The organism is Lacimonas salitolerans, assembly GCF_042677865.1.
Classification (GTDB): Bacteria; Pseudomonadota; Alphaproteobacteria; order Rhodobacterales; family Rhodobacteraceae; genus Lutimaribacter; species Lutimaribacter salitolerans.
Window position 1 is genome coordinate 1 of record NZ_JBHUDD010000152.1, and the last position, 46,985, is coordinate 46,985.

Genomic DNA, 46,985 nt, shown 5'->3' on the forward strand with positions numbered 1-46,985 from the left:
CAATAGATACCCGACCCCGCATGCCATACCCCCCAAAGTTCGCCTCACATCAATGATGGCAAATTTGGTTCCGGGTGACTAGTTCATTTTTCTTAAACCTTTGGCGGCAGGTTGGTGTTCGACGGCGCAAGGGCCAGCGAAACGACCCGCAGGCAGCCCCCGGAACAAGGAGCAACAGGCATGGTTATGCAATTCTTTCGACGCGAGGCGCAGGCGGCGGCAGCAGTGCCCGAGCACAAGGCCAGCGCCACCGGGCGCGTTGCGGCCTTTGGCAGCGCCGGGCGCGTGGCCTGGAGCCCGCGCGACACCGTCAGCCTGACGCGGACGGGGTATGCGGGCAACCCGGTGGTGCATCGCTGCGTCAAGATGATTGCCGAGGCGGCGGCGTCGCTGCCTTTGGTGTTGCAGGACAGCGCGCAGCGGTATGACACACATCCGCTGCTGTCGCTGGTGCGGCGGCCCAACCCGGCGCAGGGCAAGGCCGAGCTGTTCGAGGCGCTGTATGGCCATCTGCTGCTGTCGGGGGATGCCTATGTCGAGGCGGTGGCGGGGGCCGGTTTGCTTCCTGGCGAGCTGCATGTGCTGCGGTCGGACCGGATGCAGGTGATCCCCGGTGCCGACGGCTGGCCGGTAGCGTATGATTACGTCGTGGCCAGCCGCAAACACCGGTTCGACGTGACCGGAGAGGCGCCGCCGGTCTGCCATATCCGGGCGTTTCACCCGCAGGACGATCATTACGGGCTGTCGCCCTTGCAGGCGGCGGCGCAGGCGCTGGATGTGCATAACGCGGCAAGCCGCTGGTCCAAGGCGCTGCTGGACAATGCGGCGCGGCCCTCGGGGGCGATCATCTACAAGGGGCCGGACGGGGCCGGGGGGCTGAGCAGCGATCAGTATGACCGGCTGGTGATCGAGATGGAGGCGCATCATCAGGGGGCGCGCAATGCGGGCCGCCCCATGCTGCTGGAGGGCGGGCTGGACTGGAAACCGATGGGGTTTTCGCCATCCGACATGGAGTTTCAGCAGACCAAGGAAAGTGCCGCGCGCGAGATCGCGCTGGCCTTTGGGGTGCCGCCGATGCTGCTGGGCATTCCGGGGGATGCCACATTCGCCAATTATCAAGAGGCGAACCGGGCATTCTATCGCCTGACGGTGCTGCCATTGGCCACGCGGGTCGTGGCGCAGGTGTCGGACTGGCTGTCGGATTTCGCCGGAGAGGCGATGGAGCTGAAGCCCGACCTCGATCAGGTGCCCGCGCTGGCGGCGGAGCGGTCCGAGGTCTGGCGGCGGGTCGGCGAGGCGGGGTTTCTGACGGATGCGGAAAAGCGCAGCCTGCTGGGCCTGCCCGCGCTGAGCGAGGCCGCAAATGGCGAACCGGGCGATGGATGACCGGCGCTATGGGTTCGAGGCCTTTGACTGCGCGCCGGCCTTGCGGCTGGAGGCGCATGAGCGGGTCAGCCATTTGCAGATCGAGGGGCTGAAGCAGCGCGCCGAGCGGCTGGTGGCACTGATCGAGAAGTTGGAAAAGCGTCTTTGGCTGGCGGTTTACGGCATCGTGGGGATGTTTCTGGCGCAGGCGGTGCAGTCGCTGTTGGAGATGACGCCATGAAGGGGAAAGGGATCGGAATGGAAAGCGTATTGGAAACCAAGTTCTGCCGTCTGGGCGGTGATCTGGTGGTGAGCGACGGCACGGTGATCGAAGGCTATGCCAGCCTGTTCGGCGCCAGCGATCAGGGCGGCGATGTGGTGCAGGCGGGGGCCTATGGGGCCAGCCTGAAGGCGCTGGCCGCTGACCGCCGTGCGGTCAGGATGCTGTGGCAGCACGACCCGGCCCAGCCCATCGGTGTCTGGGACGAGGTGCGCGAGGATGCGCGCGGACTGTACGTCAAGGGCCGCATCCTGGACAGCGTGGAGCGGGGCCGCGAGGCGGCGGCGCTGATCGCGGCGGGGGCCATCGACGGGCTGTCGATCGGGTATCGCACGCGGCGGGCGGTGAAGAATGACAAGGGCCAGCGGCTCTTGACGGAACTGGAGCTTTGGGAGGTGTCGCTGGTGACCTTCCCGATGCTGCCCAGTGCGCGGGTGGGTCAGAAGGGCGAGACGCCCGAGACCGACCATACCTTGCGCGAATTGGCGGCGGTGTTTGACGCGGCCCGCCTTGAGCTGGCGCGGGACTGACCCCGCGCGCGCGACCACACCACGAACAGGAAAAGGTGATGAGCATGACCGAGACCAAGTCTCGGACCGGGAAAGATGTGTCTCCGGTCATCGAGGCGAAGACCGCGATTGCGGGCTTCGTCAGCGAATTCAAGGGGTTTCGTGATGAAATCCACAACCGTCTGCAACAACAGGAAGAGCAAATGACCATGCTGGAACGTAAATCCACCTTCAAGGCCGCGCGCCCCGCGCTGGCCATGGCCGCCGATGCCGAGGCCCCGCACCAAAAGGCGTTCGATGCCTATCTGCGCACCGGCGACGATGACGCGCTGCGTGGTCTGGCGCTGGAAGGCAAGGCGATGAACACCGCCGTGGCGGCCGATGGCGGTTACCTGGTGGACCCGCAGACTGCCGAGACGATCCGCAACGTGCTGAACGGGGCGGCCTCGATCCGGGCGATTGCGAACGTGGTCGGTGTTGAGTCGACGACCTATGATGTGCTGGTGGATCATGGCGACGTCAGCCACGGCTGGAACACCGAGACCGACAGCGTGGCCGAAAGCACCACGCCGGTGATCGACCGGATCAGCATCCCGCTGCACGAGCTGTCGGCGATGCCCAAGGCATCGCAGCGGCTGCTGGATGACAGCGCGTTCGATCTGGAAAGCTGGCTGGCCGGTCGCATCGCCGACAAGTTCGCCCGTGCCGAGGCGGCAGCCTTCATCAACGGTGACGGTGTGGACAAGCCCACGGGGGTCCTGACCAAGACGCATGTGCCGCAGGCGTCGTGGTCCTGGGGCAGTCTGGGCTATGTCGCCAGCGGGGCGGATGGTGCGTTTGACGGCCCCGACGCGCTGGTCGATCTGGTCTATGCCCTTGGCGCGCAGTACCGCGCGAATGCGGCGTTCGTGATGAATTCGAAAACCGCCGGTGCCGTGCGCAAGCTGAAGGATGCGGATGGGCGGTTCCTGTGGTCGGACGGTCTGGCCGCTGGCGAGCCTGCGCGCCTGCTGGGATATCCGGTGTTGATCGCCGAGGACATGCCGGACATGGGCAGCGGGGCGACCGCCATCGCATTCGGTGATTTCGGCGCGGGCTATACCGTGGCCGAGCGCCCCGACCTGCGCGTGCTGCGCGATCCGTTCAGCGCCAAGCCGCGTGTGCTGTTCTATGCCACCAAGCGCGTGGGCGGCGATGTCAGCGATTACGCGGCGATCAAGCTGCTGAAATTCTCGGTGTCGTAAGCGCCGGGGATCGGGGGCGGGTGTCTGCCCGTCCCCGGGGCGCGCGCCGTGATGAACGGTGTTGTCTGGCTGCTCCCTCCGTTCGAGCAACGCTGACGGCGCGCGCCTGCCCGATCCGGGAGAGGCCCAAGTTTGGAGATAGGTCCATGATGTTGATGGAAGAGAGCGAGGTCGCGCAGGCGGCCCTGCCGGTGGCCGGGTTCAAGGCGCATCTGCGTCAGGGCACCGGGTTCGCCGAGGACGGGTTGCAGGACGAGGTTCTGGACGGGTTCCTGCGGGCGGCGCTGGCGGCGATCGAGGCGCGCACCGGCAAGGTTCTGCTGGCGCGCGGGTTTCAGATGAGCCTGTCGGACTGGCGCGATGCCACGGGTCAGGCGCTGCCGGTGGCGCCGGTGACGGCGCTGGGGCCTGTTGTTCTGGTGGATCGGGACGGCGACGAGACGGTTCTTGATCCCGCGCTTTACCGGCTGGATGCCGACATGCAGCGCCCGCGGCTGGTGCCGATGGCCACGCTGCTGCCGGTGATACCGCGCGGCGGGCTGGTGCGGATCGGGTTCACCGCCGGTATGGCCGAAACCTTCGACGGGTTGCCCGCCGATCTGCGCCAGGCGGTCAAGCTGCTGGCGGCGCATTACTATGAGTACCGCGATGAAACGGGGCTGAGCGCGGGGTGCATGCCCTTTGGCGTCACCAGCCTGATCGAGCGGTACCGCACGGTGCGTCTGCTGGGTGGGGGTACCAGATGAGCGGCCGGGTGAACCTGACGCGTCAGCTGGTGTTGGAGGCCCCTACGCGTGCCCCCGACGGGGCGGGGGGCGTGATGCGCGGCTGGCAGGTGCTGGGCACTCTGTGGGCCGAGGTGGTGGCGCGCACGGGCCGCGCGCGCGAGGGTGCGCGCATCTTTCGCATCACGGCGGTGGCCGAAGGTGATCTGCGCGGGCGCTATCTGACCTGCTTTGCCGAAGAGGAGGTGGTGGCATGAGCTATGCAATGGCGGCCGCGTTGCAGGAGGCGGTGTTCGAGGCCCTGACCGGTGATGCGGCGCTGACCGCGCTGGTGGGCGATGCGGTCTATGACGTGGTGCCTGCGGGCAGCCTGCCGCCGCTCTATGTCAGCCTTGGGCCGGAAGAGGTGCGTGATGCCTCGGACAAGACGGGCGGTGCGGCGCGGCATGAGTTCACCGTGTCGGTGATTGCGGGAGACAGCGGGTTTCACGCGGCCAAGACGGCGGCGGCAGCGGTCGGCGCAGTCTTGCTTGACGCCAATCTGAGCCTGAGCCGGGGGCGTCTGGTGGCGCTGAATTTTCTGCGCGCGCGGGCCAGCCGCGAGGGCACCGGGCAGATGCGCCGGATCGACCTGCGGTTCCGCGCGCATATCGACGACGATTAACCCATTCAATCAGGAGTAAGACCATGGGTGTACAGAATGGCAAGGACCTGCTGATCAAGGTCGATCTGACCGGCGACGGCGCTTTCGCCACGATTGCCGGGCTGCGGGCCACGCGGATCAGTTTCAATGCCGAAAGCGTGGATGTGACCAGCCTGGAAAGCCAGGGCGGCTGGCGCGAGTTGCTGGCCGGGGCTGGTGTGAAATCAGCGGCGATCAGCGGCTCGGGCGTATTTCGCGACAGCGATACCGACGAGCGCGCGCGGCAGATCTTTTTCGACGGCGAGATCCCGGAGTTTCAGGTCGTCATCCCCGATTTCGGCATTGTCGAAGGGGCGTTTCAGGTCACGGCCCTGGAATATGCGGGCAGCCACAATGGCGAGGCGACGTATGAGATGTCCATGGCCTCGGCCGGGGCGCTGGCGTTTACGGCGCTGTGATGGCGAACCGCTGGCGGGGTGAGGTGGTGCTGGTCATGGATGGCGAGCGGCATGTGATGAAGCTGACACTTGGGGCCTTGGCGGAACTGGAAGAGGCGCTGGAGGCCGACACGCTGGTGGCGCTGGTCGAGCGGTTCGAGGCGGGGCGGTTTTCCACCCGCGACGTGCTGGCCCTGCTGCTGGCGGGGTTGCGCGGGGGGGGCTGGACCGGCGATGCCCGGCACCTGGCCGCAGCCGAGATCGCGGGCGGGCCAATGGCGGGCGCGCGGGCGGCGGCGGAGTTGCTGGCGCGGGCCTTTGCCCTGCCGGAGGAGGCCCAGGGATGAGCGGCTTTGACTGGCCGGGCATGATGCGGGCCGGGATGACCGGCCTGCGGCTGACGCCCGACCAGTTCTGGGCGCTGACCCCTGCGGAACTGATGCTGATGCTGGGACAGGGCGCAGGCCCTGCCCCGATGGAACGCTCGCGGCTGGAGGAAATGCTGGCTGCGTTCCCCGACAACCCGGAAAGGGCAGAGAGATGAGCGATTACGACGGGCTGGACGCGCTGGAGGCGCAGCTTGATACGCTGGAGACGGCGATGGCCGGGGCGACCGGCATGGCGGCCAGTTTTGAGGCCGAGTTGGCGCGGATGCGGGCGACGTTCTCGGCCACCGGTCAGGATGTGCAGACGCTGGAACGCGGCATGAGCCGGGGCTTGCGGCGGGCCTTTGACGGGGTGCTGCTGGACGGGGTCAAGCTGTCGGATGCGCTGAAGACGATGGCGCAGTCGATGATCAACACGGCCTATTCCGCCGCTGTCAAACCCGTGTCCGATCACATGGGCGGGTTGCTGGCGCAGGGGGTGGGCAGCCTGATGGCCGGTATCCTGCCGTTTGAAAAGGGTGCCGGGTTCGCGCAGGGGCGGGTGATGCCCTTTGCCAGGGGCGGTGTGGTGGGCGGGCCCACGTATTTCGCCATGCGCGGCGGCACCGGGTTGATGGGCGAGGCCGGGCCCGAGGCGATCATGCCTCTGACCCGTGGCCCGGATGGGTCGCTGGGCGTGCGTGCGCAGGGCGGCGGTGGCGGGGTCAGCGTGGTGATGCACATCCAGACACCCGATGCCGACAGTTTCCGACGCAGCCAGAGCCAGATCGCCGCACAGGTCAGCCGCGCGCTGGGCCGTGCACAGCGCAACCGCTGAGGAGAGTGACATGGGATTTCACGAGATACGCTTTCCCGCCAACCTGAGTTTCGGCTCGGTCGGCGGGCCCGAGCGGCGCACGGATGTGGTGACGCTGGCCAACGGGTTCGAAGAGCGCAACAGCCCCTGGGCGCATTCGCGCAGGCGCTATGATGCCGGTGTCGGGCTGCGCTCGCTCGACGATGTCGAGGTGCTGATCGCGTTCTTCGAGGCGCGGCACGGGCAGCTGCACGGGTTTCGCTGGAAGGACTGGTCGGATTTCAAATCCTGCCGCCCGTCGATGCAGCCCGACTTTACCGATCAGGTGATCGCGGTGGGTGACGGGGTGACGGCTGCGTTTGGCCTGAAAAAGCAGTATCGCTCGGGTGCGCAAAGCTATCTTCGGCCCATCACCAAGCCGGTGGCGGGCAGCGTGCGCATCGGGATCGAGGGCGACGAGCAGCAGGAGGGGCTGCACTGGCAGCTTGATCCGGCCACCGGCGTGGTGCGGTTCGTGTCGCCGCCAAATGCAGGCATGGAGATCACCGCCGGGTTTGAGTTTGACGTGCCGGTACGGTTCGACGCGGACCGCATCCAGACCAGCGTTGCCAGCTTTCGTGCGGGCGAAGTGCCGAACGTGCCGGTTGTCGAAGTGAGGGTGTAGAGCATGGATCAGGCGTTTCAGGATCATGTCGCAGGCGGGTTGACCACATTGGCCAGCGCCTGGGCGATCACGCGCGGAGATGGTGTGGTGTTGGGGTTTACCGACCACGATTGCGACTTGCGGTTCGACGGCATCGTGTTTCGCGCCGACAGCGGGATGACCGCGACGGCGGTGCAGCAGGGCACCGGGCTGGCGGTGGACAATGCCGAGGCGCTGGGGGCGCTGCGCGACGACAGCATTTCCGAGGCTGATATTGACGCGGGCCGGTTTGACGGGGCCGAACTGCGCGCATGGATCGTGAACTGGGCCGATGTGACCCAGCGCCACCTGCGGTTTCGCGGCACGATTGGCGAGATCAAGCGCGCGGGTGGGGCGTTTCACGCCGAGTTGCGCGGGCTGACCGAGGCGCTGAACCGGCCCATCGGACGGGTGTATCAAAAGCCATGTTCGGCGGTTCTGGGCGATCGCACCTGCCACTTTGATCTTTCGATGCCGGGTTTTTCGGCGGACATCGTGTTGCGGCAGATCGATGACGAGGGCGTCATGGGTTTTGACGCCCTGCCGGGGTTCGAGGCCGGGTGGTTTGCGCGGGGGCGGCTGGAGGTGCTGGACGGGGCTGCGGCAGGGCTTCGCGGCCAGATCAAGCGCGATGAGGCTGCGGCGGACGGGCGCAAGGTGGCGCTTTGGGTGCCGTTGCGGGCAGCCCTGGCGGTTGGCGATCGGGTGCGGCTGATCGCCGGCTGCGACAAGCGGTTCGACACCTGCCGTTTCAAGTTTGACAACGCGCTGAATTTTCAAGGATTCCCCGATCTGCCAAGCGAGGACTGGCTGATGGCCGTGCCCGCGCGGGCAGGGGATCAGAGCGGGGGGAGCCGGCGATGAGCCTTGCGGTTGTCACGGCGGCGCGGGGCTGGATCGGCACGCCCTATCTGCATCAGGCCAGCCGCAAGGGGGCGGGGGCCGATTGTCTGGGCCTTGTGCGCGGGGTCTGGCGCGAGGTCTGGGGGTGCGAGCCCGAGCGCGTGCCGCCCTATACCGCCGACTGGTCCGAGCCGCAGGGCGACGAAGTGCTGTGGCGCGCCGCCGAGCGGCATCTCCGGCGCGTCGCCCGCGACGATCAACGACCCGGCGACGTTCTGCTGTTTCGGATGCGGGCGGGGGGCGTTGCCAAACATCTGGGGATCGCGGCGCAGGTCGGCGCGACTCCCACTTTCATACACGCCTATTCCGGCCACGCGGTTGTGGAAAGCCCGCTGAGCGCGCCCTGGGCGCGGCGGATCGTGGCGCGGTTCCGGTTCCAGCAGGAGGTTTGAGACATGGCGACAATAGTTCTGTCGGCGGCGGGGGCGGCGATTGGCGGCTCGATTGGCGGGTCGGTTCTGGGGTTGTCCTCGGTCGTGGTGGGGCGGTTCGCCGGGGCCAGCCTGGGCCGGGTGATCGATCAGCGGTTGATGGGGCAGGGGTCGGACGTGGTCGAACAGGGCCGCACCGAGCGGTTTCGCATCACCGCCGCAGGCGAAGGCGCGCCGATTGCGCAGGTGTTCGGGCGGATGCGTGTGGGCGGGCATGTGATCTGGGCCAGCGCGTTTCAGGAACGGGTGACGCGCAGTGGCGGGGGCAAGGGCAGCCCGTCGCGGCCCGCGACCGACAGCTACAGCTATTCCGTCAGCCTGGCGATTGCGCTGTGCGAGGGCGAGATCGGCGGCGTTCTGCGGGTCTGGGCGGACGGGACAGAGGTGGCGCCCGATGACCTGAACATGCGGGTCTATACCGGCGCGCGTGATCAGCTTGCCGATCCCAAGATCGAAGCGGTCGAGGGCGCGGGTGCTGTGCCAGCCTATCGCGGCACGGCCTATGTGGTGATGGAAGATCTGGCGCTGAATCAGTTTGGCAACCGCGTGCCACAGTTCAGTTTCGAGGTGCTGCGCCCGTCAGAGGCGCGCGGCCCTGACCGTGACCCGGTGCATAACGTAAAGGGCGTGGCGCTGATGCCGGGTACGGGGGAGTATGCGTTGGCGACCTCGCCTGTCACGGTCAAGTACGGACCGGGGGAAAGCCGCAGCCTGAACGTCAATTCGCCGTCGGGGCGCAGTGACATGGAAACGTCGATGACGTCGTTGCAGGCGGAAATCCCGGCCTGCGAGGCGGTGTCGCTGATCGTGAGCTGGTTCGGAGATGACCTGCGGGCCGGGCAGTGCAAGTTGCGCCCCAAGGTTGAGCAGACGGATTTTGACGGGGTCGAGATGCCCTGGACCGTGTCGGGGCTGTTGCGTGCGGCTGCACAGACCGTGCCCGAAGAGGGCGGGCGCGTGGTCTATGGCGGCACGCCTGCGGATGCCTCGGTGATGCAGGCGATCCGTCACATGGCGGATGAGGGCAAGGCGGTGATGTTCTATCCCTTCATCCTGATGGAGCAGATGGACGGCAACGGGCGCGTTGATCCGTGGAGCGGGGCAGAGGATCAGCCGCGCCTGCCCTGGCGTGGGCGGATCACCGGGGCGATGGCGCCGGGTCAGGACGGATCACCTGACGGGACAGCGGCCGCCGAGGCCGAGGTGGCCGCGTTCGTGGGCACGGTGCGCGCGGGCGATTTCCAGATCGGGGATGGCGCTGTGGTCTATACCGGGCCGGATGAATGGAGTTATAGCCGGTTCATCCTGCACTACGCGGCGCTGTGCGCGGCGGCGGGCGGGGTCGAGGCGTTCTGCGTCGGGTCGGAGATGCGCAGCCTGACACAGTTGCGCGGTGCGGCTGACCGCTTTCCGTTCGTCACCGCCCTGCGGCAGATCGCGGCCGAATGCCGGGCGCTGCTGGGGCCAGAGGTAAAGATCAGCTATGCGGCCGACTGGTCGGAATACTTTGGCTATCAGCCGCAGGATGGTAGCGGGGACCGGTATTTTCATCTGGATCCGCTGTGGGCCGATCCCAACATCGATTTCATCGGCATCGACAACTACATGCCGCTGTCAGATTGGCGCGAAGGCCAAAACCATACAGATGCGTATTGGCGCAGTATCTATGATCTGGGGTATCTGAGCGCCAATGTGGCGGGCGGTGAGGGGTATGACTGGTTCTACCACTCGGACGCGGCGCGCGCGGCGCAGATCCGCACACCGATCACCGACGAGGCGCATGACCAGCCGTGGGTCTGGCGCTACAAGGACATCCGCAACTGGTGGTTAAATCCGCATCACGAGCGGGTGGGCGGTGTGCGACGCGCGGAACCGACAGCATGGGAGCCGGGGTTGAAGCCGATCTGGTTCACCGAACTGGGGTGCGCCGCCATCGACAAGGGCACCAACCAGCCCAACAAGTTTCTTGATCCAAAATCATCCGAATCAGCGCTGCCGCATTTTTCAAACGGGCAGCGGGATGAGTTGATCCAGATGCAGTATCTGCGGGCGATGTATGCTTGGTGGCTGGATTCGGCGAACAACCCGGTGTCAGACGTGTACGAAGGCCCGATGGTGGATATGTCGCGCGGGTTTGTCTGGGCCTGGGACGCGCGGCCCTATCCTTTCTTTCCGGGAAATCTGGACTTGTGGTCGGACGGGGACAACTATGCGCGCGGCCACTGGATCAGCGGGCGGATGGCGGGGCGGTCGCTGGCTTCGGTCGTGGCGGAGGTCTGTGCGAGGGCCGATGTTTCGGCGGTCGATACGAGTGGGCTGCACGGGTATCTGCGCGGCTATGCAGTGTCCGAAGTCGACACTGCGCGGGGTATCTTGCAGCCCTTGATGCTGGCCTTTGGCGTCGATGCGGTGGAGCGTGACGGGGTGTTGCAGTTCCGCATGCGGGGCGATGCAAGAGAGGTCCCGGTTGATGCCGCGCATCTGGTGGACAGCGATCAGATCGACGGGCGGCTGCAACTGACCCGCGCGGCGGATGCGGAACTGGCCGGGCGTGTGCGTCTGCGGTTTGTCGAGACGGATGCGAATTTCGAGGTTGCGGCCGAAGAGACCGTGCTGCCGGACGAGACGACGCAGGCGGTTGCGACCTCGGACATGCCGCTGGCGTTGACGCGGCGCGAGGGGCGGCAGGTGCTGGAACGCTGGCTGGCGGAATCGCGGGTAGCGCGCGATACGATCCGGCTTGCGTTGCCGCCGTCGCACATGGCACTGGGCGCGGGCGATGTTCTCCGACTTGAGGCAGGGCGGTTCCGGATCGACCGGGTCGAACAGGGGCCGTACCAGATGATCGAGGCGGTCCGGACCGAGCCGGGTGTCTATGACCCTGCCGAGATTGCAGAGATCGCCCCGCGCCTGTCGCCATTCGTGGCTCCGGTGCCGGTCGAGGCGCAGTTCATGGACCTGCCGCTTATGCGGGGTGACGAGGTGCCGCACAGCCCGCATCTGGCTGTATCGGCCAAGCCCTGGCCGGGCAGCGTGGCGGTGTACAGCAGCCCGGGAGAGGGGGATTTTGCGCTGAACACCGTGATTGCCGGGCGCGCCACGATGGGTGTGCTGGAAACGCCGTTGACAGCTGGGCCGGTCGGGCGATGGCAGTGGCGCGGCGAGGTGCAGGTGCGCCTGATCGGCGGCGCATTGCAGAGCGTCGGCCCGGATGCTCTGTTGGCAGGGGCGAACCTTGCGGCGCTTGGCGATGGCACTCCCGAGGGGTGGGAACTGCTGCAGTTTCGCGATGCCGAGCCACTGGGCGATGGGCGGTACATCTTGCGGGTGCTGTTGCGCGGACAGTTCGGCAGCGACGCGGTGATGCCGGACGCATGGCCGGTCGGATCGCGGATTGTTCTGATCGACAGCGCACCCGAGCAGACCGTTTTGCCTGCGGCAGCGCGCGGATTGGTGCGGAGCTATCGCGTGGGGCCAGCGCGGCGGCCGGTCGATGATCCGTCCTACACGGCGTTTCGACTGGCCTTTGACGGTGTCGGGCTTCGGCCCTTTGCCCCGGCGCATCTGCGGACAGCGCGGGAGGCGGGCGGTGCCCTTGGGATAGCCTGGACACGGCGCACGCGGATCGGTGGCGACAGTTGGGACGGTGTCGATGTGCCGCTGGGAGAAGAGGTGGAGACCTATGTGCTGCGTATCGAACAGGGCGGGGTTGTGCGGCGCGAGGTCGTGCTGAGTACGCCGTACTGGGCTTATGATCCGGCGCAAGAGGCGGCGGATACGGGTGGTGCGCCCTATTCCGTCGCCGTTGCGCAGGTGTCGGCAACGGTGGGTGCAGGGTATTTCGCGCGGCGCGACGTTGCAGTGGCATAGTCCGTGCGCAGGGTGACCCACAGTGACCTGATTATAGCCGCGCGGCATCTGGTTGCGCGGCCGGCTGATGCACGTGCAGACGTGCTGGAACGGTTGCTGAAGCGCGGGCAGGTGGCCGACCTGTATCGAAAACGGTGCCGTCGGGTGCATCCCGGTTGGGGTGATGGCACGTTGGGGGCAGCGGCATGGCGATCCGATCTGCCCCCGGAACCGCCCTTGAGCGATCGCAATTACCTGTCTTGCCTTATGCTGGTGCTTGAAAGGTTGGCGCGGCGGGGCGATCAGCCCTGTGCGCAAGTGATGCAGTTGGGCGTCGTTGCATCCAGCGACAGGCGCTTGTCTGAAATCCGTTCACCACAATCGGTGCAATAGCCGAATTCGTCGTCGTCGATCCGGCGCAGCGCCATACGGATGCGTCTGGCTTCGGTGTCCCGGCGGGCCTGCGTGGCCTTGGCCATCGACTGGTTCATCAGCGCATCCTGACGAGACAGCCGCCCGACGGCCTGCTGGTCCAGCGTGACGACATCCTGACTGCTTCGTCCCAGATCATCGGCGGCCTCGACCTCGGCCAGCCGTTGCTCCAGTTGGCTGCGGTGGCGTGCCAATGTGGCATCATCCATTCCGGTGATCTCCCCAATCACGGGTTTGCGTTTTCGCAGATGCAGGTTATCTGCTAGACTTCGGAAAGGCAAAGGAGCGTCGTCATGGCTGAAACGCGCAAGAAACTGGCCGAGATCGATCCGGTCTGGTCGCGAATCCAGACAGAAGCGCAACAAGCGGTTGCGGAAGAACCGCTTTTGGGCGGCCTTATTCATTCCTCGGTGCTGCATCATGGCACGCTGGAATGCGCGCTGGCCTATCGCACCGCGCTGAAACTGACCTCGGGCGAGATGTCAGAACAGTTGATCCGCGAAATATGCGACATGGCCTATACGCACGCGCCGGAACTGGCGCAGGACGCGCGGGCGGATATTGCCGCGGTCTATGACCGTGATCCGGCCTGCCACCGGTTCCTGCAGCCTTTGCTGTTCTTCAAGGGGTTTCAGGCGTTGCAAGCGTACCGCGTTGCCAACTGGCTGTGGCAGACGGGTCGACGCGACATGGCGTATTTCTTTCAGATGCGCACATCCGAAACCTTTGGTGTGGATATCCATCCGGCTGCCCGGATCGGGCGCGGCATCATGATCGACCATGCCCATTCCATCGTGATTGGCGAAACCGCCGTTGTGGGCGACAATGTGTCGATGCTGCATTCCGTCACGCTGGGCGGGACCGGCAAGGAAGAGGAAGACCGCCACCCCAAGATCGGCAATGGCGTGCTGATCGGCGCAGGAGCCAAGGTGCTGGGTAACATCCGCATCGGCGAATGCTCGCGTATCGCGGCGGGCTCGGTGGTGCTGCATGACGTACCGCCCAAATCCACCGTGGCGGGCGTGCCGGCCAAGGTGGTGGGCGAGGCGGGATGCGCGCAGCCCTCGCTGACCATGGATCAGATCCTGAAAAGCAGTTTGTGAGCTTTGCGCTTTAAGGTGCTGCTTGGAAACGAAAACCCCCGCCAGTTCAGGTGGGGATTTTTGCGGTTCTGATAGTCGAATCAGGCCAGCATGACCATCGGGTTCTCCAGATTGTCCACGATGTGTTGCAGCAGTTCTGCCCCCAGCGCGCCGTCGATAACGCGGTGATCCACCGACAGGGTCACGCTCATCACCGTGGCGACGGACAGTTCGCCATCCTTGCCGACAACGGGTTTCCTGACGCCCGCCCCGACGGCCAGAATGGCCCCATGCGGCGGGTTGATGACCGCGTCGAAATTGTCGATCCCGAACATGCCCAGGTTGGAAATCGCAAAGCTGCCGCCTTGGTATTCCTGCGGGGCCAGTTTGCGGTCGCGGGCGCGAGTGGCGAGGTCTTTCATTTCCGCTGACAGGGCCGACAGCGATTTCATGTCGGCATCGCGCAGCACGGGTGTGAACAGTCCGCCTTCGATGGCGACGGCCACGGCCACATCCGATGGCTTGAGCTGCAAGACACGGTCGCCGGCCCAGACCGCATTGGCCGCGGGCACCGCCTGCAACGCCAACGCGCAGGCCTTGATGATGAAATCATTGACCGACAGCTTCACGCCGCGCCCTGACAATTGCCCGTTCAGATCGGCGCGGAATTTCATCAGCGCGTCCAGCCGGATATCGCGGCGCAGATAGAAATGCGGGATGGTCTGTTTCGCCTCCGTCAGGCGCGCGGCGATGGTGCGGCGCATCCCGTCCAGCTTGATTTCCTCGAAACTGCGGTCCTCGTACATTTTCAGCACGGCGTCGGTGCCAAGCCCCTTGGGGGTCGCTGGCGGGGCTGCTGCAGTTGGGGTGGCGTCCGCAGGTGCTGCAGCCTTTTCCCCGCCTGCCTCGGGCTTTGCCGCTTCGACATCGACCTTGATGATCCTGCCGCGTGGGCCCGTTCCGGTGATCTGCGTCAGGTCGAGCCCCTTGTCGGCGGCGATGCGACGCGCCAAGGGCGAGGCGAAGATGCGTTCTCCATCGGATTTCTGCGGCGCGGGCGGCGCCTTGGCGGACGTTGGTTTCTGTGACGCCGCCTTTTGCTTTGGCGCGTCGTCCTTGGCCTTGTCAGGCTTTGCGTCCGGGCTGGGCGTGTTCATGTCGTCGGCGCTTTCGCCCTCTTCCAGCAGCAGGGCGATGGCGGTGTTCACCTTGACCCCTTCGGAGCCTTCGGAAACCAGCAGCTTGCCGATCACGCCTTCGTCCACGGCCTCGAACTCCATCGTGGCCTTGTCGGTTTCGATTTCGGCCAGCAGGTCGCCCGCCGCAACGGTATCGCCTTCCTTGACCAGCCATTTCGCCAGCGTGCCTTCCTCCATCGTGGGGGACAGGGCGGGCATCAGGATTTCTGTGGGCATCGCGCGTCCTCCTTAGCGATAGGTCACTTGGCGCACCGCCGCGATCACCTCGTCGACCGAGGTAAGCGCCAGGCGTTCCAGGTTCGCGGCATAGGGCATCGGCACATCCTTGCCCGTCACGTTCACGACCGGCGCGTCCAGATAATCAAAGGCGCGCTGCATGATCGTGGCACCGATATGGTTGCCGATGCTGCCGACGGGCCAGCCCTCTTCGACGGTGACACAGCGGTTGGTCTTCATCACCGATGCCAGTACGGAGTCATAGTCGATGGGGCGCAGGCTGCGCAGGTCGATCACCTCGGCCTCGATCCCGTCTTCGGCCAGTTTGTCCGCCGCTTCCAGCGCATAGGTCATGCCGATGGCAAAGCTGACGATGGTCACGTCGGCACCTTCGCGCCAGACGCGAGCCTTGCCGAAGGGCACGGTGAAATCCTCCATCACCGGCACCTCGAACGAGCGGCCATAGAGGATCTCGTTTTCCAGAAACACCACCGGGTTGGGATCGCGGATCGCGGATTTCAGCAGACCCTTGGCATCCGATGCCGAATAGGGGGCGACGACCTTGAGCCCCGGAATCTGCGCGTACCATGCCGCATAGTCCTGGCTGTGCTGGGCACCGACGCGGGCGGCAGCACCATTGGGGCCACGAAACACGATCGGGCTGCCCATCTGACCGCCGGACATATACAGCGTCTTGGCCGCCGAGTTGATGATCTGGTCGATTGCCTGCATGGCGAAGTTCCAGGTCATGAATTCCACGATGGGCCGCAAACCGCCCCAGGACGCGCCGACGCCGATGCCGGCAAAGCCATGCTCGGTGATCGGGGTGTCGATCACGCGCTTGCCGCCGAACTCGTCCAGCAGCCCTTGGGTAATCTTGTAGGCGCCCTGGTATTCGGCCACTTCCTCGCCCATCACGAAAACGGATGAATCGCGGCGCATTTCCTCGGCCATGGCATCGCGCAGCGCCTCGCGCACGGTCTGCTTGCGGGTTTCGGTGCCTTCGGGCCAGTCGGGGCTGCGGTCGGGGTTCGGCGCATCAGCGGGCGCTGATCTTGCCTGCGCGGGTGCTTTTTCCTGCGCCTTTTCCTGTGTCTTTTCGGGGGCAGGGGGCGCATCGTCGGTCTTGGCCTTGGCGGGGGCTTTCATGTCCTCGGCGCTTTCGCCGTCGTCGAGCATCAGGGCGATGGCGCTGTTGACCTTCACGCCTTCGGTGCCTTCGGCGACGATGATCTTGCCGATCACCCCTTCATCCACCGCCTCGAATTCCATCGTGGCCTTGTCTGTCTCGATCTCGGCCAGGATGTCGCCGGATTTGACGATGTCGCCTTCCTTGACCAGCCATTTGGCCAATGTCCCCTCTTCCATCGTGGGCGAGAGGGCGGGCATCAGAATTTCGGTTGCCATTGGGTCTGTCTCCTCCCGTTACGCGTTCTGCGGTACGACGTCGGCGTAAATATCGGTCCAAAGCTCGTCCAACTCGGGCTCCGGGCTTTCCTTGGCGAATTCCGCGCTGGCGTTCACGACTTCCTTGATTTCCTTGTCGATCGCTTTCAGGTCGTCCTCGGTCGCATGTTTGCCCTGCAACAGCAGGTCGCGCACATGTTCGATGGCGTCCTTTTCCTCGCGGATTTTCTGCACCTCTTCGCGGGTGCGGTATTTCGCCGGGTCCGACATCGAGTGCCCGCGATAACGGTATGTCTTGATCTCAAGGATATACGGCCCCTTGCCCGACCGGCAGTGGGCCACGGCCTTGGCCCCGGCATCGCGCACGGCCAGCACGTCCATGCCATCCACCGCCTCGCCGGGGATGCCGAAGGATGCGCCGCGCGTGTAGATGTCGGGGGACGAGGTCGAGCGTTTCTGAGAGGTGCCCATGGCGTACTGGTTGTTCTCGATCACGAAAACCACCGGCAACTCCCACAGGGCGGCCATGTTGAACGTCTCGTACACCTGGCCCTGGTTCGCCGCGCCATCCCCGAAATAGGTGAACGTGACGCGGTTGTTTTCCAGATACTTGTCGGCAAAGGCCAGACCAGCCCCCAGCGGCACGTTGGCCCCCACGATGCCATGGCCGCCGTAAAAGTGCTTTTCCTTCGAGAACATGTGCATCGAGCCGCCCTTGCCGCGCGAATACCCGCCCTCGCGGCCCGTCAGTTCGGCCATCACGCCGTCGGGGTCCATTCCGCAGGCCAGCATGTGACCGTGATCGCGGTAGGTGGTGATGCGCTTGTCGCCCTCTTCGGCCACGGCCTCAAGCCCGACAACCACGGCCTCTTGCCCGATATAGAGATGGCAGAACCCGCCGATCAGACCCATGCCGTAAAGCTGCCCGGCCTTCTCCTCGAATCGCCGGATCAGCAGCATGTCGCGGTAAAACTGCATCAGGTCATCACGGGATGTGTTTGTTTTGTCTTGGGCTTTCCTGGTGGCCATGCGGTGCCTCCTCCCAGCAAATGGATTTGTTTAGCGTTAAACTATCCTATAAAACAGGTAGGCAAAAATTGCGACAGGAATTTTCTTGCGCCGCCGGTTTCAGCGGCGCGGCGCAACGCGAGTGTATGAAAAGGTGGGATTGCGGCAGAGTGGGTGCGCGTCAGCGGATCACGATTTCATCGCTGCGCAGCAGGCCCAGCACATCGCGGGCCTGTTCATCCAGCAGGTCGAGATCCAGAAAATCGTCCGACAGGCGCTGGGTCAGGTTTTCCATCCGGGCGACCTGCGCGCGCAGCCGCTCAAGCTCGGCCTGCAAGGCGGCGCTGTCGGCCTGGATTTCGGCGCGGCGGAACAGGCCATAATCGCCCTGCACGGCGGCAAAGGCGAAATATGCGCCAAGGCTGAAAGCCACGGCGAAGAAGGCGAGGATACCAAGAGCCGGAGTTTTGCGTCGCACGGGAGTCTGCCGATTTGCCTGTGATTACGTCTCTGTAGGACGTGTTCCTCAGACTATGACACAAGCGATTCGGACTGGGAATCCCAAAATTGCGCCTTCCGCCTGTTTCTGCCCGTCCGGCACGGAACGCCGCGTCAGGCTGGATGCGCTGCGGCCCGGCTGGCATCGTGATCGCCAAGGAGGATTTTGCCATGACAATCGCCCCACACAGCATGCTTGCCACCCATGAGGTCACAAACCAGCCTGTCCCTGTGACCGACCGTGACCTTTGGTCTGGCGACCGCGCCCTGCAACAGGCGGCGCAGTGGGCAGGGGCGGATGCGCAGGCGCTGGCGACAGCCGGGGCGCGGTTGGGCAGTGCCGAGATGTCAAAGCACGCCGAGAATGCCCGCCGCGATGTGCCGCGCCTGAAACTGTTCGATCGGGCCGGCCGCCGCTGTGACGAGGTGGAGTTTCACCCCGGCTATAACGCGATCATGCAGGCCGGGATGGAGCTGGGCTATGCCGCCCACGCGTGGGAGGGGCACAAGGGTGGCCATGCCACCCATGCCGCGCTGGTCTATTACATGGCGCAGGTCGAGCCGGGCATTTCCTGCCCGCTGACCATGACCTATGCCGCCGTGCCCGCCCTGCGCGGCAGTGATCTGGCCGACACCTGGGTGCCGAAACTGACCGCGCGCGCCCATGATCCGGCCATCGCGCCGGTGACGCGAAAGCGCGCCGCGACCATGGGGATGGCGATGACCGAAAAGCAGGGCGGATCGGATGTGCGCGCCAACACCACCATCGCCACGCCGCAGCGGGATCACTATACCCTGCACGGGCACAAGTGGTTCTGCTCTGCTCCGATGTCCGACGGGTTTCTGACGCTGGCGCAGGCCCCCGGCGGGCTGACCTGTTTTCTGGTGCCGCGCTGGCTGGAGGACGGGCGCAACACGCTGCACCTGATGCGGTTGAAGGACAAGCTGGGCAACCACGCCAATGCCTCCTCCGAGATCGAGTATCACGACGCGATAGCCTTTCGGCTGGGCGATGAGGGGCAGGGCGTCAAGACGATCATCGAGATGGTCCATCACACCCGGCTGGATACGGCGATGGCGCCGGCCGGGCTGATGCGGGCCGCGCTGGCGCAGGCGCATTGGTGGGTCAGCCACCGCGCCGCGTTCCAGCGTCGCCTGATCGACCAGCCGCTGATGCGCGCCGTGATGGCCGACCTGACGCTTGAGGCCGAGGCGGCGCTGGCCCTTGGCATGGGCACCGCGCGTGCGTTCGACGGCGACACGCCCGAGGATCGCGCCTTTGCCCGCATCAGCGTGGCCTTGGCCAAGTTCATCTCTAACAAGCGCGCGCCGGTGATGATCGTCGAAGCGATGGAGTGCCTTGGCGGCATGGGCTATGTCGAGGAAACGCCGATGCCCATGCTGTATCGCGAGGCACCGCTGAACGGCATCTGGGAAGGCTCGGGCAATGTCATCTGTCTGGATATCCTGCGCACGCTGGCGCGCGAGCCGCTGGCGGCGGAAACCCTGATTGCCCGCCTGCAATCCAACATCGGGCGCGACGGGCGGTTCGATGCCGCGCTGAACGCGCATCAGACCCGCTGGCCCAGCCTGCCGCCCGAGGCCGAGGCGCGCTGGTTTGCCGAAAGTGCGGCCAACCTGCTGGCCGCCGCCTATCTGATGGAGCTGGGCGATGCCGCCATCGCCGAAGGGTTCATCGCGACCCGGCTGGATGGTCAGCGCGGCCACGTGCCGGGCGCGGTTTCAGGCATTGATATCAATGCGGTACTGGCGCGGCTGGCCTAGGGCCGCGCCAGGGTTCAGTCTGCCTGCTGGCCGGTCTGTCCGCCCTCGATCACCCGCAGGCGCGGGGGCAGGCGATGGACCCGGGCGGGTGTGGGATGATCTTCACCCAGCGCCTCGGCCAGTTCGTCGATGTCGCGGCTGTGAAACACTGCCGCTGCGCGCAGGATATCCAGCATCACACCACGCCCCCGCGATGCGCCGCCACATGGCCCGCCAATGGCTTGAGCGTGCGCAGCACCCCGTCATAGCGCGCCAGTTGATCGCGGATGCGCAGCTTGCGCGCTTTCAGATGCCGCAGGCGCGCCGCATCGGGCATCGGGCGCTTTTCCTCGGCGGCAATCTCGTCTTCCAGAGTCTGTTTGCGGGTCTGCAGGGCCGCCACCCGCGCGGATACGGATGCCACACGTTCCAGTACCGATACTTTCATCGCAACCTCCCTCATTGTTCTGTTGATGCGCTTGATATGGGGTAGGGTGGAGCAGATATGCAGACAAAGCCGCGATGTTTATCCATAGGAAATACCTATACATGCCCACGCCTCCCGATCTGCCCTCGATGCGCCAGTTGCGGTATTTCGTGGCCCTCGCCGACGCGGGCCAGTATCGCCGCGCGGCCGAACGGATGGGGATCAGCCAGCCCTCGCTGTCGTTGCAGATATCCGCCCTCGAAGAGCGTCTGGCGCTGCGTCTGGTCGAGCGTCGCCGGGGCGGCACCCTGCTGACGCCAGCCGGGCGTGAGGTTTTGTCCCGCGCGCGCCTGATCCTGTCGCAGACCGAGGATCTGGTGGCGCAGGCCCATTCCCTGACCGCAGGCGTGACCGGCACGCTGCGGCTGGCCTCGACGCCCACGATCGGGCCTTACATGCTGCCCGCGGTGGTGCGGCACCTGCACGAAACCCATCCCGGCCTGCGCCTGATCGCCCGCGACGGCCCACCCCGCGAAGTGGTCGAGGATCTGCTGGCGGGCCAGCACGACCTGATCGTGACGCAACTGCCGCTGGCGGCGGGCGATCTGTCGCTGCGGCGACTGTATCGTGAACCGCTGTTTCTGGCCGTGGCGCGTGATCATCCTCTGGCGTCGCGCGCGCAGATCGGCCGGGACGATCTGGCTGGTCTGGATCTGCTGTCACTCAACCCGGGCTACGGCTTGCATGACGTGATCGCCACGCTGGCCCGCGATACCGGCGCGCGGCTGCAATCGGAATACGAGGGCACGAGCCTTGATGCGCTGCGCCAGATGGTGGCGATGAACATGGGCGCGACGCTGCTGCCCGCGCTGTACATCCGCTCGGAAGTGGCGGGGGCCGACGCGGATGTGGTGGCCGTGCCGTTTCGCGGCGGGATGACGCGCATGGTCGGGGTCGCGTGGCGGCGCAGCCTTGGCAAGCCGCGCCTGATCGACCAGTTTCTTGCAGCCGCCGATGATGTCGTCGCCACGGCCTACAAGGGGCGCGTGATTCAGGACCGGGGCTAGGCCATTCAGCCCGCGACAGAGGCCTGATAGATCCCGTCGATCGCCTTGGCAATCGTGGCGTTGAACTGCTCGTCGCTTTGCCGCGCGCTCAGCCCTTCGGTCAGCGCGCGGCTGAAGCTGGCGATCATGCCGGTGTTCTTTGCCAGCCGTCCACAGGCCTCGTCCCGGCTGTAGCCGCCCGACAGGGCCACGACACGCATGACGCGCGGATGATCGACCAGCGGTTTGTACAGGTTGGCGTGCTCGGGCAGGGTCAGTTTCAGCATCACCTGGCTGTCACCGTTCAGAGCCTCCAGATGGGCGGTGATCTCGGCCAGCAGGATGTCTTCGGCCTCGGCCTTGTCGGCGATGGAAATCGTGACCTCGGGCTCGATGATCGGCACCAGACCATGCGCCAGGATCTGCCGCCCGACCTCGAACTGCTGGCTGACCACGGCGCGGATGCCCGAAGGCGACGCACCATTGATGACCGAGCGCATCTTGGTGCCAAAGATCCCCGCCTGCACCGCGCGCGCCAGCAACGTATCCAGATCGGGCATCGGTTTCATCACCTGCACCTGATCGCGCTCGTCATCCAGGCCCTTGTCGACCTTCAGAAACGGCACCACGCCGCGGTCTTCCCACATGAACCGTGCCGTGGGCTTGCCGCCCATCTGCCGGTCCATTGTCATTTCGAACAGGATTGCGCCGATCACCTTGTCGCCGGTAAAGGCCGGGGCCTGCGCGATCCGGGTGCGCATGGCGTGGACCAGATCGAACATCTCGTCCTCCGAGGCATATTCCTCCTCGGTCACGCCATAAAGCCGCAGCGCCTTGGGCGTGGATCCGCCCGACTGGTCCAGCGCCGCGATAAAGCCGCGCCCGTTGCGCATCTGCTCTGCCTGTGCGTCGTTCATGTCTCTCACCATCCCTCGATTGTCGGTTGTTGCGCCCGCGTTTCATCGCGGGGCGCGTGGGTTTGCTTTCTGGGGGTTATGCCGCTTCGTCCAGCGCCGCGACGCCGGGCAGCAGCTTGCCCTCCATCCATTCCAGGAACGCGCCACCTGCGGTGGACAGGTACGTGAACCCGTCCGCCGCCCCGGCCCGGTTGAGCGCCGACACTGTGTCGCCGCCCCCTGCGACCGAGACCAGCGCGCCCGCCATGCTCAGCTCGGCCGCGCGCTTGGCCGCCGCGTTGGTGGCGGCGTCGAACGGCGCGATCTCGAACGCGCCCAGCGGCCCGTTCCAGATCAGCGTTTTCGCGTTTTCCAGCGCGGTCACGATCCGCGCCACCGATTGCGGCCCGGCGTCCAGGATCATCGCATCCTCGGGGCAGGCGGTGGCGGGCACGACCTCATGCGCGGCTTCTTCCTTGAACTCGCGTGCAACGACAACATCCACCGGCAGGATGATCTCGCATCCGGTGACTTGCGCCTTGGCCAGGATGTCGCCCGCCATTTCCGTCATGTCATGCTCGCACAGCGATTTTCCCACGCCGATGCCCTGTGCCGCCAGAAAGGTGTTGGCCATGCCGCCACCGATCACAAGGCTGTCGACCTTTTCCACCAGATTGCCCAGCAATTCCAGCTTGGTGCTGACCTTGGCCCCGCCGACCACCGCCACCACGGGCCGGGCCGGGGCACCCAATGCGGCCTCAAGCGCCTGCAACTCGGCCTGCATCAGGCGGCCTGCGCAGGACGGCAGCAGCCGCGCCAGTCCCTCGGTCGAGGCGTGGGCGCGGTGTGCGGCCGAAAAGGCATCGTTGCAATAGATATCGCCCAGACCGGCCAGCCGCGCCGCGAATGCGGGGTCGTTCGCTTCTTCGCCGGGATGAAAGCGGATGTTTTCCAGCAGCAGCACATCGGCCGACCGCGCCTCTTCGGTCATGTCCTCGGCGGCATCCAGCGTCTCGACCAGCTTGACCTTGCGGTCCAGCACACGTTGCAGCGCGGGCACGCAGACCCGCAGGCTGAGATCCAGCACCACCTTGCCCTTGGGACGTCCGAAATGCGCGATCAGGATCGGCTGCCCGCCGCGCGCCAGGATGTCCTGCACGGTCGGCGCGATCTTTTCTATCCGGGTGGCATCCGACACCACGCCATGTTCCACCGGCACGTTGATATCCACCCGCACCAGCACGCGCTTGCCCGCAAGATCCATGTCGTCCAGCGTTTTCCAGCCCATAGTCGCCTCTCTCAAAGGGTCGCTTGCAGGTCTCATGGCGCGCCACCGCCGACCCGTCAACCTCTGCGCTTGGCTTTCGGCCTTTGCGCGCCTAGGTTTGCGCAAACATGACCGAAGGAGTGCCTGATGGCTGACATAACCGACCCCGAGAACACCATCCTGATGGAGCTGAAGAACGGCACCGTCACGATTCAACTGCTGCCCGAGGTGGCCCCGCAGCATGCCGCGCGGATGAAGGACCTGGCCCGCGCGGGCAAATATGACAACGTGGCCTTTCACCGGGTGATCGACGGCTTCATGGCCCAGACCGGCGATGTGCAGCATGCCAACATGGAAGACGGCTGGAACCCCGCCCGCGCTGGCACCGGCGGCAGCGACCTGCCTGACCTGCCGGCCGAGTTCTCGAAACTGCCCCATGATCGCGGCACGCTGGGGGCGGCGCGCTCGTCCAGCCCCAACTCGGCCAACAGCCAGTTTTTCATCAACTTCGGCGACAACCATTTCCTGAACGGTCAATACACCGTCTATGGCCGCGTCATCAGCGGGATGGAGCATGTCGATGCCATCACCCGCGGCGAGCCGCCCGCCAGCCCCGACCGCATGATCAGCGTCAAGGTGGCCGCCGATGCGTAACGCGATTCTTGCTTTGGTGCTGCTGGCCAGCCCCGCCGCCGCCACCGAAATCCAGATCGAGGTGACGGGCGAGGCCAATGGCACGATCACCATCGACCTGCTGGAAGACGTGGCACCCGATCACGCCGAGCGCATCGCGACCCTGGCCGCCGAGGGCGCGTATGACGGGGTGGTGTTCCACCGCGTGATCGACGGCTTCATGGCCCAGACCGGCGACGTCAAATTCGGCAAGCTGGGCGAGGACATGCGCCGCGCCGGGATGGGTGGATCGGGCAAGGCCGATCTGCAGGCCGAGTTCTCCGACATCCCCTTTGATCGCGGCGTCGTCGGCATGGCCCGCAGCCAGGACCCCAACTCGGCCAACAGCCAGTTCTTCATCATGTTCGATCAGGGCCATTTCCTGAACGGCCAATACACTGTGGTCGGCCGCGTGACCGAAGGCATGGATGTGGTCGACGCGATCAAGCGCGGGCGCGGTCAGAACGGCGCGGTCGTGGGGCGGCCCGATGTGATGACCAAGGTGACAGTCGCGCAGTGACTGTGCGGCCGGGGGCGTAAACCGCCCCCGGTGCAGCGACCTGCGCGCGTTTCACGTCTTCGTGCCCCCTATAGGACGACTCGGCTCTGTCGCGCATGATCGTGCCAGCGACAGATACAGGAGTTGCCGATGACTGCGCGCCCTCTTGCCCTGCTGGCCCTGCTGGTTTTCGCATCCACGGCCCTGGCTGATCCTGCGGCGTGGCGCAGTGAATGGCGTGACACCGATTTCACCCGCAGCAGCGTGGAAGACTGGGATCAGATCATCAGCGGCGGACCGCCCAAGGATGGCATCCCCGCGCTCAGCGATCCCGCCATGATCAAGGCATCACAGGAAACCCGGCTTGACCCGCGCGAACCCGTGATGACGCTTGAGATGGGGGACACCGCACGCGCCTATCCGATCCGCTATCTGATGTGGCACGAGATCGCCAACGACACCGTGGCGGGCGTGCCTGTCGCCGTCACCTTCTGCCCTCTGTGCAACACCGCGATGGTGTTCGACCGCCGCGAGGATGGCCGGGTGCTCGATTTCGGCGTGTCGGGCAAGCTGCGTTTTTCCGATATGATCATGTATGACCGCCAGACCGAAAGCTGGTGGCAGCAGGCGCTGGGACTGGCCATCGTGGGCGATCTGAACGGCACGCAACTGCGCCAGATCCCGGCGGTGATGGAAAGCTGGGAGGAGTTTCGCGCTCGTCATCCCGACGGGCTGGTGATGGATCAGCCACGGGCCTCGCGGCAATACGGGGTGAACCCCTATCGCAACTATGACAGCGCGGCGCAGCCTTTCCTCTATCGCGGCGAGAACCCGCCCCACGGCATTGCACCTCTGGCCCGCGTCGTGCGCGTGGGCAGCCGCGCCTGGCCGCTGGAGCGTATTCGGCAAGCGGGTGAACTGCGCGAGGCCGGGGTGATCCTGCGCTGGACAGGTGGGCAGGCCTCGGCGCTGGACAGCGCGCGCATCGGGCAGGGTCGTGACGTGGGCACCGTGCGGGTGACCGACGCACAGGGCCGCCCGGTGGTGCATGACATGCCCTTCGCCTTTGCCTTTCACGCCTTTCACCCCGACGGGCAGTGGATGCTGGGGCGTTGACGTTCAGATAGCCAAGGCGGTGGCGTGATCCACAAGCGTCTGGAACGCCTCGGTAAACCTCGCATCATCGACCGTCAGGGCCACGCGGATATGCCCTGCCGGGGCCTGACCAAAGCTTTCGCCGGGCATCACCGCGATCATGTGCGTGTCCAGCAGGCTTTCGGCGAACGCCTCGCCGCTCAGGCCTGTCTGGCGAATGTCCAGCATCATGTACATCGCCCCCTGCGGTGGCAGCGCGCGGATGGTGGTCTGCCGCTTGAGGATTTCCAGCGCGATGGCACGACGCCGGGCAAAGGGCGCGGCGATTTCCTGTTCCATCCCGATGCCTTGCCTCAGCGCGAACTGCGCGGCGTCCTGAATGAACCCCGGCACGCCATAGGTGGTGTGGATCGCCAGTGCTGCCAGACGCGCGATCGCTTCCTCTGGCCCCACGATCCAGCCGATGCGGCTGCCGGTCATCGCGTGGCTTTTCGACATCGAGCCTATCACCAGAGTGCGATCCGCCATGCCGGGCAGGGCGCGGGGCGACAGGTGATCGCCCTCCCACACCTGCGTGTCATACACCTCATCCGAGATTAGCCACAGATCGTGATCGGTGCAGACCTGTGCGATGCCGTCCAGCGTGGCGCGGGCATAGATCGCGCCGGTGGGGTTGTTGGGCGTGTTCACCAGCAGGCTGCGCGCGCCCGGCGCTGCGGCGGCCAGATCTGCGGCGCGCGGCTGAAACGCATCCTCGGCCCGTGCGGGCACCGGCACGGCCACCGCCCCCACGCCCCGGATCGTGCCGGGGTAGGTGGCATAGTAGGGGTCGATGAACAATGCGCGGTCGCCCTCGTCACACACCGCGTGATGGGCGGCGAACAGCCCCGATTGCCCGCCCGGCGTGATCAGCACATTGGCCCGCGTCGTGGACACGCCCGTGCGTGCCTGAACCCGCGCCGCCACCACATCGCGCAGGCCATCGGTGCCGGGGATCGTGGCATAACCGGTGTGCCCGCCGCGCGCCGCCCGGTCCATCGCGGCCAGAATCGAAGGGTCGGTGCGGATGTCATGCTCGCCGATCGTCAGCTCGGTCACCGGCTGGCCTGCCTCGACCATCGCGCGCGCCTTGTAGAACAGCCCCCAGCCATCGCCGCCGGTCCCGATGATATGCGTGATGCGGTGGGACAGGGTCATTCGGGTCTCCGGTGTTTGATCAAATTCCGGCGCGACCATGGCCCGTGGTTTGCCCCTTGGCAAGGGGCGCGGACGGGCGTATCGTGACGACATGAACGGCACCTGCATCATCTGCATCTGCATTATCCGCTGACATCGTCACGCGGGCCGTTCCTTCTTTCCTCATTCCGATGAAGTTGCTAAGCCCGCGCCAACCGCGTGTGAGGACCCCATGACCGATATCCGGCTTTACAACACGAAAACCCGCCGCAAGCAGTTGTTCACCCCGATCGACCCGGACAATGTGCGGATGTATGTCTGCGGCCCCACGGTCTATGACCGCGCGCATCTGGGCAATGCCCGCCCGGTGATCGTGTTCGACGTGCTGTACCGGCTGCTGCGGCATGTTTATGGCCCTGATCACGTGACCTATGTGCGCAACTTCACCGACGTGGATGACAAGATCAACGCCCGCGCCGCCGAGACAGGGCGCAGCATCGGTGACATCACCGCCGAGACGACGCAGTGGTTTCTGGACGACATGGCCGCCGTCGGCGCGATGGAGCCCGACCACATGCCCCGCGCCACGCAATACATCCCGCAGATGGTGGACATGATCGCCGACCTGATCGCCAAGGGCAATGCGTATGAGGCCGAGGGCCATGTGCTGTTCGCCGTCGACAGTTATGCCGATTACGGCAAACTGTCCGGCCGCACGGTCGAGGACATGATCGCCGGCGCCCGGGTCGAGGTGGCGCCGTACAAACGCAACCCGATGGATTTCGTTCTGTGGAAGCCATCGACCGACGATCAGCCGGGCTGGGACAGCCCCTGGGGCCGGGGGCGGCCGGGCTGGCATATCGAATGCTCGGCCATGGCCTATGAACTTTTGGGCGAGACATTCGACATCCACGGCGGCGGGATCGACCTGGCCTTTCCGCATCACGAAAACGAAATCGCGCAAAGCTGCTGCGCCCATCCGCAGGGCGGCTTTGCAAATTTCTGGATGCACAACGAGATGTTGCAGGTCGAGGGCAAGAAGATGTCCAAGTCCTTGGGCAATTTCTTTACGGTGCGCGATCTGCTGGATCAGGGCGTGCCGGGCGAGGTGATCCGGTTTGTTATGCTGTCCACGCATTATCGCAAGCCGATGGATTGGACCGAGAAGAAGGCGCGGGAGGCTGCGCGCACTTTGAATAAATGGCGCGCAGTGGTGAGTGAACTTGATGAAACTGCAGAAGTATCTCGGGCGGTCATGGAAGCCGTTGCCGATGACCTGAACACTGCCGGTGCGATCTCGGTCCTTCACCAGTTGGCGGCTGATAAGGAGTATGACGCATTGAAGGCAAGCGCACAGTTTCTTGGCTTGCTGACCGAAGAATTGGGCGGCTGGCAGAATGCTGGCGGTGTCTTGCTTGATGCGCTGACGGAGCGCCTCACAGACGCGCGGGCAGTGGCAATGCAAACGAAGGACTTTGCAGAAGTTGACCGACTGAAAGCGGCATTGGTCGAGGCTGGTGTCGCAGTCCAGATGAGCAAGGAGGGTGTGGTTCTGGCAGCCGGTCCCGAAGTTGATCTGACCAAATTGGAGGCATTGGTATGAGCGACTTGGCCTACCATGGGGTCCCAACCCGGCGCGCATGCTCCATGCCCGACCTCCCTCCAGGGAGGGCAACTCGCAACGCAGGTCACACCCGCTACGCCAGTTGTTCTGCGCAACACCCGCCACACCCGGCCCGACCGCCCTCCCGAGGTCGGGCATGGCGCATGCGCGCCTTGTGTTGCGCCCAGCCTTTGGGAGGCTTTGCGTCATGACAGACCGCCTCTACCTCTACGACACCACGCTGCGTGACGGGCAGCAGACGCAGGGGGTGCAGTTCTCGACCCCTGAAAAGATCCGCATCGCGCAGGCGCTGGACAGCCTTGGCGTCGATTACATAGAGGGCGGCTGGCCGGGTGCCAACCCCACCGACAGCGCGTTCTTCGACGCGCGCCCCGACACCCGCGCGCGCTTTACCGCCTTTGGCATGACCAAGCGCACGGGGCGCTCCGCCGAGAATGACGATGTGCTGGCCGCGGTGCTGAACGCGGGCACGCCTGCGGTCTGCCTTGTGGGCAAGACCCATGATTTCCACGTCACCACGGCGCTGGGGATCTCGCTTGAGGACAACACCGAGAACATCCGCGCCAGCATCGCGCATGTCAAAGGGCAGGGGCGCGAGGCGCTGTTTGACGCCGAGCATTTTTTTGACGGCTACAAGGCCAACCCCGATTATGCGCTGGATTGTCTGTGCGCGGCTTATGAAGCGGGGGCGCGCTGGATCGTGCTGTGCGACACCAACGGCGGCACGCTGCCCGCCGAGGTGGGCCGGATCACCGCCGAGGTGGTCGCCGCCGGCATCCCCGGTGACCGGCTGGGCATCCATTGCCACAACGATACTGAAAATGCCGTGGCCGGATCGCTGGCTGCCGTCGATGCGGGCGCGCGGCAGATTCAGGGCACGCTGAACGGGTTGGGCGAGCGGTGTGGCAATGCCAACCTGACCACGCTGATCCCCAACCTGCTGCTGAAGGAACCCTATGCCAGCCTGTATGTCACCGGCATCGTGCCCGAGGCGCTGCGCGATCTGACCCGGATCAGCCGGATGCTGGACGACATCCTGAACCGCGTGCCGCAGCGGCAGGCGCCTTACGTCGGGGCCTCGGCCTTTGCCCACAAAGCCGGTCTGCACGCCAGCGCGATCCTGAAAGACCCCAGCACATACGAGCATATCGACCCCGCCACCGTGGGCAACGCCCGCATCATCCCGATGTCGAACCAAGCGGGCCAGTCGAACCTGCGCCGCCGTCTGGCCGAGGCCGGGATCGAGGTGCCCGAGGGCAGCCCCGCGTTGGCGCGCATCCTTGAAACGGTCAAGGAGCGCGAGGCGCAGGGCTATACCTATGACAGCGCGCAGGCGTCCTTCGAGCTGCTGGCGCGGGGCGAGCTGGGGCAGCTGCCAGAGTTTTTCGAGGTCAAGCGCTACAAGGTCACGGTCGAGCGGCGCAAGAACAAGTACAACCGCATGGTCAGCCTGTCCGAGGCCGTTGTGGTGGTGAAGGTCGATGGAGAGAAAAAGCTGTCGGTCAGCGAGTCGATGGACGAGGCCGGGTGTGATCGCGGCCCGGTCAACGCTCTGGCGCGCGCGCTGGCCAAGGATCTGGGGCCGTATTCGGACCTGATCATCGACATGCGGCTGGTCGACTTCAAGGTGCGCATCACCCAGGGCGGCACCGATGCCGTGACCCGCGTGATTATCGACAGCGAGGATGGCGCGGGCCGTCGCTGGTCCACGGTCGGGGTCAGCCCGAACATAGTGGATGCGTCCTTTGATGCTCTGCTGGATGCGATCGTGTGGAAACTGGTGCGCGAAACCGCGACGGTTCCGGCCTGAGCGTGTCACGAGGGGGCGGCCCGATGGTGATCAAGGGTCTGATTTTCGCAGCCATTTCGCTGGCGATCTACCTGTGTATCGCGCTGGGTCTGATCCAGTCGCAACGCCCCGGCCCGGTGCCTGAAAGTGGCGGGCTGGATTTTGCCGGGCTGATTGCCAGTCCCTTTGCCCCGCCGCAGGATGATCCGCGGTTCCGGCGCAGCAGCTATACCGCGCCAGATGGCACCGATCTGCCGATGACGGTGGTGCGCGCGCCCGATGCGTCCGGCCTGCCCATCGTGGTGATGATCCACGGCTCGGGCTGGCACGGGCAGCAGTTCGACCGGCTGGCCTGGCGCTTGCGCGATGTGGCCGAGCTGCGCGCGGTGACCCTGCGCGGGCACGGGGCCGATCCGCAGCGGCGCGGCGACGTGGATCATGTCGGCCAGTTCGAAGATGACCTGACCGCCGGGATCGGCGATGCGGGGGCGCGCAAGGTGGTGCTGCTGGGCCATTCCTCGGGCGGGGGGCTGGTGGTGCGCTTTGCCGGTGGCGCGCATCGCGACATGATCGACGGGGCGATCCTGCTGGCCCCGTTCCTGCACCATGACGCGCCGGTGACGCGGCCGAATTCGGGCGGCTGGGCGCATCCCCTGACACGGCGCATCATTGGCCTGTCGATGCTGAACATGCTGGGCATCCGTGCGCTGGATCACCTGATCATGATCCAGTTCGCCATGCCGGCGCAGGTGCTGGACGGGCCGTTGGGCCACACCGCCACGACCGCCTATAGCTGGCGGTTGAACCAGTCCTATGCCCCGCGCCGCAACTACAAGGCCGATCTGGCTGCGCTGCCGCCCTTTCTGCTGATCGCGGGGGCGCGTGATGAAAGCTTTGACGCCACAGGCTATGAGCCGCTGATCTCTGGCGTCACGGACAAGGGGCGCTATCATGTGGTGCCCGGCGCGGGCCATCTGGATCTGGTCGATGCGCCGGAGACCGAACGATTGATACGGGAGTATCTGCTTGCCCTCTGACGATCTGACAGCCTGCGCGCAAACCGTGGAGCAGGGCGATCCCGACCGGTTTCTGGCCGCCATGGCCGCCCCGCCCGACGCGCGCGAGGTGCTGTTCCCGCTTTACGCGCTGAATGTCGAGGTGGCGCGCGCGCCTTGGGTCACGCAGGAGCCGATGATTGCCGAGATGCGCCTGCAATGGTGGCGCGACGCGCTGGACGAGATCGCGCAGGGCACGACGCCGCGGCGGCATCAGGTGGTGACACCTCTGGCCGGGCTGCTGGACGATCCGGCCTGCGCGGTGCTGGACCGGCTGGTGCTGGCGCGGCGCTGGGATATTCACAAGGACCCGTTCGCGGATGCGGCGGCCTTTGATGCCTTTCTGGATGACACGGCGGGTGGCCTGATCTGGGTCGCCGCGCGGGCGCTGGGGGCGCCGGACGCGGCGGAACCTGCCCTGCGCGACATCGGCTATGCGCAGGGGCTGGCGGCGTGGTTCCGGGCCATTCCGGCGCTGGAACAGACCGGGCGCATGCCGCTGGTCGATGGCCGACCGCAGGCGGTGGCCGATCTGGCGCGTCACGGGCTGGCCCGGCTGGAGCGCGGGCGTGCGGGGCAGGGCGCTGTGCCACCAAAGGCGCGGCCGGCGGTGCTGCCCGCATGGTCGGCGGCGGCGGTGCTGAAACGGGTGGCGCGTGATCCGGGGCTTGTGGCACAGGGCAAGGCCGACATTTCACCGGGCGGCGCGCGCCTGCGCCTGATGCTGGCCGCCGCGCGTGGGCGGATATGAAAAAGGCCCGGACGCGCATGCATCCGGGCCTTGAGTGTCACACCAAGTTGGTGATCAGTTCGGCATCACCGTCGCCTTGTCGAACGCGGCGGTGAACCCCTTGAGCGACATGTTCAGATTGATCGGCTCATCCGGTGCCACGAAGGGCGTGATGCTGACCGTGGCCGTGAACCCGCGCTTGAAGGCGGCGATTTCCTCGGCGGTAAAGCCGATGCGCGCGTAGCAGCCCAACTGGTCACAGACCGCGAAAGGATAGCGTTTCGCCTGTCCCTGATCCACGCGGATGGTTACCTGCGCTGTCAACAGGGTTTCCAGCGGTACGGCGATCAGGGCACCGCCTGCGGCGCGCTGGCCTTCGGGCAGCTTGAAGATGCGCACATTCGAGACAAGGTTGTCGTTTTCGTCATTCAGCGACTGGAACAACTGGCAGGGCTCTTCCTCGCCCTCGGGCATGCGGATGCACTCCATCGCCCAATCCTCGACCATCTCTTTCAGGTAAGGCGTGCCCGGGGCATTCGGGTCTGTCTCTTCCTCGCCCATCGAAAGCTCCCCAAGCTGAGGGGCAGTCGCGCCGCCGACATCGGACTGGCTGTCGAGCGTGGGTTCCGCGGCGGGTTCGGTGGTGTCCTGGGCCTGCACGGACAAGGGTGCGGACAGCAGCGCAAGAATCGAAAGGCTGTAAAGAAGTCTGGGCATGGGTTCCCCGTTTCATGTCACGTAAATCTGGGATGCGGCTTACCATGGGGCGCGTGCCTTGTCAGGGGAGAAATCACAACGCGGCAAGAGCGGCACGCAAGATTTCGCCATCAATCGCGCCATGTTCACAGACAGAAAAAGGAGCCATTACAGCCCCTTTTCCATCGTTTCTTGCTCCCCGTCGGACTGGCCGACTTAGTATTGTTACGGACGCTAGGCTGTTTCTTACGTCCGGTCAACAGTGGCGTATTCACATTTTTCATCTGTCAAGGGGGCGCGCCTCCAAAGGTCGAACATGTGATCAAAAAAGCCGCATCCCGAAGGATGCGGCCAGTCTGACAGGGAGGAAGTCAGCCCGCGCCCCAGAGGACATGTGACAACGGGCTGAATTCAGACTGGCATGGATAGGTTAAGATTGTATGGTCTGCCGCGTACGGTGGCAGCAACGGGGACGGCAGGGTGAGCAACGGTATCTTTATCGGTGGGGCGGCGAGGATTACGCCGAAAAACAGTATCTTTCGCTGGGCTATGCCAACCGGCACGGATTGATCGCCGGGGCCACCGGCACGGGCAAGACCGTGACGTTGCAAATTCTGGCCGAAGGGTTCTCGGCTGCCGGGGTTCCGGTGATCCTGTCGGACGTCAAGGGCGATCTGTCGGGCCTTGCCGTATCCGGCGATCCGGGCGGCAAGCTGCATCAGCCCTTTACCGAGCGCAATGCCAGGATCGGCTTTGATACCTTTGACTACGACCGCTTTCCTGTCACCTTCTGGGATCTGTTCGGCCAGCAGGGGCACCCGGTGCGCACCACGGTTGCCGAGATGGGGCCGCTGCTGCTGTCGCGCCTGCTGGAACTGTCCGAGGCGCAGGAGGGAATCCTGAACATCGCCTTCCGGCTTGCGGACGAGCAGGGCATGCCGCTTCTGGATCTCAAGGACCTGCAGGCGCTGCTGGTCTGGGTCGGGCAGAGCCGGGCCGATCTTTCGCTGCGCTACGGCAATATCTCGGTCCAGTCGGTGGGCGCGATCCAGCGTCGTCTGTTGGTGCTGGAAAATCAGGGCGGCGCGGACTTCTTTGGCGAACCGGCGCTGGATCTGGCCGATCTGATGCGGTTCGACGCCGAAGGCCGCGGCATGATCAATATCCTCGCCGCTGACCGGCTGATGCACAGCCCGCGCCTGTATGCGACCTTTCTGTTGTGGCTGTTGTCGGAACTGTTCGAAAGCCTGCCCGAGGTGGGCGACCCCGAGAAACCGAAACTGGTGTTCTTTTTCGACGAGGCGCATCTGCTGTTTGATGACGCGCCCAAGGCATTGGTGGACAAGGTCGAACAGGTGGCGCGCCTGATCCGGTCCAAGGGTGTGGGCGTGTATTTCGTGACGCAGAATCCGGCGGATGTGCCCGAGGATGTTCTTGGCCAGCTGGGCAACCGGGTGCAGCATGCGCTGCGCGCCTTTACCGCGCGCGATCGCAGGGCGCTGCGTCTGGCGGCGGAAACCTATCGCGACAATCCCCGCTTCGATACAGAACAGGCGATCCTGCAGGTCGGCGTGGGCGAGGCGGTGACATCCATGTTGCAGAAAAAAGGCGTGCCCGGCGTGGTGGAACGCACGCTGATCCGGCCGCCGTCGTCGCAACTGGGGCCGATCACGGGCGCGCAGCGGCGTGCGGTGATCGACGGCAGTGGCCTGGGCGGCAAGTACGATCTGCGGATCGACCGCGAGTCAGCCTATGAAATCCTGGCCCGCCGCGCCGCCGAGGCCGCGATTGCCGCCGAAGAGGCGGAGGCGGCGGAAGAGGCCAAGGATATGAAACAGCGCGAATTCACCGCCGCGCGCCGATACAGTGCCGACAGGGTCGGTCGCTCGACCAGCCGCAGCATCCGCAGCAACAGTCGTGGCGATACGGTGACCGAGGCGCTTGGCAAGGCGCTTGTCAGGGAACTGAGCGGGACTACCGGCAAACGCATCGTGCGCGGTGTTCTGGGCGGGTTGTTCCGGTCGCGTTAGGCCACGTCCGGTTGGACTCGGGAAGGTTCTGCGCTACCTGCTTGAGGGTACGCGCCACGCCCGCGACTTCTGGGCCACAATAAATGGACGCGCGTGCCATTTGTGCCCCAGTGCACGCATTCCCGCAAAAAACCGAGAGACGTTGATCATGCAAAGTGCAGCCGCACCAGATATACATCCCGCCGCCAAAGCCTATGCCGCCGAGGTGGCCGCAGGCACCCTGTCGCGCCGCGAGTTCCTGACCCGCGCCACCGCTCTTGGCGTCACCGCCTCTGCCGCATATGCGCTGATCGGCTCTGCGCAGCCCGTGCAGGCCGCCACGGACATGCAGGAGGGTGGCACCCTGCGCATCGAAAGCACGGTTCTGGCGTTGAAGGACCCGCGCACCTATGATTGGCCGCAGATGTCCAATTATACCCGCGGCTGGCTGGAATATCTGGTCGAGTACAATCGCGACGGGTCGTTCCGCGGTATCCTGCTGGAAAGCTGGTCGGTGAACGAGGACGCCACGGAATACACACTGAATGTCCGCCCCGATGTGACGTGGAACAACGGCGATGCGTTCACCGCGCAGGACGTGGCGTTCAATATCGAACGCTGGTGCGACGCCACGGTCGAGGGCAATTCGATGGCCTCGCGCATGGGCGCGATGGTCGATCCCGAAACGCGTCAGGCCCGCGGCGATGCGATCACGGTCGTCGATGACCTGACCGTGCGGTTGACCCTGCCCAGCCCGGACATCACGCTGATCGCCGGGTTCTCGGATTACCCGGCGGCGGTGGTGCACCAGTCGTTCACCGGCGACCCGCTGGAAAACCCCATCGGCACCGGGCCTTACCTGCCCGAGGATTTCAGCGTCGGGGTGAAATCGGTTCTGGTCCGCAACACCGAGCATGACTGGTGGGGCAAGGGCGTGATCGGGCAGGCGGCTCTGGACCGCATCGAATATATCGACTTTGGCACCGATCAGGCCTCGGTCGTGGCTGCCGCCGATGCCGACGAGGTCGATATGGTGTACGAGTCCCTGGACGACTTCATCGAGATCATGGATGGCCTGGGCTGGACCAAGTCCGAGACCGTCACCGCCAACACGCTGGTCATCCGCGCCAACCAGAATGCCGAGATTGACGGCCAGACGCCCTATGCCGATGCGCGGGTGCGCCGTGCGCTGGCGATGGCTGTGGATAACGCGCTGTGTCTGGAACTGGGCTATGCCGGGCGCGGGACGGTGGCCGAAAACCATCATGTCTGCCCGATCCATCCCGAATATGCCGATATCGGCGCGGCCGCCCATGATCCAGAAGGCGCGATGGCGTTGATGCAAGAGGCCGGGATGGCCGATTTCGAGCACGAGCTGATCTCGATCGACGACACGTGGCGGCGCAACACCAGCGATGCGGCGGCGGCGCAGCTGCGCGACGCGGGCATCAACGTGCGGCGCACGGTGCTGCCCGGCGCGACCTTCTGGAACGACTGGACAAAATACGCCTTTTCGACCACTGACTGGGCGCAGCGCCCGCTGGGAGTGCAGGTTCTGGCACTGGCCTATCGTTCCGGCGAGACATGGAACGAAAGCGGCTTTTCCAATGCCGATTTCGATTCCGAACTGTCACGCGCACTGGCGATTGCCGATGCGGACGAGCGGCGCGAAAGCATGGCCAAACTGGAGCAGATCCTGCGCGACGAGGGCGTCGTGATCCAGCCCTACTGGCGCTCGACCTTCCGCCATTACAAGGACACCGTGATCGGAGCCGAACAGCACCCGACCTTTGAAATCCACGTCTACAAGCTGGGCCTCAGGGCGTAAGGCATTTGCCATAGGCCTAGTAAGGGGGCGGGCGTCACAAAGCGCCCGCCCTTTCTGTCACCGTTCGGGCAGCAGACCCCGAGGCGAGAAGCGCAGCACCAGCAGCAGGATCACCCCCATGGTGAACAGCCGCATGTGCGCGGCGCCTTCCAGCAGGTGCCCGCGCAGCCAGGCATCCTGCGGCATGCCGCTGGTGATGGTCTGCATCAGCCACAGGCCCACGGGTTCCACCTGTACCCACAGGAACCAGATGATGAACCCGCCCAGCACAGCGCCCAGATTGTTGCCTGATCCGCCGACGATCACCATCACCCAGACCAGAAAGGTAAAGCGCAGCGGCTGATAGGTTGTGGGCACAAGCTGACCGTCCAGCGTGGTCATCATCGCGCCCGCGATGCCGCAGATGGCCGACCCCAGCACGAAGATCTGCAGGTGCCGCGCGGTCACGTCCTTGCCCATCGCCTCGGCCGCGACCTCGTTGTCGCGGATGGCGCGCATCATCCGGCCCCACGGGCTGTGCAGCGCGCGCTGCGCCAGGATCAGCAGGATAACCAGCACCACCGCAAACATCGCCGCATAGCCAAGTTTGACGTAGAGGGTCGAGGCGGTCACCACGTCGATGCCCAGACTTGTGGCCCGTTCGACAAAGGCCGGATCGGTCTGCAGGTCGATCTCACGCGGGACGGGGCGGGGCAGGCCGTTGACGTTCTTGACGCCGCGGGTCAGCCATTCCTCGTTCTTGAGAACGGCGATAACGATTTCCGCGATTCCCAACGTGGCGATCGCCAGATAGTCGCTGCGCAGCCCAAGGGCGGTCTTGCCTATGATCCATGCCGCCCCGGCAGCCAGCAGCCCGCCCACCGGCCAGGCCAGCAGCACCGGCAGGCCCAGCCCGCCCAGGTATCCCGTGGCGGCTGCATCTATGCTTTCGATGGCCTGCGTGCCGCCGTCAAACACCCATCGGAACAGGAAAAACCCGCCCACCAGAACCACCAGCGTTGCCAGCGCCCGGTATCGGCCCGGTGCCATCGCGCGCCGCATCAGGATCGTGCCCACGATGGTCGCCGCCCCCAGCGCCAGCCCCAGCAGCACGCGGACCCCACCGGCGGCCCAGGCCTCGGTCGTGGGCGGCATCGAGATGATCACGGTGGCCAGACCCCCAAGCGCCACGAACCCCATGACACCGACGTTGAACAGCCCCGCAAAACCCCATTGCAGGTTCACCCCCAGCGCCATGACCGCGCTGATCAGTCCGAAGTTCAGGATCAGCAGCGCCGAGTTCCAGCTTTGCACCACGCCCGTGCCGATAATCAGCACGGCGACAAGGATGAACAGCGCAGTGGCTCTGACCGTATCGCTCATACCGACTTCCCCTTGAACAGACCTGTGGGTTTGAACAGCAGCACGATCAGCAGGATCGCGAAGCTGACGGCAAATTTGTAATCCGTGCTCAGCAGTTGCACGAGTCCCGAAGGCGCCATCGAGTCAGGCAGCGCATAGGTCAGGACCTTTTTCCACGCGTAGGTGACGAAGACTTCGGAAAAGGCGATCACGAACCCGCCTGCGATGGCGCCCACCGGGCTGCCCAGCCCGCCGACGATGGCGGCGGCAAAGATCGGCAGCAGAAGCTGGAAATAGGTGAAGGCCTTGAACGACTTGTCCAGACCGTAAAGCACGCCCGCGACGGTCGCCAGCGTCGCCACGATCAGCCAGGTCACCATCACCACGCGTTCGGGGTTGATGCCCGACAGCAGCGCCAGATCCTCGTTGTCGGAATAGGCGCGCATGGATTTGCCGGTGCGGGTGCGGTTCAGGAACCAGAACAGGATCGCAACCACGATCACGGCGGTGATCACCGTGATGCCCTGTGTTGTCCGGATCGCCAACCCCTCGGCCAGCCCTGTCATCTCGCGGAACTGGGGCACGGTGATGATGAACCTCTCGCCATCGGCAAAACGGTAGTCATCCGGCCCGATGATGAACCGCACCAGCCCGTTGAAGATGAACATCACCCCAAGGCTGGCCATCACCAGGATGATCGGCTTGGCCTTCACCTCGCGGTAGAATTTGTAGACTGTGCGATCCGTGGCCAGCACCGCCAGCATGCAGACGCCTATTCCCACGGGCAGGGCCAGAAGGGCGGTGGGCAGCGGCCCGAAACTGACGCCGGCCGATTGCAGCACCCAGGTGAACAGGATCGTCGCCATGGTGCCAAAGGCCATGGTATCGCCATGGGCAAAGTTGGAAAACCGCAGGATGCCGTAGATCAGCGTGACGCCCAAGGCCCCCAGCGCCAGCTGCGCGCCATAGGCGATGGCGGGGATCAGCACGAAATTCGACAGCGTCACGATTGCGTTCAGCAGATCCATGCCTCAGCCCCCCAGGAACGATTTGCGCACTTCGGGATCGGCCAGCAACTGCTGACCCGTCCCGGTAAAGGCATTGGCCCCCTGCACCAGAACATAGCCCTTGTCGGCAATCTCCAGCGCCTGGCGGGCGTTCTGTTCGACCATCAGGATCGGCAGGCCGGTGCGGCTGACCTCGATGATGCGGTCGAACAATTCGTCCATCACGATGGGGCTGACCCCGGCGGTGGGTTCGTCCAGCATCAGCACCTTGGGCTTGGTCATCAGGGCGCGGCCCACGGCGACCTGCTGGCGCTGCCCGCCCGACAGCTCGCCTGCGGGCTGCCGCCGCTTGTCGCGCAGGATCGGGAACAGGTCATACACCTGCTCCATCGTGGTGCGGATGTCGTCCTCGCGGATGAAGGCCCCCATTTCCAGGTTCTCCGCAACCGTCAGCGAGGTGAATATGTTGTTGTTCTGCGGCACGAAACCCATGCCCTTCTTCACCCGGTCCTGCGGGTTGAGCGCGGTGATATCCTCGCCATCCAGCAGAACGCGGCCCTTGCGCACGTCCAGCATCCCGAACACGGCCTTCATCGCGGTCGATTTGCCCGCACCGTTCGGCCCGACGATCACCGCGATCTCGCCCGCGTTCACCGCGATGGTGCACTCATGCAGGATGTCGGGTCCCTTGCCATAGCCGCCGGTCATCGCCTCGCCGATCAGAAACGGGGTCTCGCCCTCGACCGGCAGGGCCGATCCACCCTTGCGATAGGGGATCTCACCCACGCCATGCGCCTTGGTGATCGAACGGTCTCGGCCGCCGCGGGTGTCCTGATACGGGTTGTCGCCCATCACATGTCCCTGCCTTCATCTTGCCGGATAAACTCCGGGGGTTTGGGGGCCGCGCCCCCAACGTACCAAATCTGTGTGCCGCAGGCACGCGATCGGATCACGCCACCGGTCACGCGCCGGTGGTCTCAAGCTGATCCTTGTTCTTCAGGCCGGTGCCCAGATAGGCCTCGATCACCTGTTCGTTGGCCTTGATCTCGTCCAGCGACCCCTCGGCCAGCACCTTGCCCTCGGCCATGCAGATGACCGGGTCGCAGATCTTGCCGATGAAATCCATGTCATGTTCGATCACGACAAAGGTGTAGTTGCGCTCGCGGTTCAGTTTCAGGATCGCATCGCCGATAGTGTTCAGCAGGGTGCGGTTCACGCCCGCGCCCACCTCGTCCAGAAACACGATCTTGGCATCGACCATCATGGTGCGGCCAAGCTCGAGCAGTTTCTTCTGCCCGCCTGAAACCTGCCCGGCCTTTTCATCGGCCAGATGTTCGATGGTCAGGAATTCCAGCACCTCGTCGGCCTTGGCGCGCAGCGCGCGTTCCTCCTCGGCGATGCGCTTGCGGCTGAACCAGGTGTCCCACAGCCGCTCGCCTGCCTGACCGCCGGGCACCATCATCAGGTTCTCGCGACATGACATCGAGTGGAACTCGTGCGCGATCTGGAAGGTGCGCAGCAACCCCTTGTGGAACAATTCATGCGGGGGCAGGCCGGTGATATCCTCGCCCTGCATCGTCACCCGCCCCGAGGTGGGGGGCAGCACGCCGGCAATGACGTTGAACAGCGTGGTCTTGCCCGCACCGTTGGGGCCGATCAGCCCGGTGATCGTGCCCGCGCCGATGTTCAGCGAGGCGCCGTCAACGGCGTGAAAGCCGCCGAAATGCTTGTGGACGTCCTCGACGACGATCATCTGATCCATGGTATCCCCGTTTTCTGGATGCGATCGCATACAGCAATGCCGCACCCCGGTCCAGCCGGGATGCGGCACATTACTTTGCGGAACGCTTACCGGTAGCCGACGGTGGCGAACTTGCCATCCTTGATCTCGACCACGCGGTAGCTGCCCGCGGCCTCGCCCGAGCCGATCAGCTCGATGCCGGTGGCGCCCACCAAATCGACCTCACCGCCATTGGCCAGGATTTCCAGAGCCTTGCCAAGCTCACCGGGCAGGATCGGCTCGCCGGGGGCGTTGGCCACGGCCATCACGCTGTCCTTGTAGACATTGGGATCGGTCGATCCCGACGCCTGCATCGCCAGCAGCATCAGGGCCACCGCGTCATAGCCTTCGGCGGTGTAGGGCGAGGCGGAATCGAACTTGTCCTTGCCCATTTCCTGAAAGATCGCCGTGCCTTCGCTGTCGCTGCCGGGCGCCTGACCTTTCGATCCTTCGATCTCGGTGCCGAACGCGTTGGACAGCGATTCACCGACCATGCCGTCGGGCAGGTGGAAGCGATCGAACGCGCCGGTATCCAGCGATGCACGGATGATGCCGGCACCGCCCTGGTCCAGATAGCCCGCGACCACCAGTACCTCGCCACCGGCCGAGGCCAGCGACCCGACTTCGGACGAGTAATCGGCCTTGCCATCCTCGTGCGAGGCCTGGATCGTCACCTCGCCGCCCTTTTCTTCGAAGGCGGCGGCAAACGCATCGGCCAGACCCTTGCCATAGTCGTTGTTGGTATAGGTCAGCGCCACCGAGGTCACGCCATCCTCGATCAGGATGTCGGCCATCACCTCGCCCTGACGGGCATCCGACGGGGCCGTGCGGAAGAACAGGCCGTTGTCATCGGCATTGCTGAGGGCCGGGCTGGTGGCCGAGGGCGAGATCATCACGATGCCGTTTGGCACGGCCACGTTGGCCAGGATCGCGCCGGTCACACCGGAACAGGTGCCGCCGATGATCCCCTTGACCCCGTCCGAGGTGATCGCGCGCTCGGCGGCGGCGGTGCCGGCCGAGGCGTCGATGCATGTGCTGTCACCGCGCACGGGCACGACGGTCATGCCGTCCATGAAATTGCCGCTGGCGTTCACTTCGTCGATCGCCATTTCCATCGCGGCGGCCATCGGCCCCACCAGCGATTCCGTCGGCCCGGTGAAGCCTTGCAGGATGCCGATCTTGACCTCTTCGGCGGCGGCACCGGATGCCATCAGCGCCATCGTGGCGGTCGCTGTCAGAAATTTCTTCATTGTCATACTCCCCTTGGTTGGCCGGTCATGGTGTCCATGCCCGGATAAATCGCAGCCTCCGCAGGATGTCCCCCGCAGCGGTTTGCCGTCTTGGTCAGGTCTTGTTGCGAACGGGTCCGACTCGGCGCGTGTCTGCACGCACCGGAACAAGCACATGACATCGGTGCGGCAGCACCGCCTGCGCAAGTGCGTTTTTGACTGCCCCGGTCAGCGTCGCCATTTTGCTGGCGATCTTCCGGATGCGGCCTGCGACAGGGTTTGCCCCGGTCGATATGTTCATTGTCGACTCCCGTTGGAACCAGGTCCGGTTCGAAGCGTATTGCGCCGGAATTGAAAAGAAAAGAGTTTTCGGCAGGAACACGCCGCCCGGGCCTGCGCAGGGCCGATCGGGGGTTGTCCGGAGCGTTGGCAGAGCCATCATTCGCGGTTGATGCACCTGTTGACAGGAGACTCAGATGTTACGCGCCGCAGTTCTTGCCGCCACGTTTGCCCTTGGCCCCGGGCTGGCACAGCCGGTCACCGCCCAGACCCTGAACAGCAGCAGCGGCCCCATCGCGGTCGACCTGGTGGCCGACGGGTTTTCCGGTGCGTGGTCGCTGGGGTTCTTGCCGGATGGCGGCGTGCTGGTGACCGAAAAGGCCGGCGCGTTGTGGTATCTGCGCCAGGATGGCAGCCGCGATCAGGTGGGCGGTCTGCCCGGCGACATCGTGGAAATCGGGCAGGGTGGTCTGCTTGACGTGTTGATCCCGCGCGATTTCGCGCAATCGCGGCAGGTGTTCCTGTCGCATGCCACGCGGCAGGGGCGCGGGGCAGGCACCGGCATCAGCGCCGGGCGATTGTCGGATGACGGCACAAGGCTGGAGGATGTCCAGCGCCTGTTCGTGATGGCGCCGGGCAGCAGCGGGGGACGGCATTTCGGCGGACGGATGGTCGAGGGGCCCGAGGGGCACATATTCCTGACCATCGGCGATCGCGGCGACCGCCCGGCGGCGCAGGACGTCAGCAACCATATCGGCACCGTGATCCGCATCAACCGCGATGGCAGCGTGCCCGCCGACAATCCACTGGTCGGACGCGACGGCGCGCAGCCCGAAATCTGGTCCTGGGGCCATCGTAACCCGCAGGGTCTGACGCTGGATGCGCAGGGCCGGATCTGGACCAATGCCCACGGCGCGCGGGGCGGGGACGAGGTGAACCATGTCCGCAAGGGTCGCAACTATGGCTGGCCGGTGATCTCGTATGGCCGCCATTATTCCGGTGCCAAGATCGGCGAAGGCACGGCCAAGGAAGGGATGGAGCAGCCCGCGTTCTACTGGGATCCCTCCATCGCGCCTTCGGGGTTGGTGATCTATTCCGGCACGCTGTGGCCGGAATGGCGCGGCGATTTCCTGAACGGGTCGCTGAAATTCGATCTGATCAGCCGCCTGTCGGGCGATCCGCTGCAAGAGGTCGAACGGATCGAGGGCGACGCCACGTCGCGCGTGCGCGACCTGCGCGAGGCCCCGGACGGGTCGATCTGGATGATATCCGAAGGCAATGGCGCGATCTATCGCCTGACCCCCGGCGATTGATCGCGGATCAGATCGACAGCCGCGCACCCTGGCTGCCCCGTTCGCGGTAGGGTGTGGTGTTGTAATGCGCGCGGTAGCATTTCGAAAAATGCGACGGGCTGGCAAATCCGCAGGCCAGCGCCACGTTGATCACGCTCATATCCGTCTGCATCAGCAGGTTGCGGGCCTTGGACAGGCGCAGTTCCATGTAATACCGCTTGGGGCTGCGGTTCAGGTAGCGGCGGAACAGCCGTTCAAGCTGCCGTGTCGACATGCCGACGTCCTTGGCCAGCGATGACGGGCTGATCGGCTCTTCTATGTTCTGCTCCATCTTCTGGATCACCTGGCTCAGCTTGGGGTGGCGCACGCCGATGCGGGTGGGCACCGAAAGCCGCTGGGTGTCCTGATCGGTGCGGATCGAGGAATAGATCTGCTGATCCGCGACCAGGTTGGCGATCTCCTCGCCATGGTCATCGGCCACGATCTTGAGCATCAGGTCGATCGACGAGGTGCCGCCTGCGGTGGTCATCCGGTTGCCGTCGATCACGAAAACCGACTTGGTCAGGGTCACGTCCTCGAATTCTTCGGCGAAACTGTCCTGGTTTTCCCAATGGATCGTCGCGCGCTTGCCATCCAGCACCCCGGCCCGCGCCAGCGTGTAGGACGCGGTGCACAGCCCGCCAAGTTTCAGCCCCTTGCGCGCCTCGCGCCTGATCCAGCTGAGCAGACGCTTGGTCGTGGCGCTTTGCACATCCATCCCGCCGCAGATCAGCACAGTGTCGTCGCGCGTCAACTCGATCAGGTCGGCATCCAGCCTGAATTCGGTGCCGGCAGAACAGCGCGCCGTTTCACCACCCTCGCCGATCAGCACCCACTCATAGGCGGGCTGACCGATCATGCGGTTGGCAATGCGCAGACATTCCAGCGCCGAGGCAAAGCTGAGCAGGGTGAACCTGTCCAGCAATACGAAGACGAACCGCCTTGTCTTGACGGGCTGTGTCGGCACAGGTGTGGAAGGTGTCGTTTTTGTCATTTTGGGTCCGAAACGCGCTAATCCCCAAGCTTGAGCAGCTTTGACATTGCGGATCAAGGGGCTGGCGGCAAATCCGTGTCGCTTTGGGCAATTCTGTTATGGTCAGGCGGGCGTCGCTTTTGTATACCGACCTTCAAACCCAGATGTCGCACGGAGACCGGACATGAGCGAGTGGCAAAAGACCGATTGGCGCAAAAAGCCCAGGGTTCAGATGCCCGACTATGCGGATCAGGACAATCTGGCCAGTGTTGAAGGGCAGTTGGCGCAGTATCCGCCGCTGGTGTTCGCCGGCGAGGCGCGCAAGCTGAAAACCGCACTGGGGGCCGCTGCACGCGGCGAGGCGTTCCTGCTGCAGGGTGGCGATTGCGCCGAGGCGTTCGACCAGTTCAGCGCCAATGCGATCCGCGACACGTTCAAGGTGATGCTGCAGATGGCGATGGTGCTGACCTACGGGGCCAAGGTTCCGGTGGTCAAGGTGGGCCGCATGGCCGGGCAATTCGCCAAGCCGCGCAGCGCGCCGACCGAGGTCGTGGATGGCGTGGAACTGCCCAGCTATCGCGGCGACATCATCAACGAGTTGGCCTTTACCCCCGAGGGGCGCACCCCTGACCCCAGAAAGATGTTGCAGGCCTATACCCAGGCGGCGGCCACGCTGAACCTGCTGCGCGCCTTCTCGACCGGGGGCTATGCCGATATCCATCAGGTGCACCAGTGGACGCTTGGGTTCACCGAGGGCGAGAAGGCCGCGAAATACCGCGACATGGCCAACCGTATCAGCGACACGCTGGATTTCATGACGGCGGCGGGCATCACCAGCACCACCAACCACGCCATGACCACGGTGGATTTCTACACCAGCCACGAGGCGCTGCTGCTGGAGTACGAAGAGGCGCTGTGCCGTCTGGACACGACCAGTGGCAAATGGCTGGCCGGGTCGGGGCACATGGTCTGGATCGGGGATCGCACGCGCCAGCCCGATGGCGCGCATGTGGAGTTTGCCCGCGGCGTCCTGAACCCCATCGGGTTGAAATGCGGCCCGTCAATGACGGCCGAGGATCTGAAGGTGCTGCTGGCAAAGCTGAACTCCGGAAACGAGTCCGGCCGGCTGTCGCTGATCGCGCGGTTCGGCGCGGGCAAGGTGGCCGAGCATCTGCCGCGCCTGATCGACACCGTGCGCAGCGAAGGCGCCAATGTGGTCTGGGTCTGCGATCCGATGCATGGCAACACGATCAAATCGGCCAGCGGGTTCAAGACCCGGCCCTTTGATCTGGTGCTGCGCGAGGTGCAGGAGTTTTTTGCCGTGCACCGCGATCAGGGCACGATCCCCGGCGGCGTGCATTTCGAGATGACGGGGCAGGATGTGACCGAATGCACCGGCGGCGTGCGCGCGGTGACCGAGGAAGACCTGTCCGACCGCTATCACACGGCCTGCGATCCGCGCCTGAACGCCAGTCAGGCCCTGGAACTGGCCTTTCTGGTGGCCGAGGAACTGTCGTCACTGCGCGATGCGCGGGCCGTGGCTGCGGGCTGATCCGGGTATCGGCAAGCGTGGCAAAAAAAGGCGCTTTTCAGCGCCCTTTTTCTTGAGCCGGATTTCCGGATCAGTCTGATTTCACCAGCCGCAGATGCGGTGTGAAAACCTTTGGTGGGTCGGCCATGCCGGGGGCGGGCTGTGTCACGCGACGCGCGGCCAGCGGGGCGGTTGTGGTGTCGGTGATTCCAAACCGCCGCGGAGCGCGGCCGATCACGCCGTCGCTGATCAGGCATCCCAGGGCGCGGCTGATTTCATTCCCGTCGCCGCGCAGCGGCAGCAGCAGCAGGCGCGCGGTCAGATCGGGCTGGCCGATGGCCCCCGGGCTGCGCAGGGTCAGCCGGCAGATGGCGGTGCGATCGAAAAGCGCGCGCAGGGTGTCGCCAAAGGCCGCCCGTGCCTCGGGCGCGATCAGTGATGACACGGGCATGCCGCGCACCTCCATCCCCAGCAGGTCCGACAGGTGATGGCCGCCGACGCGAATCCGCGCCTCGGTCGGGGTGATGCGTTCGGCCACGAAGGCGTGTTCCAGCGCCGCCTCGATCCCGCGCGGGTCGATCTGGGCGCGGGCGGGCGGCTGGCCGTCGCGAAAGAGCGCGGTCCAATACGCCTCGACCTGGGCAAGGCGGGACCGGCCGGCCACGGGCGTGGCACTGGCCGCGAGCGTCAGGCGGGGTGTGAGCTGGTCTGTCATCTGTGCCTCTGCCTCTGCGACTGTGGTGCGCCGGTTTCGTTAATCTTGACTAAAGCTAGTCACCTGAATCTGAAGTTCCTGCCAGTGTTTTCTGGCAGAACCTTTTGACGGAGGCGAGGATTTCGTCGGCGGAC

49 protein-coding genes are annotated in these 46,985 nt (G+C 65.1%); 30 read left to right on the forward strand and 19 right to left on the reverse strand.

Features of this window, described 5'->3' with window-relative positions; genetic code table 11:
• Positions 1-180: 180 nt before the first annotated feature.
• From ACFTOW_RS16865 to ACFTOW_RS19950, 16 genes are all read left to right on the forward strand, one after another.
• Positions 181-1,386, forward strand: a complete 1,206-nt coding sequence (locus tag ACFTOW_RS16865; RefSeq protein WP_379917858.1) for a phage portal protein — start codon at positions 181-183, stop codon at positions 1,384-1,386.
• On the forward strand, positions 1,364-1,606 hold the full coding sequence (locus tag ACFTOW_RS16870) for a GTA head formation protein, RCAP_rcc01685 family (RefSeq protein WP_379917860.1): 243 nt from the start codon (positions 1,364-1,366) through the stop codon (positions 1,604-1,606). The genes ACFTOW_RS16865 and ACFTOW_RS16870 overlap by 23 nt, the downstream gene beginning before the upstream one ends.
• Positions 1,607-1,623: 17 nt before the next feature.
• A complete protein-coding gene (locus ACFTOW_RS16875; RefSeq protein WP_379917862.1) occupies positions 1,624-2,175 on the forward strand; it encodes an HK97 family phage prohead protease in 552 nt (183 codons plus the stop codon).
• A gap of 38 nt (positions 2,176-2,213) precedes the next feature.
• Positions 2,214-3,398, forward strand: a complete 1,185-nt coding sequence (locus ACFTOW_RS16880; protein ID WP_379917864.1) for a phage major capsid protein — start codon at positions 2,214-2,216, stop codon at positions 3,396-3,398.
• Between the two features lie 146 nt (positions 3,399-3,544).
• On the forward strand, positions 3,545-4,144 hold the full coding sequence (locus tag ACFTOW_RS16885; RefSeq protein ID WP_379917867.1) for a head-tail connector protein: 600 nt from the start codon (positions 3,545-3,547) through the stop codon (positions 4,142-4,144).
• Complete coding sequence (locus ACFTOW_RS16890) at positions 4,141-4,380, forward strand: head-tail adaptor protein (protein ID WP_379917869.1); 240 nt, start codon at positions 4,141-4,143, stop codon at positions 4,378-4,380. The genes ACFTOW_RS16885 and ACFTOW_RS16890 overlap by 4 nt, the downstream gene beginning before the upstream one ends.
• The gene (locus ACFTOW_RS16895) at positions 4,377-4,787 is read left to right on the forward strand and encodes a DUF3168 domain-containing protein (protein ID WP_379917871.1); all 411 of its coding nucleotides are present in this window, start codon (positions 4,377-4,379) and stop codon (positions 4,785-4,787) included. Before ACFTOW_RS16890 ends, ACFTOW_RS16895 begins: the two co-directional genes overlap by 4 nt.
• A gap of 23 nt (positions 4,788-4,810) precedes the next feature.
• The gene (locus ACFTOW_RS16900; RefSeq protein ID WP_379917873.1) at positions 4,811-5,224 is read left to right on the forward strand and encodes a phage major tail protein, TP901-1 family; all 414 of its coding nucleotides are present in this window, start codon (positions 4,811-4,813) and stop codon (positions 5,222-5,224) included.
• Positions 5,224-5,550 (forward strand): GTA-gp10 family protein, encoded by a 327-nt coding sequence (locus ACFTOW_RS16905; protein WP_379917875.1) that lies wholly within the window; start codon positions 5,224-5,226, stop codon positions 5,548-5,550. Before ACFTOW_RS16900 ends, ACFTOW_RS16905 begins: the two co-directional genes overlap by 1 nt.
• Complete coding sequence (locus tag ACFTOW_RS16910) at positions 5,547-5,747, forward strand: rcc01693 family protein (RefSeq protein ID WP_379917877.1); 201 nt, start codon at positions 5,547-5,549, stop codon at positions 5,745-5,747. The genes ACFTOW_RS16905 and ACFTOW_RS16910 overlap by 4 nt, the downstream gene beginning before the upstream one ends.
• Positions 5,744-6,406, forward strand: a complete 663-nt coding sequence (locus ACFTOW_RS16915; RefSeq protein ID WP_379917879.1) for a phage tail tape measure protein — start codon at positions 5,744-5,746, stop codon at positions 6,404-6,406. The genes ACFTOW_RS16910 and ACFTOW_RS16915 overlap by 4 nt, the downstream gene beginning before the upstream one ends.
• 10 nt (positions 6,407-6,416) lie before the next feature.
• Positions 6,417-7,049, forward strand: coding sequence for a phage distal tail protein, Rcc01695 family (locus ACFTOW_RS16920; protein WP_379917881.1), 633 nt, complete (start codon positions 6,417-6,419; stop codon positions 7,047-7,049).
• A 3-nt stretch (positions 7,050-7,052) separates the two neighbouring features.
• Positions 7,053-7,931 (forward strand): DUF2163 domain-containing protein, encoded by an 879-nt coding sequence (locus tag ACFTOW_RS16925; protein ID WP_379917883.1) that lies wholly within the window; start codon positions 7,053-7,055, stop codon positions 7,929-7,931.
• On the forward strand, positions 7,928-8,362 hold the full coding sequence (locus ACFTOW_RS16930; RefSeq protein WP_379917885.1) for an NlpC/P60 family protein: 435 nt from the start codon (positions 7,928-7,930) through the stop codon (positions 8,360-8,362). Before ACFTOW_RS16925 ends, ACFTOW_RS16930 begins: the two co-directional genes overlap by 4 nt.
• A 3-nt stretch (positions 8,363-8,365) precedes the next feature.
• Positions 8,366-12,271: a baseplate multidomain protein megatron gene (locus tag ACFTOW_RS16935; RefSeq protein WP_379917887.1), complete on the forward strand. Its 3,906-nt coding sequence runs from the start codon at positions 8,366-8,368 to the stop codon at positions 12,269-12,271.
• A 12-nt stretch (positions 12,272-12,283) separates the two neighbouring features.
• Positions 12,284-12,643: a DUF7742 family protein gene (locus ACFTOW_RS19950; protein ID WP_465261613.1), complete on the forward strand. Its 360-nt coding sequence runs from the start codon at positions 12,284-12,286 to the stop codon at positions 12,641-12,643.
• On the opposite strand, the gene ACFTOW_RS16940 is transcribed toward ACFTOW_RS19950, so the two are convergent.
• Entirely contained in the window at positions 12,553-12,891 is a 339-nt protein-coding gene (locus tag ACFTOW_RS16940; RefSeq protein ID WP_379917889.1) for a TraR/DksA family transcriptional regulator, read from the reverse strand. The genes ACFTOW_RS19950 and ACFTOW_RS16940 overlap by 91 nt on opposite strands.
• 84 nt (positions 12,892-12,975) lie before the next feature.
• Between ACFTOW_RS16940 and cysE the strand changes: the two genes are divergently transcribed.
• A complete protein-coding gene (cysE, locus tag ACFTOW_RS16945) occupies positions 12,976-13,785 on the forward strand; it encodes a serine O-acetyltransferase (protein WP_379917891.1) in 810 nt (269 codons plus the stop codon).
• 80 nt (positions 13,786-13,865) lie between these two features.
• Here the strand turns inward: cysE and ACFTOW_RS16950 are convergent, their stop codons facing one another.
• From ACFTOW_RS16950 to ACFTOW_RS16965, 4 genes are all read right to left on the reverse strand, one after another.
• Positions 13,866-15,179: a pyruvate dehydrogenase complex dihydrolipoamide acetyltransferase gene (locus ACFTOW_RS16950; protein WP_379917893.1), complete on the reverse strand. Its 1,314-nt coding sequence runs from the start codon at positions 15,177-15,179 to the stop codon at positions 13,866-13,868.
• 12 nt (positions 15,180-15,191) lie between these two features.
• On the reverse strand, positions 15,192-16,586 hold the full coding sequence (locus ACFTOW_RS16955) for a pyruvate dehydrogenase complex E1 component subunit beta (protein ID WP_379917895.1): 1,395 nt from the start codon (positions 16,584-16,586) through the stop codon (positions 15,192-15,194).
• Positions 16,587-16,604: 18 nt separating this feature from the next.
• Positions 16,605-17,615, reverse strand: a complete 1,011-nt coding sequence (gene pdhA / locus ACFTOW_RS16960) for a pyruvate dehydrogenase (acetyl-transferring) E1 component subunit alpha (RefSeq protein ID WP_379917897.1) — start codon at positions 17,613-17,615, stop codon at positions 16,605-16,607.
• A gap of 160 nt (positions 17,616-17,775) precedes the next feature.
• Positions 17,776-18,072 carry an FtsB family cell division protein gene (locus tag ACFTOW_RS16965; protein ID WP_379917899.1) on the reverse strand — a complete coding sequence of 99 codons (297 nt, stop codon included), beginning with the start codon at positions 18,070-18,072 and terminating at the stop codon, positions 17,776-17,778.
• A gap of 191 nt (positions 18,073-18,263) precedes the next feature.
• On the opposite strand from ACFTOW_RS16965, the gene ACFTOW_RS16970 reads away from it, so the two are divergent.
• Positions 18,264-19,877 (forward strand): acyl-CoA dehydrogenase family protein, encoded by a 1,614-nt coding sequence (locus ACFTOW_RS16970; protein WP_379917901.1) that lies wholly within the window; start codon positions 18,264-18,266, stop codon positions 19,875-19,877.
• A 14-nt stretch (positions 19,878-19,891) separates the two neighbouring features.
• Here ACFTOW_RS16970 and ACFTOW_RS16975 read toward each other — a convergent pair whose 3' ends face one another.
• Together ACFTOW_RS16975 and ACFTOW_RS16980 are read right to left on the reverse strand one after the other, a co-directional pair.
• The gene (locus tag ACFTOW_RS16975; protein ID WP_379917903.1) at positions 19,892-20,053 is read right to left on the reverse strand and encodes a hypothetical protein; all 162 of its coding nucleotides are present in this window, start codon (positions 20,051-20,053) and stop codon (positions 19,892-19,894) included.
• Complete coding sequence (locus ACFTOW_RS16980; RefSeq protein ID WP_379917905.1) at positions 20,053-20,304, reverse strand: YdcH family protein; 252 nt, start codon at positions 20,302-20,304, stop codon at positions 20,053-20,055. The genes ACFTOW_RS16975 and ACFTOW_RS16980 overlap by 1 nt, the downstream gene beginning before the upstream one ends.
• Before the next feature lie 101 nt (positions 20,305-20,405).
• Between ACFTOW_RS16980 and ACFTOW_RS16985 the strand changes: the two genes are divergently transcribed.
• Positions 20,406-21,350, forward strand: coding sequence for a hydrogen peroxide-inducible genes activator (locus ACFTOW_RS16985; RefSeq protein ID WP_379917907.1), 945 nt, complete (start codon positions 20,406-20,408; stop codon positions 21,348-21,350).
• Between the two features lie 5 nt (positions 21,351-21,355).
• Here the strand turns inward: ACFTOW_RS16985 and ACFTOW_RS16990 are convergent, their stop codons facing one another.
• Complete coding sequence (locus ACFTOW_RS16990; RefSeq protein WP_379917909.1) at positions 21,356-22,246, reverse strand: fructose bisphosphate aldolase; 891 nt, start codon at positions 22,244-22,246, stop codon at positions 21,356-21,358.
• A gap of 76 nt (positions 22,247-22,322) precedes the next feature.
• Positions 22,323-23,513: a phosphoglycerate kinase gene (locus tag ACFTOW_RS16995; protein WP_379917911.1), complete on the reverse strand. Its 1,191-nt coding sequence runs from the start codon at positions 23,511-23,513 to the stop codon at positions 22,323-22,325.
• A 126-nt stretch (positions 23,514-23,639) separates the two neighbouring features.
• Here ACFTOW_RS16995 and ACFTOW_RS17000 point away from each other — a divergent pair, with 126 nt between their 5' ends.
• The 3 genes from ACFTOW_RS17000 to ACFTOW_RS17010 all read left to right on the forward strand — a co-directional run bounded on the left by ACFTOW_RS17000 (position 23,640) and on the right by ACFTOW_RS17010 (position 25,779).
• The gene (locus ACFTOW_RS17000; protein WP_379917913.1) at positions 23,640-24,146 is read left to right on the forward strand and encodes a peptidylprolyl isomerase; all 507 of its coding nucleotides are present in this window, start codon (positions 23,640-23,642) and stop codon (positions 24,144-24,146) included.
• The gene (locus ACFTOW_RS17005; RefSeq protein WP_379917915.1) at positions 24,139-24,684 is read left to right on the forward strand and encodes a peptidylprolyl isomerase; all 546 of its coding nucleotides are present in this window, start codon (positions 24,139-24,141) and stop codon (positions 24,682-24,684) included. Before ACFTOW_RS17000 ends, ACFTOW_RS17005 begins: the two co-directional genes overlap by 8 nt.
• Before the next feature lie 129 nt (positions 24,685-24,813).
• Complete coding sequence (locus tag ACFTOW_RS17010) at positions 24,814-25,779, forward strand: DUF3179 domain-containing protein (protein WP_379917917.1); 966 nt, start codon at positions 24,814-24,816, stop codon at positions 25,777-25,779.
• A 3-nt stretch (positions 25,780-25,782) separates the two neighbouring features.
• On the opposite strand, the gene ACFTOW_RS17015 is transcribed toward ACFTOW_RS17010, so the two are convergent.
• On the reverse strand, positions 25,783-26,955 hold the full coding sequence (locus ACFTOW_RS17015; RefSeq protein WP_379917919.1) for a pyridoxal phosphate-dependent aminotransferase: 1,173 nt from the start codon (positions 26,953-26,955) through the stop codon (positions 25,783-25,785).
• A 211-nt stretch (positions 26,956-27,166) separates the two neighbouring features.
• On the opposite strand from ACFTOW_RS17015, the gene cysS reads away from it, so the two are divergent.
• The 4 genes from cysS (at position 27,167) to ACFTOW_RS17035 (ending at position 32,153) form a co-directional block, all read left to right on the forward strand.
• A complete protein-coding gene (cysS, locus tag ACFTOW_RS17020; protein ID WP_379917921.1) occupies positions 27,167-28,537 on the forward strand; it encodes a cysteine--tRNA ligase in 1,371 nt (456 codons plus the stop codon).
• Between the two features lie 208 nt (positions 28,538-28,745).
• Entirely contained in the window at positions 28,746-30,368 is a 1,623-nt protein-coding gene (gene cimA / locus ACFTOW_RS17025; RefSeq protein WP_379917923.1) for a citramalate synthase, read from the forward strand.
• Positions 30,369-30,391: 23 nt separating this feature from the next.
• On the forward strand, positions 30,392-31,384 hold the full coding sequence (locus ACFTOW_RS17030; RefSeq protein WP_379917925.1) for an alpha/beta hydrolase: 993 nt from the start codon (positions 30,392-30,394) through the stop codon (positions 31,382-31,384).
• On the forward strand, positions 31,374-32,153 hold the full coding sequence (locus tag ACFTOW_RS17035; protein WP_379917927.1) for a squalene/phytoene synthase family protein: 780 nt from the start codon (positions 31,374-31,376) through the stop codon (positions 32,151-32,153). The genes ACFTOW_RS17030 and ACFTOW_RS17035 overlap by 11 nt, the downstream gene beginning before the upstream one ends.
• Before the next feature lie 54 nt (positions 32,154-32,207).
• Here the strand turns inward: ACFTOW_RS17035 and ACFTOW_RS17040 are convergent, their stop codons facing one another.
• The gene (locus tag ACFTOW_RS17040) at positions 32,208-32,849 is read right to left on the reverse strand and encodes an invasion associated locus B family protein (protein ID WP_379917929.1); all 642 of its coding nucleotides are present in this window, start codon (positions 32,847-32,849) and stop codon (positions 32,208-32,210) included.
• A 419-nt stretch (positions 32,850-33,268) separates the two neighbouring features.
• On the opposite strand from ACFTOW_RS17040, the gene ACFTOW_RS17045 reads away from it, so the two are divergent.
• The gene (locus ACFTOW_RS17045) at positions 33,269-34,858 is read left to right on the forward strand and encodes a helicase HerA-like domain-containing protein (RefSeq protein ID WP_379917931.1); all 1,590 of its coding nucleotides are present in this window, start codon (positions 33,269-33,271) and stop codon (positions 34,856-34,858) included.
• Positions 34,859-35,006: 148 nt separating this feature from the next.
• Positions 35,007-36,665: an ABC transporter substrate-binding protein gene (locus ACFTOW_RS17050; protein WP_379917933.1), complete on the forward strand. Its 1,659-nt coding sequence runs from the start codon at positions 35,007-35,009 to the stop codon at positions 36,663-36,665.
• Between the two features lie 57 nt (positions 36,666-36,722).
• Here ACFTOW_RS17050 and ACFTOW_RS17055 read toward each other — a convergent pair whose 3' ends face one another.
• The 6 genes from ACFTOW_RS17055 to ACFTOW_RS17080 form a co-directional block, all read right to left on the reverse strand.
• Positions 36,723-38,027 (reverse strand): branched-chain amino acid ABC transporter permease, encoded by a 1,305-nt coding sequence (locus tag ACFTOW_RS17055; RefSeq protein WP_379917935.1) that lies wholly within the window; start codon positions 38,025-38,027, stop codon positions 36,723-36,725.
• Entirely contained in the window at positions 38,024-39,034 is a 1,011-nt protein-coding gene (locus ACFTOW_RS17060) for a branched-chain amino acid ABC transporter permease (protein ID WP_379917937.1), read from the reverse strand. The genes ACFTOW_RS17055 and ACFTOW_RS17060 overlap by 4 nt, the downstream gene beginning before the upstream one ends.
• A gap of 3 nt (positions 39,035-39,037) precedes the next feature.
• Positions 39,038-39,865 (reverse strand): ABC transporter ATP-binding protein, encoded by an 828-nt coding sequence (locus ACFTOW_RS17065; protein ID WP_379917939.1) that lies wholly within the window; start codon positions 39,863-39,865, stop codon positions 39,038-39,040.
• Positions 39,866-39,974: 109 nt separating this feature from the next.
• Positions 39,975-40,766 carry an ABC transporter ATP-binding protein gene (locus ACFTOW_RS17070; RefSeq protein ID WP_379917954.1) on the reverse strand — a complete coding sequence of 264 codons (792 nt, stop codon included), beginning with the start codon at positions 40,764-40,766 and terminating at the stop codon, positions 39,975-39,977.
• A 95-nt stretch (positions 40,767-40,861) separates the two neighbouring features.
• Entirely contained in the window at positions 40,862-42,043 is a 1,182-nt protein-coding gene (locus ACFTOW_RS17075) for an ABC transporter substrate-binding protein (protein WP_379917941.1), read from the reverse strand.
• Between the two features lie 94 nt (positions 42,044-42,137).
• Positions 42,138-42,404 (reverse strand): hypothetical protein, encoded by a 267-nt coding sequence (locus ACFTOW_RS17080; protein ID WP_379917944.1) that lies wholly within the window; start codon positions 42,402-42,404, stop codon positions 42,138-42,140.
• Positions 42,405-42,498: 94 nt separating this feature from the next.
• On the opposite strand from ACFTOW_RS17080, the gene ACFTOW_RS17085 reads away from it, so the two are divergent.
• On the forward strand, positions 42,499-43,614 hold the full coding sequence (locus ACFTOW_RS17085) for a PQQ-dependent sugar dehydrogenase (RefSeq protein WP_379917946.1): 1,116 nt from the start codon (positions 42,499-42,501) through the stop codon (positions 43,612-43,614).
• Positions 43,615-43,621: 7 nt separating this feature from the next.
• On the opposite strand, the gene ACFTOW_RS17090 is transcribed toward ACFTOW_RS17085, so the two are convergent.
• Entirely contained in the window at positions 43,622-44,626 is a 1,005-nt protein-coding gene (locus ACFTOW_RS17090) for a GlxA family transcriptional regulator (protein WP_379917948.1), read from the reverse strand.
• A gap of 163 nt (positions 44,627-44,789) precedes the next feature.
• On the opposite strand from ACFTOW_RS17090, the gene ACFTOW_RS17095 reads away from it, so the two are divergent.
• Positions 44,790-46,157 carry a class II 3-deoxy-7-phosphoheptulonate synthase gene (locus ACFTOW_RS17095; RefSeq protein WP_379917950.1) on the forward strand — a complete coding sequence of 456 codons (1,368 nt, stop codon included), beginning with the start codon at positions 44,790-44,792 and terminating at the stop codon, positions 46,155-46,157.
• A 70-nt stretch (positions 46,158-46,227) separates the two neighbouring features.
• Here ACFTOW_RS17095 and ACFTOW_RS17100 read toward each other — a convergent pair whose 3' ends face one another.
• On the reverse strand, positions 46,228-46,851 hold the full coding sequence (locus ACFTOW_RS17100; RefSeq protein WP_379917952.1) for a PAS domain-containing protein: 624 nt from the start codon (positions 46,849-46,851) through the stop codon (positions 46,228-46,230).
• Positions 46,852-46,985 lie beyond the last annotated feature (134 nt).

What these genes read in the sequence shown, in the direction of transcription:
- ACFTOW_RS16865 (WP_379917858.1), top strand. Translation starts at nt 181, where the DNA reads ATGGTTATGCAATTCTTTCGACGCGAGGCGCAGGCGGCGGCAGCAGTG.
- ACFTOW_RS16870 (WP_379917860.1), top strand. Translation starts at nt 1,364, where the DNA reads ATGGCGAACCGGGCGATGGATGACCGGCGCTATGGGTTCGAGGCCTTT.
- ACFTOW_RS16875 (WP_379917862.1), top strand. Translation starts at nt 1,624, where the DNA reads ATGGAAAGCGTATTGGAAACCAAGTTCTGCCGTCTGGGCGGTGATCTG.
- ACFTOW_RS16880 (WP_379917864.1), top strand. Translation starts at nt 2,214, where the DNA reads ATGAGCATGACCGAGACCAAGTCTCGGACCGGGAAAGATGTGTCTCCG.
- ACFTOW_RS16885 (WP_379917867.1), top strand. Translation starts at nt 3,545, where the DNA reads ATGATGTTGATGGAAGAGAGCGAGGTCGCGCAGGCGGCCCTGCCGGTG.
- ACFTOW_RS16890 (WP_379917869.1), top strand. Translation starts at nt 4,141, where the DNA reads ATGAGCGGCCGGGTGAACCTGACGCGTCAGCTGGTGTTGGAGGCCCCT.
- ACFTOW_RS16895 (WP_379917871.1), top strand. Translation starts at nt 4,377, where the DNA reads ATGAGCTATGCAATGGCGGCCGCGTTGCAGGAGGCGGTGTTCGAGGCC.
- ACFTOW_RS16900 (WP_379917873.1), top strand. Translation starts at nt 4,811, where the DNA reads ATGGGTGTACAGAATGGCAAGGACCTGCTGATCAAGGTCGATCTGACC.
- ACFTOW_RS16905 (WP_379917875.1), top strand. Translation starts at nt 5,224, where the DNA reads ATGGCGAACCGCTGGCGGGGTGAGGTGGTGCTGGTCATGGATGGCGAG.
- ACFTOW_RS16910 (WP_379917877.1), top strand. Translation starts at nt 5,547, where the DNA reads ATGAGCGGCTTTGACTGGCCGGGCATGATGCGGGCCGGGATGACCGGC.
- ACFTOW_RS16915 (WP_379917879.1), top strand. Translation starts at nt 5,744, where the DNA reads ATGAGCGATTACGACGGGCTGGACGCGCTGGAGGCGCAGCTTGATACG.
- ACFTOW_RS16920 (WP_379917881.1), top strand. Translation starts at nt 6,417, where the DNA reads ATGGGATTTCACGAGATACGCTTTCCCGCCAACCTGAGTTTCGGCTCG.
- ACFTOW_RS16925 (WP_379917883.1), top strand. Translation starts at nt 7,053, where the DNA reads ATGGATCAGGCGTTTCAGGATCATGTCGCAGGCGGGTTGACCACATTG.
- ACFTOW_RS16930 (WP_379917885.1), top strand. Translation starts at nt 7,928, where the DNA reads ATGAGCCTTGCGGTTGTCACGGCGGCGCGGGGCTGGATCGGCACGCCC.
- ACFTOW_RS16935 (WP_379917887.1), top strand. Translation starts at nt 8,366, where the DNA reads ATGGCGACAATAGTTCTGTCGGCGGCGGGGGCGGCGATTGGCGGCTCG.
- ACFTOW_RS16940 (WP_379917889.1), bottom strand. Translation starts at nt 12,891, where the DNA reads ATGGATGATGCCACATTGGCACGCCACCGCAGCCAACTGGAGCAACGG.
- cysE (WP_379917891.1), top strand. Translation starts at nt 12,976, where the DNA reads ATGGCTGAAACGCGCAAGAAACTGGCCGAGATCGATCCGGTCTGGTCG.
- ACFTOW_RS16950 (WP_379917893.1), bottom strand. Translation starts at nt 15,179, where the DNA reads ATGCCCACAGAAATCCTGATGCCCGCCCTGTCCCCCACGATGGAGGAA.
- ACFTOW_RS16955 (WP_379917895.1), bottom strand. Translation starts at nt 16,586, where the DNA reads ATGGCAACCGAAATTCTGATGCCCGCCCTCTCGCCCACGATGGAAGAG.
- pdhA (WP_379917897.1), bottom strand. Translation starts at nt 17,615, where the DNA reads ATGGCCACCAGGAAAGCCCAAGACAAAACAAACACATCCCGTGATGAC.
- ACFTOW_RS16970 (WP_379917901.1), top strand. Translation starts at nt 18,264, where the DNA reads ATGACAATCGCCCCACACAGCATGCTTGCCACCCATGAGGTCACAAAC.
- ACFTOW_RS16975 (WP_379917903.1), bottom strand. Translation starts at nt 20,053, where the DNA reads ATGCTGGATATCCTGCGCGCAGCGGCAGTGTTTCACAGCCGCGACATC.
- ACFTOW_RS16980 (WP_379917905.1), bottom strand. Translation starts at nt 20,304, where the DNA reads ATGAAAGTATCGGTACTGGAACGTGTGGCATCCGTATCCGCGCGGGTG.
- ACFTOW_RS16985 (WP_379917907.1), top strand. Translation starts at nt 20,406, where the DNA reads ATGCCCACGCCTCCCGATCTGCCCTCGATGCGCCAGTTGCGGTATTTC.
- ACFTOW_RS16990 (WP_379917909.1), bottom strand. Translation starts at nt 22,246, where the DNA reads ATGAACGACGCACAGGCAGAGCAGATGCGCAACGGGCGCGGCTTTATC.
- ACFTOW_RS16995 (WP_379917911.1), bottom strand. Translation starts at nt 23,513, where the DNA reads ATGGGCTGGAAAACGCTGGACGACATGGATCTTGCGGGCAAGCGCGTG.
- ACFTOW_RS17000 (WP_379917913.1), top strand. Translation starts at nt 23,640, where the DNA reads ATGGCTGACATAACCGACCCCGAGAACACCATCCTGATGGAGCTGAAG.
- ACFTOW_RS17005 (WP_379917915.1), top strand. Translation starts at nt 24,139, where the DNA reads ATGCGTAACGCGATTCTTGCTTTGGTGCTGCTGGCCAGCCCCGCCGCC.
- ACFTOW_RS17010 (WP_379917917.1), top strand. Translation starts at nt 24,814, where the DNA reads ATGACTGCGCGCCCTCTTGCCCTGCTGGCCCTGCTGGTTTTCGCATCC.
- ACFTOW_RS17015 (WP_379917919.1), bottom strand. Translation starts at nt 26,955, where the DNA reads ATGACCCTGTCCCACCGCATCACGCATATCATCGGGACCGGCGGCGAT.
- cysS (WP_379917921.1), top strand. Translation starts at nt 27,167, where the DNA reads ATGACCGATATCCGGCTTTACAACACGAAAACCCGCCGCAAGCAGTTG.
- cimA (WP_379917923.1), top strand. Translation starts at nt 28,746, where the DNA reads ATGACAGACCGCCTCTACCTCTACGACACCACGCTGCGTGACGGGCAG.
- ACFTOW_RS17030 (WP_379917925.1), top strand. Translation starts at nt 30,392, where the DNA reads ATGGTGATCAAGGGTCTGATTTTCGCAGCCATTTCGCTGGCGATCTAC.
- ACFTOW_RS17040 (WP_379917929.1), bottom strand. Translation starts at nt 32,849, where the DNA reads ATGCCCAGACTTCTTTACAGCCTTTCGATTCTTGCGCTGCTGTCCGCA.
- ACFTOW_RS17045 (WP_379917931.1), top strand. Translation starts at nt 33,269, where the DNA reads ATGGTCTGCCGCGTACGGTGGCAGCAACGGGGACGGCAGGGTGAGCAA.
- ACFTOW_RS17050 (WP_379917933.1), top strand. Translation starts at nt 35,007, where the DNA reads ATGCAAAGTGCAGCCGCACCAGATATACATCCCGCCGCCAAAGCCTAT.
- ACFTOW_RS17055 (WP_379917935.1), bottom strand. Translation starts at nt 38,027, where the DNA reads ATGAGCGATACGGTCAGAGCCACTGCGCTGTTCATCCTTGTCGCCGTG.
- ACFTOW_RS17060 (WP_379917937.1), bottom strand. Translation starts at nt 39,034, where the DNA reads ATGGATCTGCTGAACGCAATCGTGACGCTGTCGAATTTCGTGCTGATC.
- ACFTOW_RS17065 (WP_379917939.1), bottom strand. Translation starts at nt 39,865, where the DNA reads ATGGGCGACAACCCGTATCAGGACACCCGCGGCGGCCGAGACCGTTCG.
- ACFTOW_RS17070 (WP_379917954.1), bottom strand. Translation starts at nt 40,766, where the DNA reads ATGATCGTCGTCGAGGACGTCCACAAGCATTTCGGCGGCTTTCACGCC.
- ACFTOW_RS17075 (WP_379917941.1), bottom strand. Translation starts at nt 42,043, where the DNA reads ATGAAGAAATTTCTGACAGCGACCGCCACGATGGCGCTGATGGCATCC.
- ACFTOW_RS17085 (WP_379917946.1), top strand. Translation starts at nt 42,499, where the DNA reads ATGTTACGCGCCGCAGTTCTTGCCGCCACGTTTGCCCTTGGCCCCGGG.
- ACFTOW_RS17090 (WP_379917948.1), bottom strand. Translation starts at nt 44,626, where the DNA reads ATGACAAAAACGACACCTTCCACACCTGTGCCGACACAGCCCGTCAAG.
- ACFTOW_RS17095 (WP_379917950.1), top strand. Translation starts at nt 44,790, where the DNA reads ATGAGCGAGTGGCAAAAGACCGATTGGCGCAAAAAGCCCAGGGTTCAG.
- ACFTOW_RS17100 (WP_379917952.1), bottom strand. Translation starts at nt 46,851, where the DNA reads ATGACAGACCAGCTCACACCCCGCCTGACGCTCGCGGCCAGTGCCACG.